The organism is Clostridium tagluense (assembly GCF_003865095.1).
Taxonomy (GTDB): Bacteria; Bacillota; Clostridia; order Clostridiales; family Clostridiaceae; genus Clostridium_AD; species Clostridium_AD tagluense.
This window is the reverse complement of sequence record NZ_BHYK01000024.1, coordinates 1-57,671: the sequence shown is the minus strand read 5'-3', so window position 1 is coordinate 57,671 and position 57,671 is coordinate 1. Positions and strand designations below refer to the sequence as shown.

Here is a 57,671-nt window from a genome sequence, read left to right as displayed (position 1 = left end):
TTCAATCTTAATTTGAACTTATCAAAACTGAAGTTTGCATTAACAAAAATTCTGCCCAAGGAATAAATATTAGTATTTTTATCTATAAAGCCAGACTTAGTTGAAAAAGCTAATTTATAGCCTGATTCTTTTGCGGCTTTTATTGTGTCGGCAGAATATTCTCCAAAGGGATATGCTATGTAATTTATTTTTCTGCCTAATATTTTTTCTAATTTATCTTTTGAAGATTTCATTGTTTTTATATTAGAACTATAAGATATTTTAGTTAAATGTTCATGTGCGGTTGTGTGGCTTTCTATTCTCATATTGTTTGAATCCATGGATTTTATCTCATTAGAGGTTAAAAAATCTTTCTCAGCATCTATGGCACCAGCAATTACAAACACAGTTGCTTTTAATCCTAATTCCTTTAAAATAGGATAAGCATTAGTGTAGTTATCTTTATAGCCATCATCAAAGGTTATAATTATGGGTTTCTTAGGTACTATTTTACCTATTTTCATATAACTATAAAGTTCATCTATAGTTAAGGTTGTATAATTATTATCTTTAAGATATTTCATTTGCATTCTAAAGTTTTCTTTGGAAACTCTTAAGGAATTTCCTTTTTCATAACTAATAGAATGATACATAAGTATTGGTATTTTAATGTTTTTTACCTGAAAAACAGATGCTGATTTATAAGTTTTTTCTTCGAGTTTTAAGCTATCATACACAGCCAAATTATCTGAGTGTTCCGTTGGTAATTTTATTTTTTCACTAATAATTTCTGGTATTTTTGCTTCATTTAGTGTATTTATTCCTTTAGAAGTTCCTAACCTATTTATTCCATAAGTTAAGCCTATACACAATATAAGAATTGCTATTGTAATTATTATAAGTGGTTTTTTACTTAATTTCATAATACGCCCCATTTTGTTATTTATTTTTATAATTAAATTTTAGATATAGTTACATAATAGCAATATATTCACATTTAATAAAGCAAAATATATTTAAATGAGTTAGAATTGAGAGTAGCAGTGATTTGGTCAAAAGGAAAAATAGTAATAAAAATAAGGGGTACATAGCTTAAATTGCTATGTACCCCTTGTTTTTGTCTTTAAAGTGACTTATACATTTTTTCCTTTTTCGCGAAGAAATTCAATTAACATTGCTCTATTTGTATTAACAATAAGTTCTTCAGGCATACCTATGTCTTTAAGTAGTTTTTCTACAGAACTAAAATTTCCTATAGAAAAACAGAAATGAGCATCACTATTCACAATAATCTTTACACCGAATTCTATGCAAAGTTTTGCTATTTTAGTGCAATTCTTGTCACTACCTATTCTCGAAGTTATAAAAGAACTATTATTTAATTCTATTAGTATATTTTTTTCTTTTGCTTTTTTTACTATTTCTTCTTCATGTATAGGAAATTTTGGATTTCCAAGATGTCCTAAAATATTAACATTTGGATTGTCCATAGCTTTTAAAATAGCGGCTGTATTTAAATCCGCACTCTTTCCACCTTCCATAAGTGGTTCATGCATGCTTACTATCATTATGTCAAGACCCTTTTGCAAGTCTAATGGCAGATCAAGATTACCTTCATAATCAATTATATTAGCTTCACAACCGTAAAGCATTTTAACACCGTACAATTCTCTTGGCAGTACTTTAAAATTTCCAAAATACCAAAGATCAGGAGAACCTGGCATATTAGGACCATGATCTGTAACCCCTAATATCTCAAGACCTATCTCATTAGCATATTTTGCATTTTCCATTAGTGTACTATATGCATGACCACTAACTATAGTATGGGTATGTAAATCTGCAACAAACTTCATAAAATCTCTCCTTTCACTTTTTCATTTGTTTATCTTTAATTGTATACCAAAATTCAGGCTTATGGTTATAATTTATTTAAATAACCCTAAATTCTCCACCATAAACGGTGAAGCCTATTACAACTACTAGAAATAAAAGTAAGATATATATTACTTCAAATAAATTGCCCGCATCGGAGCCTGTGGTAATATGTGGTGGTAATTTAAGCTTAAACTTACCTATTTTTTCTAAAAACTGAACAAATTTATTATGGAAGCCTAATTTATTTAATAATACTGCAATAAATCTTGGAATTGAAAGTAATGGTACTCCTTCTTTTGTAAATATATCAGCCCAATAAATATGACTTATATACCCAACAAAAAAACATCCTGTTAAATATTCGTAGCCTAATTTTTTAAATACATAGGAAGCTGAAATGTTGAAAATAGCAACTCCTTCTAGTGAATGTAAAAATGACCTATGAGGGAAGGTTGCTATACCAATTAATAAAATACAAATAAGATAGATATTTGCGTCATTTAAATTAGTAAAGTTATAAATGGATAAAATCAAGCTTGAACCAGCATAAGTTAAAAATATGGAAATTCTTATAAAATCATTGGATCCTACACTTATTATAGCTGATAATTTTTTATAAACCGTCCCAATTACTGGGATTTTTTTAAAAATTCGTTCATTAGTTACTCCTAAAACCATTAAAACAAAAGACGTAAAATATGTAAATATATAAGCGTATTCCCCTATAAATTTAATTTTTTCTAACTCCCATATAATATCTTTTGAATACCATAAAATTAATGCCCCAAGTCCAACCCCTAAGAATAATCTAAGCAGTAACTTTAATATTTTTTCTAAAGTATTTATCACCTTATTACTTGCATTTGTAAGTGGGTTCATGTGATTTATCTTACTATGTTGACTATCCGCATCAACAACTAACCCTGCAAGTCCTGCTGTTGCAAGGCCTACAAGGCTTATTCCTATGGGGACATGTATATATTCATTGTTGAATATTGGCATAGAATTAACAATAGGTATTGTTGCTACTATTGCATAGGATAGCATTGCTATCTTTTGATGTGATTTTCCATTCATATTATGTCTCCTTATCTTTTTAATGTCATAGCAAAAATCACAAGGGGCACTAATTACATATTATTCTTCAAAAACTTAACGATATAACTTAATGTGTAAAAATCACAATTAAGTTCAGCTTTCATTATATTTAATCCTTTAATTAACGTTTGTTCATCAAAATTTTCCAATAATATCATTAGACTTATTATATTAATGCCACCATCTTTTGTATCAAGAACTCTAGCAGCTTTAACATATTTATTTTTCATTGCATTTACAATAGCAATTTGAAGGTCTTCACTAATTTCCATTTCAGGCATTTCACTAAATACTTTAGTATCTGAATTCTTAATGCTAAGATTTTTAGCTTTTGTAAGATCCGAATTTAAAAATATAGTGTTTTTAAATTCTGCATCTTTAAAATCAGCCCCATCTAAATTAACAGAGTCAAATATAGCATTTTCAAATATTGTATCTTTAAAATCACTGTTCTTAAGATTTGTTCCAATGAATTCAGCCCATTTAAAGGTACAGTCAGAAAATACACAAGATTTAAAATGTGCACCTCTAAAAGTTACATAATCAAAATTTGACCTGGAAAAATTACAATTATAGCAATTGCTTCTCTCAAGATTTTTATACATAAAGTTCTTATCTTTTTTCTCTATATTGTTGTAAACAAAATTATTTCTAACACTATGATTCTTACCCATTTTTACCTCCATGGCAAATACATTTATTTGCCTTCCTTTTATTAGTCTAATTAAAAAGACTCCTAACCAATTTTGAGAAGTGGCTAGAAGTCTCCATATTCATTATAAATATTATACACAAATTTAATAAAAGTCAATGATTTATTGAAATCTTATATTTTTTTATAGCAGATTGTAAATTAAAGGGCGAATTATGGCCTGATTTGCTTTTATATAACAAAGAAAATATAATTAATAAAATAGAGGACTTCGAAAATAATATATAACAGATAAAAGATGCAATAATAAATGTCGATAAAGTAGAAGGCTTGAGAGTTCAACGAATAGAAGAAAGGAGAGAGGCTAAAATGTATAGTATTGAAGTTAAAGGCTCTAGTGGCAGCTATCCAATATACATTAAGGATGGATTGCTTGGCGAAATTGGTAGTGAAGTTAAGAAGATATATAAAGGAAGAAAAATAGCTATAGTAACAGATTCTAATGTTAATAAATTTTACGGTAAAAAGGTGCTTAGCTCATTAAAAGCAGAGGGGTTTGAGACTTTTAAAATTGTGGTGAAAGTGGGGGAAGAAAGCAAGTCCTTTGGCACTCTTTTAGGAGTATACGACAAACTTTTAGATTTCAAGATAAACAGGGGAGATATTATAATTGCCTTAGGTGGTGGAGTTGTGGGAGATATGACTGGTTTTGCAGCAGCAACTTTTTTAAGAGGAATTCCATTAATACAAATTCCAACTACGCTACTTTCGCAAGTGGATAGTAGCGTAGGTGGCAAGGTGGCAGTAGACCTACCTCGTGGGAAGAATCTGGTAGGAAGTTTTTATAATCCAAGGGCAGTTTTTATTGATCCATTGCTCCTTAGAACCCTTAATGATAAATATTTTAATGACGGTATGGGTGAAGTAATAAAATATGGAGCAATTAAAGATAGAGAGTTGTTTTATAAATTAATGAATTATGAAAACAAAGAAGCTGTTTTAAAAGACATAGATAAAATTATTTATACTTGTTGCAGCATTAAGGCAGGCATTGTTGAAAGAGATGAGAGGGACACTGGGGAGAGGATGTTACTAAACTTTGGTCATACCATAGGGCACGCAATTGAGCAATTCTTTAATTTTAAGGAGTACTCCCATGGAGAAGCGGTGGCAATGGGAATGCATGCTATAACAAAATTAGGGGAAGAAATAGGAGTGACTAAAATTGGGACAGCAAATATTATAAAAGACATCTTAATTAAGTATAATTTACCTTGGAACTTGCCTGAAATAAAAACTAAAGCTATAATTGAAACTATTAGTCATGATAAGAAAAATATTGGTGATTCTATGAAATTTATATTAATAGAATCCATTGGCAATAGCTTTATTGAAAAAATCAAGTCCGCTAAAATTGAAGATTATTTACAACGAAATCACAAATAAATTATTATATTGAATTGAGGTAATAAGTTATGAAGTCGGTTATGATACAGCCTTTTTCTTTAAAAGGAAAAGTGAAAATTCCACCATCAAAATCCTTATGTCATAGAGCAATTATAGCTGCAGCACTGAGCTATGGGGAATGCATGGTCCATAATGTTAATATGTCTGAGGATATAATAGCTACTTGTGAAATTATAGAAAAACTTGGAGCGAAAATAAAAGAAAGTAAAGGAAGTCTTAAAATAAATGGAGAAGGCGTATTTGACCTTTTTCACCAGGGGACTTCTAATAATAAAATTGAAAACAATGAAACAGCTCGTAATGAGTTAGAATGCAATGAAAGTGGATCAACCTTACGTTTTTTAATCCCTATAGCAATGCACAGTATGGGGAAAATAGTCTTTAAAGGTAAAGGGAAACTAGTAGAAAGAACACTTAAACCTTATTATGAAATCTTTGATAAGCAGAATATAAAGTATACAACAGATAGAGGGTACCTTCCACTAACAATAGATGGGAGACTTAATCCTGGAATTTTTGAACTTAGAGGAGATGTAAGCTCCCAGTTTATTACCGGTCTTCTTTATGCACTACCTTTATTAAATGGAGATTCAATAATTGTGGTTACTACCAAAATGGAATCTATTGGTTACATAGATTTAACTTTAGATATACTTTCTAAATTTGGAGTAATCATAGAAAATAATAATTATAGAGAATTCGTGGTAAAAGGAAATCAACACTATGAAAAAAGAGACTACAGAGTTGAAGGTGATTTTTCACAAGCAGCATTTTACCTTGCAGCAGGTGTTTTAGGTGGAGAGGTTTCCTGTGTTGATTTAAATATGGAATCACTCCAAGGAGACAGGGTAATAGTGGACATAATAAAAAATATGGGTGGAAAGATCTCACTTACAGATGGAATTTTAAAGGCTTCAAAATCAGATTTACGAGGCACTATTGTTGATGTATCGCAATGTCCTGACCTTTTACCAATAGTTGCAGTGCTTGGTGCATTAAGCTTTGGTACCACAGAAATTATTAATGCTAGGAGAGCTAGAATTAAAGAATCTGATAGATTAAAAGCTATAGCAACAGAGCTAAATAAAATTGGGGCTGAGGTTATAGAAAGAGAGGATTCGCTGATAATTCATGGTAAACCATGGCTTAAGGGTGGAGTGGTAAACAGTTGGAATGATCATAGAATAGCTATGGCCATGGCAATTGCATCAATTAAATGTACGCAGAAGCTTATAATAGAGGATAGTGGGGCAGTAAAAAAATCTTACCCGAATTTTTATGAGGATTTTAAGAGCCTAGGAGGGGAAATTAATGAGTGGACAATGGGGTAAAAAAATAAAGTATTCTATATTTGGAGAATCTCATGGAAGAGGCATAGGAATAACTATTGATGGATTACCCGCCGGTACAAAACTTGATATGGATTTTATAAATAATGAAATGCAAAGACGTGCGCCAGGTAAAAATGAATTTTCAACTACAAGAAGAGAAGGAGACAAAGTTGAAATTCTAAGTGGATATTTTAATGGATATACAACTGGTACACCTCTTTGCGCGGTTATATTTAATGAAAATCAAAATTCTGTGGATTATGACAAGTTAAAGGATTTGGCAAGACCAGGCCATGCAGATTTTACAGGAAAAGTTAAATATTCAGGCTTTAATGATTATAGAGGTGGCGGTCATTTCTCAGGAAGAATTACTGCGCCACTTGTTTTTGCAGGTGCTGTTGCAAGGCAAATCCTTTTTCATAAGGGAATCCAAATAGGAAGTCATGTTTTGAGTATTGAGAATGTATTTGACAACTACTTTGATGCTGTTAATTTAAAAAATCAATTTCTAATAGATATTTTAAACAAAGATTTTCCCGTAATTGATGATGTTAAAGGGAAAGAAATGAAAAGTATTATTTTAAAAGCTAAGGAAGAATCTGATTCCGTTGGAGGTATAATTGAGGCCGCTATATTAAACGTGCCTTGTGGACTTGGCGAACCATTTTTTGATTCTATAGAGAGTAATTTAGCTCAATTACTATTTTCTGTGCCAGCAGTAAAGGGTGTAGAATTTGGTAGTGGCTTTGATATAACGAAGCTTCGAGGAAGTAAGGCGAATGATCTGCCTTACATGAATAAAGGCAGTGTTGCAACTAAAACTAACAATAATGGTGGAATAAATGGAGGCATTTCTAATGGGATGCCCATAGTATTTAGAGTTGCAATGAAACCAACCCCTTCCATAGCTAAGATTCAAAGTACCATTGATATGGACACCTTCGAAAATTCAGAAGTATCGATTACAGGTAGGCATGACCCTTGTATAGTTTTAAGAGCACTACCAGTAATTGAAGCCTGCGCTGCAATGAGCATTTTAGATTTTATATAATATTACAGCTTCGTCGAGGATAAGTAGTGCGAAGGTGATGATTTAAGGATGTGGTTTAATGAGTAATGTAGATAATTTTGATATAAATGATTTGAGAAATCAAATTGATAAAATCGATGCGAGCCTTCTTTCCCTATTTGAAAATCGTATGGAGTTAGTTCAAAAGATAGGTGAATATAAAAAGAAAAATAATATGGAAATTTTAAATGGAGCTAGAGAGGAAGCGGTTATAAAGAAGAACTTAGATTTAGTTAAAAATAGTAATTTACATTTAGAAGTAGAGGAATTCTTTAAAGCTGTTATGGAAATAAGCAGAGGCCTTCAAAACAAAAATCACAGGAGGGAAAACATAGTTTTAATTGGGATGCCTGGCTCAGGTAAAAGTACAATTGGGGAAATACTCGCAGAAAAATTAGGCATGAGTTTCCTAGACATAGACACATATATTGAAAAGAGTACAAATCTTAAGATTACTGAAATATTTAAAAATGGTGAGGCTTTGTTTAGAGACATAGAAGCTAAGGCAGTTTTGGAAGTATCAGAAAGAGTCTCAGCAGTTATTTCAACTGGTGGTGGGGTAATTAAGAGATATGATAATATTAAAAGTCTTAAGAAAAATGGAATTATAATTTACATCAATCGACCTATTAAAAACATAGCAGGGGATATAGATGTTAAGACTCGCCCTTTACTTTCAAAGGATCCATCTCAGCTTTACTTAATCTTTGAAGAGAGAGGCCTTTTGTATAAAAAATATTGTGATTATGAAATTATGAATATTAGTAACACTTATGATGTAGTTAATAATATTATAGAGATATATGCAGAAAATAATAAATAAGAGGTGCGGTTATGAAGGTATTAATAATTAATGGTCCGAACTTAAACTTTCTTGGAATAAGGGAGAAGAACGTCTACGGAAACACAACTTACGAAGAAATGTGTAGTTATCTCTATAAAGAGGCTAAAAAACTTCAGGTTCCTATTGATATTGTTCAAAGCAATATCGAAGGTGAAATAATAAACTTCATACAGGATGCTTACGATAAGTACGATGGAATAATCATTAATGCTGGAGCATACACCCATTATAGCATTGCAATATTTGATGCTATAAAATCAGTTTCTATAAATACTATAGAGGTTCATCTTAGTAATATCTATGCAAGGGAAGAATTTAGACAAAAATCAGTAACTGCTCCAGCCTGCATAGGCCAAATTTGTGGCTTTGGTAAATATGGTTACGTTATGGCTTTAAACGCTTTATTACAAAAATAGTGACAATAGACTAACTTGAATTCTGTGTATAGTTAAAATTATTATAAAGGAGGGGAAAGCCTATGGCTGGGTTTTTATTGGAGATTGGTTTAAAGTTTCAAACTGTTAGTGTTTTGATAAGGCTAATAATAACGTTAGCATTAATAATTATATTTCATTTAGTTAAAAAAGGTATCTGCTCATTTGTTGATAAATCCAAATTTTACTCTAAGGATATAATAAAATATAAAAAGACAACTTCATTATTTATAAATATTTTATCAGTTATGGTCATTATACCAATATGGATGTATGAGTCTAAAGATATATTGACTTTTTTGGGGATTTTCTCAGCTGGGCTAGCCTTTGCTTTTCGTGATGTTGTAGCTAGTTTTCTAGGGTGGGTAATAATTAACACCCAAAAGCCTTTTGCAATTGGTGATAGAATAAAAATTGGGAAAAGCCTTGGTGACGTATTAGCAGTGGACTGGTTTTATACCACTATAATTGAAGTTATTGAAAATGATAACAAAACTTATGGACAAAGTACGGGAAGAATTACTCATATACCAAATATAATACTGCTCACTGAAGAACTTATAAATGAGACTAACTCCTTCCCGTTTACTTGGAATGAGATTGAAATAAACCTTAGCCTTAGCAGCAATTGGAAAAAAGCTAAAGAGATATTAGTAGCTATTGCTAATGATAAAGTAGGAGATATAGAACAAGAAGCAAAGGAGGCACTAAGTATAGCCTCAAAAACTCTTCCAATTTATTATGAAAACCTTTCTCATACAATATACACTTCTATAGAAGAGGGAAGAGTGTGTTTAAGTTTAAGGTTTATTTGCAAGGCGCGAAATTTTAGAAATTTAGAACATGCCATAGTAGAGGATATTTTAGAGGAGTTTTCTAAAAATGAAGATATAGAATTATTGTAATTAAAGGTCAGTGGCGCTATCTGGCTACGGACCTTTAATCCTGTTTGTATATTATTGTTAATAATACATATTCAAATAAAAAATTATCTTTTATTTACTTTTAAATAAAAACTGACCTCTTCCAAGATTATTAACCTTCACTTTTACATTAACAATAATGTCTGCATTGCAAACAATGTTATCCCAATCTGTTTCGGGGCTTCGTCCAAAAGTAGCTGCAGCATCACGACCAAGTTCTAGGCAATCTACTTTATACTGGTTTTGCATTTTATTTATAAATTCATTGCACCTTCTCTCTGTTTCTTCCTCTAATTCATGAGTGTACTTTTCTACTGTTTTGGGGTTTATCATAAAGTCAGAATACATAGTATTATTTACTACTTGACCTTTAAATTCTAAATCAATAATAAATTTATATTTTCCATTGATTTTTTTACAATGTACCTTCCTTTTGGATTCTCCATAATTTGATATCGAGCTTAGTGAATCCTTTTGAAGTGTTAGTATTCCTTTAACCTTATCTTCCCTTAAAATATTCATATACCTGGCATCTTTAATCGGTATTGTTGCAACCATCTTGTCTTTTTTAAAAACAGCCATGCCGTTTAAAGTAATTTTATTGTTTAATATTTCAAGGTATGGAAGAACTAGATTTCTTCCCTCTGAGTCTACCCTTACATATGTATCTACAACTTTATAATCGTCAGACATGAAATTCTGTTGCATAGAGCTTTCAATCATGCCATCAATATGATCTGCCGAAGACACAGCATCTTCAACTTTAAATTTTAGCATATCAAGAGCTTTGTCTTTACAAACAACAATCCACGTAGCATCATTCATTTGTTGATTAGAAAACATTATGTCAATAATAGGATTAATACCATAAGTTGCCACAGCTTCGCTAAAAATAAATACTTTCTGCAATCCAAGCAAGAATTCTTTGCTGCTGGTAGTTTGTCTGGTTGACCTGCTTTCAGCAATGTTATTACCAATGCCTTCCAATATAACAGTTGAAATTTCATTTTTTTTAGTGAAAGTATACGCACTTGCAGCAACATCATATTCAGTCAATGGTTTACTTGTAATGAGGTCAAAGGATAGTCCAGAGCAAACATCAATTTTTTCTATGGCAAGGTTACCTTCGCTTGAATTAAATAAGAGATATATAAATATACATGAAACAGATAATATAATTAAAGTATATCTTTTCATTCATAAGTTTCTCCTTTTTTTTAATAAGGAATATGATACAAAATAGACTAACTTACTTTCTAGTTGTTTTTTTTGAATATGCCTAAGATCATTCTTATCTATTAAAAGAGTTAATAATGCAATTATGGTTACATAAGAAATATTAAATAAGATTATCCAAGGCATAATCTTGCCAGAAATTTCTCTTCTTGTTACTTCATTTCCCATAAATAGAGGGAATATAAAAATAACTGGTATTAATAGAAAGCAAATTGTTTTTCTTTCTATTTTAGTAATATTATTTAATATTTTAGTTGCAGCATAAAATTCAATAGACATGGTTTTATAAGCAATTGTAATCCATATGACCATCTCTACATATCTAAAATTATTTATCACAGGTATTTTAAATGATTCAGCCACGAAGGAAAATGGCCATAACTGTTTTACTACTAAATCCGGACCAGAAAAATAGATAGATGTAAAAACTATCCATGTATGAAAAAATATTACGACAAGGGCACTAATGTAGGCAGCTTTTAATATATATTTTTTATCTTCCACATATGGATATATTACTAAGAGTAATTCCATATTTGAATAGGCGAAGGAGGTTTTTAGACTTCCTTCTAAAATTTTCGAGACACCTGCGCCAAAAAAAGGTTTTACATTTAAAATACTTGCGGACTTAAAGGTTACTGAGGATGCCACCACAATAAAACATAATAAAAAAAATGTTATAGTAGTAAATCTGGCGAGTACCTTTAAGCCTTTAATTGAAGCATAACAAGCAACAACAGCAAAAATCATAACCATTTTAAAATGTGGGATAAAATATATACTATATGCTCTTAATTGATTGCTTGAACCAGAAATAACTAGTACAATGTAGAATAAAAATGTAAACATAAACAATAAATTTAAAACATTTCCTATTATTTTTCCAAAGTATACTTTACTTAAATTCATTATATTACTATTAGGATGTCTTTTGATTATTATTCCTGAAGCGAGAACAATATATAGTGGATATATTCCACCTATAATGGTAGAAATCCATCCATCCTGTTTTGCTATCCTTACTACATCTGCAGGAAGACTAGTTACACCCATACCTATGATACAGCCAACCAAGATAAAAAAGAGTTCAATAGAGGTTATTAGATTGTTTTTTTCATTCATCTTTTTTTCTCCTAAATTTATGCCTAAAACTAGTTTGTCTTTTAATATTCTGTTCTGAGATTATGGAGGGCCTGGTATTCATTTTCCATAATGCTGATCGAATAAAAGTATCTTTTAAATCATCCTTGTTAAAGGCCATATATGGAACACCAAAATTCTCCAAGGAAGACAAATGAAGGATAAGTAGAGTATAGCCTGTAGCAACACCCATTATACCCATGGCATTTGCTAGAAACAACATTGGGAATCTTAACATTCTTATAGAAATAGACATATCAACTGTGGGCACTGCAAAAGAAGCAATAATAGTGATTCCAATAACAAGAAGCGTAGTAGGACTTACCATATTTGATTGTACTGCAGCATTTCCTATAATAATGCCTCCCACTATACTTAAAGTCTGTGCTATTTTTGAGGGAAGCCTTAATCCGCCTTCTCTTAGAATTTCCATCAGTATTTCTAGTATAAGTATTTCCATAAAGGGCGAAAGTGATATTCCTATTCGTGATTGGACTACTGGAACAACAAATTCAACAGGTATTAGCTCCCCGTTATATTTAATTAAGGTTAAATAAATTGAGGGAAGCGTAATTACTAATAAAACTGATAAAAATCTAAGAAGCCTTATTATATTTGCAGATATTGTTTTTTCATTATAATCTTCAACGGTGTGAAAAAATTCAACAAATACAGAAGGGATTGTCAATACAAAGGGAGCTCCATTTAAAATTACAGCTATTCTACCTTCCATAATACTTGGGGTTACTCTATCTGGCCTCTCTGTTGACATACACATAGGAAAAATGCTGTAGGCATTTTCATCTATAAATTCTTGGAGTGCTCCCATACCAGTAATGAAATCTACGTCTATTATATTTATTCTTTCTCTTAGATCATCTAGGGCCTGGATATTAACTAAATCTTTAATATAAACTAAGGCTAAATCTGTTTGTGTTCGTCTCCCAACCACAAGTTTTTCAATGGAGAGGTTTGAATCTTTTATGTACCTCCTAAGCAAACTTATATTCACGTCTAAGTTTTCTACAAATCCATCCCTGGATCCACGGAGTGAGGTTTCGTTCATTGGATCGGATACTGCCCTCATGCTACCACCAGCGGTATCTATTACTATATAATCTTCTATATTTTCAATTAAGAGTAGTGTATTTCCGTTTTTAATGTTTTTAGAAACTTCCATCGTATTAGCCTTAATAAAAGAACAATCTGCAGTTATATAAGTGCTGCACAAAAAACTGGGGGTTTCACTATTTAGTTCTATGGGGCTACGTGTTTCTATCATTAGTGGATTAAGAATATCCCTATTAATAATATTTTTATCTACTAGACCATCAATGTATACAATTGCACCTTGTATAGGTGGATTTTTACCAATTGATATTCTTTTGACTTTAATGGGAGATGAAGGGCCTAATATATTTACAATGGTATTTATTTTAGAGTCAATTGTTTCAATTTCCATATATATATCACCTTTATGGTATATTTTTAATAAGCATAATAACAATAATAATAGTGTACCCCTTGAAAAAAAATGTATGTAAATGATCTTGAATAATAAAAACAAATTTTTATTACAACTTTTTTAAAGAATTTTCAGATAAAAGATTATGTACAATTTGTTAATAAAAAATATTATCAATGATTTTAATTCAATATAATGGAATAAAATGAGTTAAAATACAGACGCATACCTAATAACATAACCCTATGCAAGTTTTAGCAAGATAATATTATACATTTAGAGGTATAAACATTCAAAAAAAAAAATTGTGAATATTTATACTCTATTTTTTCTTTTATACATGATAAGTTAGGACATCCTGAATATATATACAAAAATTGCTAAATTTTTAGTTTGCAAACGTTAGCATACAGAGTATTCTAGAGGAAAGCAGAGCTTAGTGCAAAAATCAAGTGCTAAATTAATAACTATGCTGATAAGGGAGATATATATGCATTTATGGCAAAATACTCTATTTTACTAATAAAATCCTACCCATTATAATGATGGCATCAACAAAAACAACGGGGAGGCAGTTTGAATGAAATCATTTATAAATGTAACTTCTGAAATAGGAAAACTTAATAAAGTAATGCTACATAGACCTGGGAGAGAGATAGAAAACTTAGTACCAGAGCTTCTTGAAAGATTACTTTTTGATGATATTCCTTATTTAGAAGTAGCAAGAAAAGAGCATGATATATTTGCAAAAATATTAAAAGAAAATGATGTGGAGGTTCTTTATTTAGAAGAACTTGCTACTGAGGCCTTAAATGATGATAAAGTAAAAAAAATATTTTTACAACAGTTTTTACAAGAAAGTCACATTAGTAATAAAGAGATATACGAATCTCTTTATACATATTTAATATCAAAGCCTACAAGTGAGATGATTGATATACTTATGGCTGGAGTTAGAAAAAATGAGATAGATATTAAGGGGATGCACTCGCTTAGAGGATTAATATCAAATCAATATCCTTTCTACTTAGACCCTATGCCTAATCTTTACTTTACAAGAGATCCAGGTGCTTCAATTGGAAATGGTATTACAATAAATACTATGCAAACTGAAGCTAGAAGGCGCGAGACATTGTTCCTTAAATATATTCATGAATATCATAAATCTTTTAAACAATATGAAGTACCACTTTGGTACGATAGAAGCCTTCCTAATAATATTGAAGGTGGGGACGAGCTTGTATTATCTGCAACAACTCTTGCAGTAGGGTGTAGTCAAAGAACTTCACCTGAGGCTATAGAAGTGGTAGCAAAGAATTTGTTTGCAAAACATGCTTCTTTCGAAAAAGTATTAGTATTGGAGATTCCAGCTTGTAGAGCATTTATGCATCTTGATACTGTATTTACTATGGTTGACTATGATAAATTTACAATACATCCAGCTATAGAAGGACCCCTTAATGTTTTTGAAATTACAAAAGGTGTTAATGGAGAATTGCATATTAAACAATCTAAAGATGTATTAGAAAATATATTAAAATCTGCATTAAAGGTACCTTCAGTTGAATTAATAAGATGTGGTGGTGGTGACTCTATTATAGCAGCAAGAGAACAGTGGAATGATGGATCAAACACTCTAGCTATTGCACCAGGAAAGGTTATAACTTATGAACGAAATTATGTTACAAATGAAATTTTATCAAAACGTGGTATAACGGTCTTAACAATGCCAAGTGCTGAACTTTCGAGAGGAAGAGGCGGTCCAAGATGTATGAGTATGCCTCTAAACAGAGATGACTTATAAAAACAAAAATAACAAAATATTAGGAGGAATTTATTATGTTTAACTTAAGAAACAGAAACTTTTTAACTTTGATGGACTTTACTCCAAAGGAAATAAACTACTTTTTAGATTTAGCTAGAGATTTAAAAAGAGCTAAGTATGCAGGTACAGAACAGCAGACACTAAAAGGTAAAAACATTGCGCTAATATTTGAAAAAAGTTCTACAAGAACAAGATGTGCTTTTGAAGTAGGCGCACTAGACCAAGGGGCACATGTAACTTATCTTGGACCTACAGGAACTCAAATTGGTAAAAAGGAATCTGTAGCAGATACAGCAAGAGTCCTTGGAAGAATGTATGATGGAATAGAATATAGAGGATATGGACAAGAAGTAGTAGAAGAATTAGCTAAATATGCAGGAGTGCCAGTTTGGAATGGCTTGACTACTGAAGATCACCCTACTCAAATTCTTGCTGACTTTTTAACTATTAAAGAACATTTTTCTAAACCATTAAATGAAATCAAATTTGTTTATGCTGGTGATGGAAGAAATAATATGGCAAATGCCCTTATGATAGGAGCTGCCAAGATGGGTATGGACTTTAGAATAGTTGCTCCAAATTCATTATTTCCTGAAGATGCACTAGTTAATAAATGTAGAGAAGTAGCCAGTGATACAGGAGCAAAAATCACTATTACGGATGATGTAGCGCAGGGAGTAAAAGGAGCAGATGTTATATACACTGACGTTTGGGTATCCATGGGAGAAGCAGATGAAGTGTGGGAGCAAAGGATTAATATATTAAAACCATATCAAGTTAATAAAGAAATGATGAAGTTAACTGGCAATAAAGATACTAAATTTATGCACTGTCTGCCAGCATATCATGATTTAAAAACTGGAGTTGGTAGAGAAGTATTTGAAAAATTTGGAATGAATGGTGTTGAAGTTACAGATGAAGTATTTGAAAGTGAGGCTTCAATAGTATTTGATGAAGCAGAAAACAGAATGCATACAATCAAAGCAGTTATGGTTGCTACACTTGGAAACTAGTCTAAAATAATTTATAAATATAAAGTTAATTGGTGAGGGTAATATTATTGCCCTCACCAATTTTAAATATAGCTACTTAGCAAGCGAAAGGAGATTACAAAATGGAAAAGGATAATGATAAAAAATTAGGCTTGTCTCTACTAGTCGCTCTTGGAGTTGGATCCATGATTGGTGGAGGAATATTTAATAGTCCAACTGATCTTATAGGTAAGGCAAACCCTCAAGCAACAATTATTGCTTGGATAATTGGTGGACTTGGTGTAGCATTTTTAGCACTAGTATTTCAATTGCTTGCAAATAAAAGACCAGAGCTTACAGGTGGAATATTTACTTATGCAAAAGAAGGCTTTGGAGAATTTGTTGGGTTCAATTCAGCCTGGGGATATTGGTTAAGTGCTTGGCTTGGAAATGTTGCATTTTTTATTCTTATATTTAAAACTTTTAATAGTTTAGTCGGTGACGTGAAACCTATAGTATCATTTATATTAGCATCAGCACTATTATGGGTAATTCATTATGTACAAATGCGTGGAGTTAAAAGCGCTGGAATAATAAACGCAATTGCCACAGTTGCAAAACTCATTCCATTATTAATGGTAATTGTATTTGGGCTGGTAATATTCAAATCTGGAACTTTCAATGTAGAAAATTGGAAAACAGCCTTAGCAGCTACTGGAAATTCTACTACATTGTTCTTGCAAGTTAAAGGCGCAATGGGTACAATTTTGTGGTGTTTTATTGGTATTGAAGCTGCAACAGTACTATCTGAGAGGGCAAAATCTCAAAAGATTGTTGGAACGGCTACAATAATAAGTTTAATTATAACTTTAGTTCTTTACATACTGGTTTCAACAACAGCTATGGGAGTAATTCCAGCTGAAACTCTTATTAATTCAGCAACACCTTTAGCAGATATGCTATCTCTTACTGTACTTGGCAGTGTTGGAGCCATAATTGTTAAAGTTGGTTTAATAATTTCACTTGTAGGTTGCTTAATTAGTTGGGTTATGCTTGCAGCGGAAATTCCTTATGTTGCAGCAAAAGGTGGCACAATGCCGAAATGGTTTATGAAACAAAATGACAATGGTGCTGCAATAAATTCATTACTATTAACTGATGCATTAACTCAAATATTTTTACTTTCGCTACTTTTACCAGCACTTCAGTCTGCCTATGGTAATGTATTTTTAATTTCTACAACATGTATTTTAATTCCATACTTACTTTCATCATTATATGCAGTTAAGGTTGCATTAGCAGATGGTTTAGGAGCTAAAGATAAGATAGTTTCTATATTAGCTTGTGTCTATTCGATATATGTAATTTATGCAGTAGGAATAAATTATCTAGGAGCAGCAGTAATACTGTATGCGGTTGGCATATTTGTATTTATAAAGGCTAAGAAAGAAAAGAATGAACCTATTACTTCAAATGAGAAAATAGCAATGGCTGCGATTATTGTAGTGGCAATCTTAATGATTATACTGCTCTCAATTGGTAAAATTAAACTTTAAATGTAATTTCAATAAAATATAAAAGCTGTTAAATAAAATATATTTACTAGCTTAACGTAAAAGGAGAGATAAATATGGCAAGAATAGTAATAGCACTTGGTGGAAATGCCCTTCAAGCAAATCCTAAGGATACTACAGCAGAAGCGCAGTTAGTAACTGCAAGAGAAACTTCTGGAGCTATTGTAGATTTAATTGAAGAGGGGCATGAGGTAATTGTTGCTCATGGTAATGGACCTCAAGTAGGTCAACTTATAGCTACTTATGAAGCAGCCGCTTCAATAAATGAAAATAGCCCAATAATGCCTTTTCCTGAATGTGGAGCTATGAGTCAAGGTTATATAGGGTATCATCTACAACAAAGCATTAGGGCAGAGATGAGAAAAAGAGGGATAAATAAGGAAGTCGCAACAGTAGTTACTCAGGTAATAGTAGACCCTAATGATGAAGGATTTAAGAATCCAACTAAACCAGTAGGTTCTTTCTTTACAGAGCAGCAAGCGAAGAAACTAATGACTGAAAAAGGATATATAATGAAGGAAGATTCAAATAGAGGCTGGAGACGTGTAGTGGCTTCACCACTTCCAATGGCTATAGTTGAAGAACCTATTATAAAAACATTAGTTGAAGCTGGACATGTTGTTATAACTGTTGGTGGAGGCGGTATACCTGTAATTGACACAGGAAATGGAACGCTTGAAGGAGTACCAGCAGTAATAGATAAGGATTTTGCTTCTTGTAAAATAGCAGAACTTCTAAATGCTGATGCATTGGTTGTACTTACAGCAGTTGAACAGGTTGCTATTAACTTTGGAAGGCCTGATCAAAAGAATCTTTCAAGTATAACAGTAAAAGAAGCTAAAACTTATATTGAAGAAGGACATTTTGCTCCTGGTTCAATGCTTCCTAAAATAAAAGCAGCTCTTAGCTTTGTTGAAGCAAAAGAAGGTAGAAAAGCAATTATAACATCCCTTGAAAAAGCTAGGGAAGCCATAGGTGGAACAGCTGGAACAGTAATAATAAATTAATAGTGTTTAAATGTAAGTCATAAGCTGAAAATGCTTATGACTTATATTTAACTTTTTTGATGGTTTTATAACCAGTTTAAGTTGATGCAAAGGTATAATGAGTTTCTATTGCTTTAATATTTTTTTGATGTTACAATTATTATTGTAAATTTATAAATTAAATATTAGCTATAGGTGCTCTGTAACAAGGGGTAAAAGGAAAAGTGGTTAAAGACCACTGCAGCCCGCCGCTACTGTATTAGAGGATGAAATCCAAAAAACCATTGGGAAACTGAGAAGGTTGGAGAGTAAGATGACGCTAAAGCCAGTAAACCTGCCTAAATGCTCAAGATTTTAGTCTTCGGGGGGAGGATGAAAAATGCATAATTTAACAATAATATTGGGTAATCCAATAGGTGAAAAAAATTAATTGCATTATTCCACATCCATGAGGTGTGGTTTTTTTATTTGCTATTTTTTTACTTATGGATTTATCACTAAATTAATAAGGAGATAATATGAAAAATATTGTACTTGTAACAGGTGGTGCAAGGAGCGGGAAAAGTAGCTATGCAGAGAAGTTAGCTAAAGAAGAAAAGGCGGGTGTACTTTATATCGCAACTTCAATTCCATTTGATGATGAAATGAAGGATAGAGTGAAAAAGCATAAAGAAAGAAGACCATCTAATTGGCATACTTTTGAAGGCTATAAGAATTTAAAGCATGTATTTTATAATGAAGAAATACACTTTGATACGATTTTATTAGATTGTATAACAATAATGGTTACAAATCTTATGTTTGACATTTCAGGGGATAACTTTGATGATCTTAATGCTGAGGCTATAGATAGTATGGAAAAAGAAATTCTACAAGAAGTAGCTGATTTTCTTTGCGAAGCTGAAAAAAGCACAAAAACAGTAATTATTGTAACTAATGAAATTGGAGCAGGAATTGTACCAGAATATAAAATGGCAAGGGTCTTTCGCGATATTGCAGGTAGAGTAAATCAGTATATAGCATCCAGGGCGCAGAGCGTTCACTTGGTGGTTTGTGGAATTCCAATTAAAATTAAGTAGATAATTATAAAATCAAAATTTATGGAGGAAATTTATGTTTAAGAAAAAAAGTATAATAAATATAGTTTTGGCTATTTTTGTTTGTTTTGTGTTTAGTGCATGTGGTAACAAGGCTACAAGCAGCAAGGAGCCCAATATTACTAAAAAGGAAGCTGTGGGCGTTCTATATCCTATAAAAGTGGTAGATTCATATAAGAGAACAGTTACCATTGAAAAAGAACCTAAGAGGATTATTACAATTGCGCCAAATATAACAGAGGGAGTATATGCCCTTGGTAAAGGTGGAAATCTAGTTGGTAGAAGTGATTACGATGATTATCCAACTGAGACCCTTAAGGTAGCCTCTGTTGGTAGTCTATTAAAACCAAATATAGAGAAAATTGTTGAATTAAAACCTGATGTAGTTATTGCATCAACTCATTTTGATAAGACTGTTGTTAAAAAATTAGAAGCTCTTAATATAAAAGTTATAGTACTTTATGGTGAAGAAAGTTTTGCTGGTGTATATGATACAATGTCAAAGCTCGGACAGGTTGTAAATGCCAGTGAAAAAGCACAGTCAATAATATCAGATATGAAAAAGAAGGTTGCAGATATAACTAGTAAGGTAGCAAATGCTAAGAAGCCAACAGTTTATTATGTAGCAGGTTTTGGTAAAAGTGGAGATTTCACTGCAGGAAAAGATACATTTATAGGTAATATGATAGAAATAGCTGGTGGTAAAAACGCTGCAGATGATGCAATTGGTTGGAAATACAGTGTAGAAAAGCTTGTAGAAAAGAATCCTGATATTCTAATATGTTCTAAGTTCTTTGATACAAAAAAAGGCATAGAAGCTACTAATGGTTACAAAGATCTGAAGGCAGTTAAAAATGGGAAATTATCGGGGATTGATGATAATACTATTGTTAGGCAGGGACCAAGACTTGCAGAGGGTCTAGAAGCAATGGCTAAACTAATTCATCCTGAACTTTTCAAATAAAAGGGGTTGCACTACCATGACGTTTATAGAAAATAAGAGTTATTATAAAAGAGTTTTTGGAGTAGGGGTATTTTTACTTATAATTGTGATGATTGCTGCGGCAAATTTCGGAGTGGCAGATATTTCTTTTAAACAGACGGCTTTAATCATAACAAGTAAAATTCCAATAGTGAATAACTTTGTATCCATAGATGGAATTAAGTCCACATCAATAACCATATTATTGAATTTAAGACTCCCTAGGATACTTTTAGCTTGTTTAGTAGGAGCAGCACTTTCAGTGGTTGGTACTTCTTTTCAAGGAATTTTTAAGAATCCAATGGCAGACCCATTTGTTTTAGGAGTTTCGTCAGGAGCAGCACTTGGAGCCACTATAACCATGGTTTTTCTTAAAGAAACTCATTTTTTAGGAATGAGCATGGTAGCATTAACTGCGTTTATAGGGGCTATAATTACTACTTTTTTAGTTTATAATATTGCGAGAGTTGGTACAAAAGTTCCAGTGGCCACACTTCTTCTTGCAGGTATTGCTATAAATTATTTATTATCTTCTATAATTTCATTAATGATGACCTTTAATAGCGATAATATTGAAAAAATAGTTATGTGGACCATGGGTAGTTTTTCCACAGCAGGTTGGAATGAAGTGATTCTACTATCTATAATAGTAGTTCCCTCAATATTGTTTATATCTACATTTTCAAGAGATCTTAATATCATGCTCCTTGGTGAAGATAGTGCAAGAAGTCTTGGTATAGATGTAAATGGATTTAAAAAGTACATATTTGTAATAAGTACACTAATGGTTGCAGCAGTTGTATCTGTAAGTGGAATAATTGGATTTGTAGGGCTTATAGTGCCTCATGCTATTAGAATGATTTTTGGATCTGATAATAGGGTGGTTATACCATTTTCTGCACTGGGGGGAGCTATATTTTTAGTGATTTGTGATACGCTTGCAAGGGTAGTAGTGCCTCCATCTGAAATACCAGTGGGAATTATAACTTCAATTTTTGGAGTTCCATTTTTTATATATCTATTATATAGAACAAAGAAGAAGGCGATATAAATTGATAGAGATAAATAACGTATGCTTTTCCTTTGAAAAAGAAGTATTAAAGGATATTAATGTAAATATTGAAAGCGGAAAATTTTATACTATCCTAGGACCAAATGGATCAGGTAAAACTACTCTTTTAAGGATACTATCAAAATCTCTCCCTATGGAAAAAGGTGAGATTTTTATTGATGAAGTGGATTTAACCCAAATAAAACCAAAGGTGCTAGCAAAGGAAATGGCTGTAGTGCCACAAAGCACAGAAATTGAGTTTGATTTTTCAGTACAAGATATAGTTCTTATGGGAAGAACTCCTCATATTTCTAGATTTTGCTCAGAAAGCGAAAAAGACATAAAAATAGCTATGAATGCTATGAAAATAACTAACACTTGGGAGCTTAGAAATAAAAGCATAAATGCACTTAGTGGTGGAGAAAAACAACGAGTTGTGGTGGCAAGAGCAATTGCTCAAGAAACAGGAATAATTCTTCTAGATGAGCCTATTTCTCACCTAGACATTCATCACCAAATTGAAATAATGAATCAATTAAAAGAACTAAATCAAAATAAAAACATAACGATTATTGCAGTGCTTCATGATTTGAATTTAGCAGCTGCATATTGTGATCATATGATACTAATGCATAATTGTGGAGTCTACAAAGATGGAATCCCAGAGGAAGTATTAACTGAAGATATAATTAAGAAAGTTTATGGATTAGATGTCTATATAACCAAAAATCCTAAAACAAAAAAAACTTTTATTATGCCTTTTTAGTACAAAAACAATATGTAAAATGTATATAAATAGTAAAAAGCATCTGCCTAGCAGATGCTTTTTACTATTTATATACAAAAAAACTAAAATTTAAACAAAATGTGCTATAGTTAAAATTAATTTAAGAATATATATATATATATATATAGTTGAGCAGATATGGTATGATTCAATAAATATTATTTGAAAATAAAAAATATTATTAAGGAGAGATTACATATGAAAGTGAATAATGTAAATGGTGAAGTATTATATAACGCATTTTTATCAGGCGTTATACATGTAAGAAAACAAAAAAATGCACTAAATAAAATGAATGTCTTTCCTATTCCAGATGGGGATACGGGTAGCAATCTTATATCTACCATGAATGCCATAATTGAAGAAACAAAATTTGAAAATTCCATTAAAGCTACAATTAATTCTATGGCGGATGCAGCACTAATTGGAGCAAGAGGAAATTCAGGAATAATTTTTGCGCAATTTATAAATGGAATTAATGAAGAAATAAATGATACAGAAGTTCTAACTATATCAACATTTGCGGAAGCATTAAAGAGAGCTGTTCCATATGCGTATAAAGCTATCTTAAATCCTGTTGAAGGAACTATGATAACAGTTATAAGAGAGTGGTCAGAAGCAGTTTATAAATTGAAGGATGCAACTAAAAATTTTGAGGAAATAATAATTAGTACTTTAGAAGATGCAAAAATATCCCTTGCAAACACACCAAATCTTCTTGAAATTTTAAAAAAACATTCTGTAGTGGATTCTGGTGCAAGTGGCTTTGTAAGTTTTCTTCAGGGAATTGTGAACTTCCTTAAGGATAAAAACATTATAAAACTGAAATTACATATGGAAGAAATACTGTTGGAAGAAGAGGCCTATAATTTCACTGCAGATATAACTTACAGGTATTGCACAGAAGCTCTAATTTCAAATGAAAATTTAAATAGTGATGAGATAAAGAATGAAATAAAACATTTAGGAGATTCGTTAATTGTTGCAGGAAATTCTAAAAAGATTAGAATACACATACACACCAATAAACCAGATGAATTATTTTATATATTAAGAGAAAAAGGTAAAATAGTTCAGCAAAAGGTTGATGACATGAAAAAGCAGTATGAAGTGGTGAATAATAGGAAAAGTAAAACAGCTATCCTAACTGATTCCATTGCTGATTTACCAGAGGCGTTAATTGAAAAGTATCAAATTCATGTTATACCATTGAATTTAATTATTGAAGATAGTCCATATTTAGATAAGCTGACTATAAAACCTGATAAATTTTATTCCATGATTGACTCTTTAAAAGAGTATCCTACAAGTTCACAACCAACAATAAAAAGTGTGGAGAATATATTTTCTTTTTTAGTTAGCCACTATGAATCAATAATAACAATCATAGTGTCAAAAGAGATGAGTGGAACTTTTAATGCAGTACAAAAGGCTTCAGAAAAATTTATAGAAGAAGGAAAGAAAATAACTGTAATTAATTCCAAATTAAACTCTGGAGCGGAAGGATTATTAGTTTTAGAAGCAGCAAAGTTATTAGAGAGTGGAAAAAATTATGAGCAAGTTGTGGAGATAATAGAAGAAACTATTAATAGAGCAAAAATATATGTTAGTGTTAATACTTTTAAATATATGGTAAGGGGTGGACGGGTTTCAGCCATGAAAGGGTTTATAGGAAAAATTTTAAATCTAAAACCTATAATATCAATTGATGAAAATGGAAAAGGAATTGCCTTCGGTAAAACCTTTAGTACAAAAGCAAATACAAAAAAAATACTGGACATAGTTAAAAAAGCAAATCAAGAAAACAGAATAATATCTTATAATGTTGTGCATGCCAATTGTCATATAAAAGCAAGTGAACTGGCTTTGAAATTAACGGAAAATTTAGGACAAGCACCAGAGTATATTACTGAAATATCACCAGTTGTTGGATTAAATGCAGGGATTGGGGCCATTGCGGTATCATTTATAAGTTGTTAGTGTCCAAAATACAAAATAGAGGAGTTTTATTATGGATTTATATTTGCAAAGTATAGGAGTTATTTTCGTTTATATGACTGTTTTTTTTATTGTTGCACAGATTGTGAAAAACAATTCTATAGTTGATATGGGATGGGGTCTTGGATTTGTAGTGATAGCAGTTTATACATTGCTCACTTCTGGAAATTACAATTTTCGATCTGTTATAGTTACAGTCCTAGTTTTTGTATGGGGAATGAGACTGTTTTATCATATATTAAAAAGAAACTTAGGGAAACCAGAAGATTTTAGATATGTTGCCATGAGAAAAAAATGGGGAAAATTGATAGTAGTAAGGGGCTTTTTACAAGTGTTTATGTTACAAGGAGCTCTCATGCTAGTAATAGCATATCCCATTATAATGAATAATGCTACGGACACCGGAAGTTTAGGGTTATTAGAAATTATAGGTGTCGTAATTTGGATAGTTGGTTTTGCTTTTGAAGCGTTAGGAGACAAACAGTTAAAAGATTTTATTTCAGATAAAAAAAACAAGGGTCATATAATGAAAGGGGGACTTTGGAAATATACAAGGCATCCCAATTATTTTGGAGAAGCTACAATGTGGTGGGGAATATTTATAATCAGCTTATCATCAAGAAGTGGCATAGCTGGAATTATTAGCCCTATACTTATAACTCTGCTACTGTTATTTGTTTCTGGAGTGCCAATGCTTGAAAAACATTACAAAGACAACAAAGAATTTCAGGATTATTCAAAGTATACCAACATATTTGTACCTTGGGTTCCTAAAAAAATTAAAAAAAATTAGAGGGTGGTGAGTTGATTTTATGAAAATAGGGAAAATAATTTCATTTATTGGTTTTTTATTAATGCTTGGAATGCTTATATATGGATTTTCTATTGGGAATTTTACAGGTGAAGGTAAAATATTATTAGGAATGCCTTGGGGACAAATATCCTTAGTAGATATTTATATTGAATTTGTTATAGTATGCTTTTGGATAGTTCATAGAGAGAATAATATTATTAAAGCTATAATTTGGGTTTTACTAGTTTTAATTTTAGGAAGTATGATGAGTTGTTTATATATTTTCATAGCATTTAATAATAGTAATGGGGACTGGGAAAGATTCTGGCACAAAAATAGAATTTGATATTTAAGCTTTATAAAATAAATTCTTAAGCTGAAAGGATGCAATAATATGATTAGAAATCAATGGTATGGTATATTGGACTCAAAAGAGATAAAAAATAAAAAACCAATTGGTGTCACAAGGCTTGGTGAAAAACTTGTTTTTTGGAGAAGTGAAAATGGTAAAGTAAATTGTATTTTTGATAAATGCTGTCATAGAGGGGCATCTTTAAGTGCTGGACAAGTAATTCATGACAAAATTACTTGTCCATTTCATGGATTTCAATATGATGCTTCTGGAAAAGTAACATTAATACCAGCCAATGGCAAAAATACTCCTATACCAGAAAGGTTTAAGGTTAATGCTTATCAAGTGGAAGAAAAATATGGCTTAATTTGGCTATGGTATGGAGACTTCACTGATGAGTTGCTAGAAATTCCTTTTTTTAAATACTTACGTGAAGGGTTCTCATATGGGGGATTCTCAGAGATGTGGCCAGTTCATTACACAAGAGCTGTTGAAAATCAATTAGATGCTGTTCATTTGCCTTTTGTCCATGCATCTTCCATAGGTAGGGGCAATAAGACAATAGTAAATGGACCTGTTGTTAAGTGGGAAGAGAATTTAATGACCTTTTATGTAGATAACCAAGTGGATGATGGAAAAATTCAACCATTGAAACCAGACGAAATTGAAAACTATAAAAATTTATTTAGTCTTCAGCTTCAAATGCCAAATACGTGGCAAAATATTATTAGCAAGGACCTTAGAATAGTAGCGATCTTTGTGCCTATTGATGATGAACACACTCAAATTTATCTTAGATTTTACCAGAAATTTATGAAAATTCCTGTATTAAAACAATTAGTTAATAAAATGAGTAATATTAGCAATAAATATATTCTTCATCAAGATAGAAGGATTGTTTTAACACAAACACCTAAAAAAACTGAATTTAAAATGGGTGAGAATCTTATTCAAGGAGATGCCCCTATTATTGAATACCGTAAGAGGAGAGCTTTCTTGAAAGATGAAATTGAAAACAAGTAGATGGATAACATATGTTATTTTAATAAAAATGAAATGGATTATGTGGAAATATAAATCAATATGGAAATTATTGTTGTAAAACGAATTTAAATAAAGTAATATAAGTTATGAGAGCAAATTACAATCAATTTAATTGGAGGAGATTAATAAATGTTTGAAATGAAAGAAAAATATAAAACCGGTATTCTACTTATTGATACCGAGCATGAAAAACTTTTTGAAATAGGTGAAAGAGCCTATCAATTATTAAAAAGTCCATATGATATGGATAAATATGATAAAATAGTTGCAGTAATTGAAGAACTAAGAGCGTATACAGTTTATCATTTTGAAGATGAAGAAAAGTATATGGAGAGTATAAATTATAAAAGATTATTCACTCAAAAAATGGACCATGCAGGTTTTATTAAAAAAATAGATGAAGTGGATTTACGTAAGATTGATGCAAATCAGGATGAGGCTATAATGACAATATTAACTTATTTAAATGATTGGCTGGTTAATCATATATTAGAGAAAGATTTACTTATACCAGTAAAATAAATTTTTAAAAAGAGAGTCAGTAACTGATTCTCTTTTTTTGTACATCTTATATATAAATTGATAAAAAATAATAAATCTTATATAATAATACTAAGAGAATATTCGCTTATAAAAAGTAGGAGGCTATAATGTTTGATATTGAATCATGTGTGTGTTTTATAAATAACAAGACATCTAAAAAAATGGCGGATATGTTTAATGAAAGATTAATTCCGCTTGGTGTAACCAGAGTTCAGTGGATGGCCATGTATTATCTATTAAAATACGGAGATATGAATCAAAAGGACTTAGGAGAAAGAATGGACATTAAAGAGTCTACTGTGGCTAGGCTTTTAGATAGAATGGAAACAGAGGATTTAATTTTAAGAACTCAAGCCAAGGAAGATAGAAGAATTAAATATATTAAACTTACCCAAAAGGGCAGGGAGAGAATTGAAGAGCTTTTAGAAGAAGGGCAAAAAATGAGTGAGTTTTTTTCAAAGGGAATTACAGAAGAAGAAACTGAAGTATTTAAAAGAGTGCTCCAAAAATTCATGAAAAATATTAGTTAAATTTTTATCAGGTGTATTGCAATTGCCTTAAATACTTGCTATACTAATCATTAGTATAACAAGTATTTAAGGAGGTAATATTATGGCTAAAAATGTTAGAGAAATGTTAAATGATTTTATAGGTGGTTTAGAAACAGTAGGACAAACTAATGGAGAACATGTAGGGGCATTTATGAACTTACTTGGTACTACATATAAACCAGGTGCCTTAGATACAAAGACTAAGGAATTAATCAGCATCGGTATTGCCACCTACAGCCGCTGTGAATACTGTATAGTATTCCATGTTTATAAAGCATTTGAGGCAGGTGCAACAGCAGAAGAGATAATGGAAGCAGCTATGGTTTCGGTTGCCTTTGGTGGCGGGCCTTCAATGGCTTATAGTGTAACTTTACTTAAGGATTCTATTGAAGAATTCAAAAACGATTTTAATAAATAACATAAACAAAGTAGCTATGATGCAGGATAAATAAGGCACGTTAGCTGCTTTATTTATTATAGTTAAAAGGAGTGAAAAAATGAATATAGAGGTTAAGCTAGAAAAATCTATAAATAAAAATAATGAAACAAAAATAACTAAAATTTTAAAAAAAGTAGGAGACCCTGTTAAGATAAATGATGGAATATTCGAAGTGGAAAGCGGAAAGGGTGTTAGCACTGTTACTTCAAAAGTACAGGGAATTATTGAGAGCATTAATGTAGATGAAGGAGATACAGTTAATGCAGATAAGGTATTAGCGCAAATAAATGGAGAACAAGCCGCCAAAATGGGAAATACTAACCCTAAAACATTTAACTACTTTCAAAATTTAATTAAGCCAGCAAAACTCGGAATGGAAAGTGATATTACAATAATTGGTGGTGGGCCGGGAGGATATGTAGCTGCAATTCAAGCTGCTAAATTAGGCGCAAAGGTTATATTGATAGAAAAAGAAAAACTGGGTGGAACTTGTTTAAACTGGGGATGCATTCCTACTAAAACACTGGTTAGATCTGCACAGGTTTTCGATACATTGAAAAGGGCTGAAGAATTTGGATGTTATGCTGAAAACATTGGAATTAAAATGAAAAAGGTTATTGATAGAAAAAATAAGGTTGTTGCAGAACTGGTTCAAGGTATTCAGTATTTAATGAATAAAAACGGTATAAAGGTTATAAATGGAACTGCTGAAATTATTGATAAGGAAACTATACTAGCAAAAAATACTACACAAGAAATTACTATTAAAACAAAAAATATTATTATTGCTACAGGTTCAAAATCATCAGTAGTACCTATTGTGGGTATTGAAAATAAAAATGTAATTGATAGCAATGATGCCTTGTCGCTTATGGAAGTTCCAAAGAAACTAGTAATTGTAGGTGGAGGGGTCATTGGTATGGAGTTTGCCTATATTTATGCTAGCGTTGGTGCGGAGGTTTCAGTGGTGGAATTTATGGATCAATGCCTTATAAGCTGTGATGAAGATATATGCGAAGAAAATAAAAAAAGTGCAGCAAAAAAAGGAATTAAGATCTATACTACTGCAAAGGTAGAGGAAATTTGTGAAGCTGAGAATAATGAATGCATAGTTCATTTTATACAAGACGGTAAGGATAAATATATATCAGCAAATAAAGTGCTTTTATCTGTAGGAAGAACTCCGTATATAGAGGGACTTGGATTAGAAAATGCAGGAATAGAATTAAACAATAATAAAAAAGGAATTAAGGTTAATTCGAAAATGCAGACTAATGTTTCAAATATATATGCTATTGGTGATGTAACAAATATTATATTACTTGCTCATGCAGCCTCCCACCAAGGAGTTGTAGCTGCAAAAAATATAATGGGTAAGCCTTGCGATATGGATTATACAGCAGTTCCTAGCGCAATTTTCACAGAACCTGAAATTGCCATGGTTGGTATAGGTGAAAAAATGGCAAAGCTTCAGGGAATAGAAGTAGAAGTAGGCAAATTCTCATTTTCAGCTAATGGAAAAGCACTATCCTATGGAGAAAGCGATGGCTTTATTAAAATTATAAGGGATAAAAATACACAGAGATTAATTGGTGCAAGTATTGTTGGGCTACATGCTACAGATTTAATTGCAGAGCTTACTCTAGCCATTAAAAATAACTTAAGTGCAGAAGCAATAACTGAAACTATACATGCTCATCCTACTACATCGGAGGTAATTCCCGAAGTTGCCCTGTCTTTAGAAGGTGGCGCCATCCATTTTGCATAATAATGCAATTAACTAGCATAATAATACCATTAATTTTTAACAATTGGTACAACCTGATTGCTTGTATTTAGGCCTTTAGTGAGGGATGACAATACCTCTACTTACAGTGTATGGGTACATTTTGAATATATCATAGACATATGTTATACTTTGCCTTATAAATAATATTTAGGGAGGTTTTATTATGGAAAGATATGAACTTAATAAAAATTTAGCTCAAATGTTAAAAGGCGGAGTAATTATGGACGTGGTGAATGTGGAGCAGGCAATAATTGCAGAAAGGGCTGGAGCTTGCGCTGTAATGGCACTAGAACGAGTTCCTTCAGATATTAGAAAGCAAGGTGGCGTGGCTAGAATGTCTGACCCTAAAATGATTAAAGAAATAAAGGCAGCTGTAACTATTCCAGTAATGGCTAAAGGTAGGATAGGCCATTTTGTTGAAGCGCAAATTCTGCAGGAAATAGGAGTAGATTTTATAGATGAAAGTGAAGTTTTGACTCCAGCAGATGAACAATATCATATAAATAAGAGTGATTTTAAGGTTCCTTATGTTTGTGGAGCGAGAAATTTAGGAGAGGCACTAAGGAGAATTTCTGAAGGTGCTGCAATGATAAGAACAAAAGGTGAAGCCGGCACAGGAAATGTAGTAGAAGCTGTTAGGCATATGAGATGTATTATGGATGATATTAGAAAAGTAAAAAATGCTCCAAAAGAAGAGTTAATGACTTTAGCTAAAGACATGGGAGCACCAATTCATTTAATCCAATATGTATGGGAAAATGGTAAACTTCCTGTAGTAAATTTTGCAGCAGGTGGAATAGCAACGCCAGCGGATGCAGCACTCATGATGCAACTTGGTGCAGAAGGAGTTTTTGTAGGTTCAGGAATTTTTAAAGCAGAGAATCCTGAAGCAGTAGCAAAAGCTATAGTACTCGCAACAACCTATTACAATGATCCTAAGGTTATAGCAGAAGTTTCAGAAAATCTAGGACAAGCAATGGATGGACTAGAATTAAGTGAAATTAAAGATAGATATTCGGAAAGAGGCTGGTAAGATTGAAAATTGGAGTTTTAGCACTTCAAGGTGGTGTAATAGAGCATATAAACCACATAAACCAACTTGGACATGAAGGCGTAGAGGTTAAGAAACTTGAAGATTTTAAAGATTTACGAGGAATCATTTTGCCCGGTGGCGAGAGCACAACCATCGGAAAACTTTTAAGAGAAAGAAATATGTTTATATTTTTAAGAGAAAAAATCATTTCAGGATTTCCAGTGTGGGGAACTTGTGCGGGAATGATACTACTTGCTAAACATATTGAGGAATCTTCCAGTGGTCATCTTAAAGTTATGGATATAAAGGTAAAAAGAAATGCTTACGGTAGCCAACTTGCTAGTTTTAAAAAAAATGTTATAATCAATGAGATTTCAAGTGAGCCAATACCATTAATTTTTATTAGAGCGCCATTAATTACAGAAGTTTTTGAAGATGTTAAAACAATATGTACTGTTGATGATAAAATTGTAGCAGCAAAACAAAATAATATGTTTGCTACAGCCTTCCACCCAGAACTTACTGATAACTTAGAAGTTCATAGATATTTTGTAAATATGTGCAAATAAAACTTAATATAAGTCCATAAAAACATAAGTTAATCTGTAGTTTTTACTATATTATTAACTAAATTGTTTAAAAAAACTATCACCCTAAGAGTAAAGTCTCAGGGTGACAGTTTTTTTTATAAGATATTATAGGTAAAATAATTGGTTGACTTGCAGCATGAAAGATGATATTATTTTATTAGTTTAGCGAGTTAACGTGATACAGTGATGAATTAAAGCGAGAGGAGCAAGATTTTGAATAATTGGAAAAGAAATATACCTGAAGGTTCAAGAGATATACTTTTTGAGGATTGCAATAATAAAATTAAAATCATAAATTTACTTAGAAAATTGTATATAAATTCTGGTTTCTTAGAAGTGATATCCCCTACATTAGAATTTTATGATGTTTTTCAGGGGGATAACATATCCATTGAACAGGAAAAAATGTATAAGCTTTTTGATAATGTAGGAAGGATATTGGTGTTAAGACCAGATATGACAATGCCAATAGCAAGAATTGTTGCAACAAAGCTGAAAGATTCATTGTATCCACTAAGAATATGCTACAGCGGAAATATATTTAGAATGAACGAAAATTGGGAGGGAAAGGTCAGTGAAACCACTCAATCTGGAATTGAAATAATAGGAAGTGAAGGCCAAAAGGCAGATGCAGAAGTAATTATAACCGCCATTAAGGCGCTTCTTACTATAGGGGTAAAAAAATTCGAACTTGAAATAGGGCAGGCTGAGTTTTTCAAAGGTCTTATTGAAGACATGGAACTTGATTACGATGAGATTGAAAGATTAAGAGGGTTTGTTGAAAATAAAAACTTTGGATCACTGCGAGAGTTTATAGAAGAAAAAGAAGAGGTACTTGGTAGAAAAAATGTAGAGGCTTTAAAAAAATTGCCGGAGCTATTTGGAGGCATTGAAATACTTGCCAAGGCTAGAATGCTAACCCAAAATAAAAGGGCACAAGCAGCATTAGATACTATAGAAAAAATATATGAACGATTAGAAAATGTAGGCCTGGGTAATTATATTTCTATAGACTTAGGAATGGTACAGCATATTGATTATTACACTGGTATTACTTTCAGAGGATACAGTAGTGAAGTTGGGACTACAATTATTAGTGGAGGCAAATATGACAATTTAACCGTAAAGTTTGGAAAAGCTATGCCAGCAGTTGGATTTGCCATAGATGTGGATAATATTTTATCTGTTCTTGAAAAACAAGGAAATAATAATGAAAAAGGCAGAACAAAATTTCTTATTCATTATGAAAACTCATTAATAGGAGAGGCCTGGAGATTGGCAGCACAAATTAGAGAAAGAGACTTTGTTTGTGAACTAAGCTTATTTGAAGAAAAAGAAAAAACTTTAAGTTATGGTGAGCAAAAAAAAATAGATAAAATGCTTTGCATAGTTGAACATGACAAATATGAAATAACAGATATTAAAAGTAAAAAGGGTTGGAATGTAGATACGCAGGAACTCATTGATAGTTTGGAGGAGTAATTATGAAGGCAATAAGAATAGCATTAACAAAAGGAAGACTAGAAAAGTATGCTATTAAAATGTTTGAAGACCTGGGAATAGATTGTACAGAGCTAAAAAATAAAGGAAGAAAATTAATCCTTAAAGATAAGAAAAACAATATAGAGTTTGTCCTTGTAAAATCTACAGATGTTTTAACCTATGTAGAGTATGGAGCAGCAGATATTGGAATTGTAGGTAAAGATACTTTAATGGAGCAGAATAAAGATTTTTATGAAGTAGTTGATTTAAAGGTTGGAAAATGTATGTTTGCAGTAGCTGCATTGCCAAGTTTTCAAACTTATGATGGATACAATCGTAAAAAGATAGCTACAAAATACCCTACAGTGGCAAAAGAGTATTTCAAAAGAAATGATGAAGATGTTGAAATTATTAAACTCGATGGGTCAGTGGAACTTGCTCCTATATTAGAATTATCTGATGCAATTGTAGATTTGGTAGAAACAGGAGATACTTTAAAAGAAAATGGACTGATTATTATAGAAAAAATTTGTGATATTAGTGCAAGAATGATAGTAAATAGAGCCAGTATGAAAATGAAAAAAGAAAAAATTAGCAATTTGATAGATAAGGTTCAACAATACGTAGATAGGAATGAGGTGACAGCATCATGATGAAAATTACACAAGCAAATAGTAATGAAGGAAAAGAATACATAGAATTTCTAAAAAAAAGAGCAGAAGATGTTCAAAATGACGTAAATATTGTAGTAGATAAAATTTTACAAGATATAAAAACTAGAGGCGATGATGCCATAATAGAGTACACAAAAAAATTTGATAGTAAATTTATTACTTTAGAGAATATTATTGTAACAGCTACAGAAATTAAAAACGCATATAAAATGGTAGATAAAGATTTTTTAGAGGCAATAACACTAGCAAAGCAAAATGTGAGAGAGTTCCATGAAAAACAAGTGAAAAACCCTTGGATGATGAAAAAAGAAAAAGGTGTTGTTTTAGGCCAAACTGTAAGAGGTATTGAAAGCGTAGGAATATATGTGCCTGGTGGTACAGCCGCTTACCCTTCAACTGTTATCATGAATGCAATTCCAGCAAAGGTGGCAGGTGTTAAAAATTTAGTGATGGTAACACCACCTACGTTGGATGGAAGTGTGAATCCACATATATTAGTGGCTGCAGATATAGCAGGAGTGGACCAAATTTATAAAGTAGGCGGTGCACAGGCAATCGCAGGACTTGCATTTGGAACGGAAACTATTTCTAAGGTGGATAAAATAGTGGGACCAGGAAATATATATGTGGCCATGGCGAAAAAAAACGTATTCGGATACGTAGATATAGACATGATTGCAGGTCCCAGTGAAATACTAATTATCGCAGATGAAAATTCCAATGAAAAGTACATTGCAGCGGATTTAATGTCTCAAGCGGAACATGATGTACTTGCCTCTGCAATGCTTATAACCACCTCAAGAGAACTTGCAGACAAGGTGGTGTGCGAGCTAGGAGTTCAGATAAAAGCTATGAGCCGGAAAGATATTATAAGTGAATCCTTGGAAAGATATGGAGTTATCTTAATTGTCCAAAATATAAAAGAGGCCATAGATTTAGCCAATAAAATTGCACCAGAACATCTTGAAGTCTTGCTAGATAATCCATTTGATTTTTTAGGGGATATAAAAAATGCAGGTTCCATATTCTTAGGTAGTTATTCACCAGAACCACTTGGGGACTATATTGCAGGTCCCAATCATGTTCTGCCAACCAGTGGCAGCGCAAGATTCTTTTCTCCCTTATCTGTAGATGACTTTATAAAGAAATCAAGTTATATATATTATACCAAGGAGGCATTAAGTGAGGTTGCGGATAATGTAGTAAAGCTTACAGAGGTTGAAGGATTAACAGCTCATGGAAATTCTATAAAGGTGAGGTTAGAATCATGATACAGGATTATTTTAGAAGTGATTTAAGTGATTTTAAATCATATAAAGTCAGTAAGAATGATTATAAAGTTAGGATGGATGCCAATGAGTGTTTTAGTAACCTTCCCCAGGAGATAAGGATGAAAATAGCTTGGGCAATAGAGGAATGTATTTTTAATAGATATCCAGATGCAGGTGCATCTATGGTATGTGAGCTCTATGCACAATATTCAAATGTTAAAAGTATTAATGTTATGGCTGGAAATGGTTCAGACGAGTGCATACAAATCATTGCAAATACTTTTCTAAATACTGGGGATAAGGTAGCAGTTCAAAGTCCTGATTTTTCAATGTATGGCTTATATACTAGAGTTGCAGGAGGAATTCCAATTGAAATTCCACTTGGCGATGAATTTAAATTGGATGTAGATGGTTTTATTTCAATTGTTAATAAAGAAAAGGTTAAAATAGTATTTTTATCTAACCCCAATAATCCTACAGGGGGCATTATTAAAAGAGATGATATTATTAAAATAATAGAAGGATGCAGTTGTATTGTAGTAATAGATGAGGCTTACTTTGAATTTTACGGTGAAACTATAGTAGATAAAATCTGCGCCTATGAAAATTTAATTGTACTTAGAACCTGTTCTAAAATTGGACTTGCTGCAATAAGACTGGGATTTTTGATTACAAGTCCTATTCTAATGGGAGAACTTAAAAAAGTAAAACCACCCTATAATGTGAATGCAATTTCGCAGTGTATTGCTTGTGTTATTTTAAAAGATTCGGAAATAATATATAAGAATGTGGAACGTATACTTCTAGAAAGAAAGTACTTATGGCAAAAATTGAGTAATATTAATGGGATTAAACTCTATAATGCACAAGCTAATTTTATATTAATTGGAGTTGAAAATGCACAAATAATGAAACAAAGACTTTTAGATGCTGGAATAAATATAAGAAGTTTTACAGCTATTACACTGCAAAATTGTTTAAGAATAACAATAGGAAGCAGAGAAGAAAACCAATGCTTAATAAACAATATTTCCCAGGAAAATATAGGCAATATATAAACTTTAAATGGATTTCTATTTGCAATAATTGAAGGAGCGATGTATGTGATTTCAAGACAATCAAAAATTGAGAGAGAAAGTAGTGAAACAAAAATTGATATAAGTATAAACCTAGATGGATCTGGGAAGTATGAATGTAACACAGGCATAGGTTTCTTTGATCATATGTTATGTCTTTTTGCAAAACATGGACTTTTGGATTTATATGTGGCAGTAGCAGGGGATTTAAATGTTGATTCTCATCATACAATTGAAGATGTAGGTATTGTACTTGGTAGCGTCATAAAAGAGGCAATGAAGGGCAAAGAGGGGATAAAAAGATATGGAACCAGTTTTGTACCTATGGATGAAACATTGGCTACGGTGTCCCTGGATTTGAGTGGCAGAGCATACCTTGTATTTGAAGGGGATTTTACTGTTGACCTAATTGGGAGTTTTGATACAGAGATGGTTGAGGAGTTTTTTAGGGCCGTTGCAGTAAATGCTGGAATTACACTTCATGCAAGAGTGCTTTATGGTAAAAATAATCATCATATGGTGGAAGCACTATTTAAAGCTTTTGGAAAAGCGCTAAGTGAAGCCTTAACCTATGACGATCGAATAAAAGGCGTACTTTCTACAAAAGGATGTCTATAAGGAGGGATACTATGATAGCCATAGTGGATTACGGTGTTGGAAATTTGAAAAGTGTTCAAAATGCGCTTAAAGCAATAAATATTCCTTCAATAATATCTTCAGATAAGGAGGAAATCGCAAAGAGTAGAAGCATTATTGTTCCAGGTGTAGGTGCCTTTCCAGATGCAATGAAAAATCTAAGGGATAAGGGACTAGATGTAGTAATAAAAAGAGCGGCAGAAACAGGAAAACCAATACTTGGCATATGCCTTGGTATGCAACTTTTCTTTGAGGAAAGTGAAGAAATTGAAAGGTGCACGGGACTAGGACTTCTTAAAGGAACCGTTAAAAAATTAGAAGGTTCTATAAAAATTCCTCATATGGGTTGGAATGATTTATCTTTTGAAACTTATACAGCACTTCTGGAAGGTGTGGTAGAGCATAGTTATGTATATTTTGTTCATTCTTATTATGCAAAAGTCGGAGAAGATAATATAGTAAACGCATATACTATGTATGAAAAAAAGATACCTGCAATTGTAAGCAAGGGAAATATATTTGGCCTGCAGTTCCATCCAGAGAAAAGCGGAGAGGCTGGAATGAAATTACTTAAAAACTTTGGAGGGATAATGTAATGAAGATATTTCCTGCTATAGACGTGAAAAATGGAAAGTGTGTTAGGCTTTATCAGGGCGAATTCTCTTCATCGGAGGTAGTGGGGGAAAATCCACTGCAAACAGCCTTAAGCTTTGTAGAACAGGGAGCAGAATATATACATATGGTAGATTTGGATGGAGCTCTAAGTGGAACTATTGGAAATGCAAATAGTATAAATAGAGTTATAAAAAATATAAATATCCCTATACAGTTAGGTGGAGGGATAAGAAGTTTGGGTGCCATTGAAATACTTTTAGAAAAGGGTTTAAACAAAGTAATATTGGGTACAGCAGCTTTGAACAATCCGTCACTAGTAAAAGAAGCAGTGAAAAAATTTGGAGCTAAAATTGCCATTGGCATTGATGCAAGGGATGGGTATGTAGCAGTGGAGGGTTGGAAAACCAGTAGCAAAATAGAATATATAGATTTCGCAAAACAAATGGAAAATATAGGAGTAAAAACTATTATTTTTACAGATATAAGTAGGGATGGCACTTTGACTGGACCTAATTTAGAAGCAACAGGGAAGATAAATGAAGAGGTGTCTTGTAATATTATTGCATCTGGTGGTATGAAAGGCATTGAAGATATAAAAAAACTTGCGAAGATGAACATGTATGGAGCAATTATAGGAAAAGCACTTTACAGTGGGAATATATCTCTAGCAGAAGCAATCACTGAGGGAAGGGGGATTCCCTATGCTTACTAAGAGAATCATTCCTTGCCTAGATGTAACTATGGGAAGGGTAATGAAGGGAATCAATTTTATAAATTTAACAGATGTAGGAGACCCTGTAGAAATTGCAGAATTTTATAACAGTGAAGGGGCAGATGAAATTGTATTTCTAGATATAACAGCCACTCATGAGGGAAGAGAAACTATGCTTGATGTAGTGAGACGAACTGCTGAAAAGGTATTTATTCCCCTGACAGTAGGTGGAGGAATTAAGAGTATAGAGGATTTTAAAGAAACACTTAGAGCTGGAGCAGATAAAATATCTATAAACTCCGCTGCGATTCGAAATCCGAAGCTTATTTACGATGCAGCAGCTAAATTTGGAAGTCAATGTGTTGTGGTTGCTATAGATGGCAAAAAGAACGAAGACAGTTTAGGATGGCATGTAGTCATAAATGGTGGGCGAATAAATACGGGCCTGGATGCAGTAACCTGGGCCCAAAAGGTAGAAGAGTTAGGGGCAGGAGAAATACTCTTAACCAGTATGGATTGCGATGGAATGAAAAAAGGCTATGATATAGAGTTCATAAATGCAATTACGAGCAGTGTAAATATTCCTGTGATTGCTTCAGGTGGATGTGGGAAAATAGAGGACTTTTATGAGGTTTTTGAAAAAAGTGGAGCAGATGCAGCTCTTGCAGCTTCACTGTTTCATTACAAAGAACTATCTATAAAACAAGTAAAAGAATATCTTAAAAATAGTGGTGTAGAAATTAGGGTCTAGACACATGAAAGTAAATTAGTATACCGATTTGTTATTTATCTTAATGAGACTTAAAAAAATAAAGAAATGTGGTGAGCTTGTGAATGACATACTTGAAATTGAATTTAATAATGGACTAGTACCTGCAATAGTGCAGGAGTATATCACCGGAAAAGTTTTAATGCTTGCCTACATGAATGAGGAATCCTTCAAAAAAACTATTGAAACTGGAACAACTTGGTTCTTTAGTAGATCTAGAAATAAGTTGTGGAACAAAGGAGAAACATCAGGACATTTTCAATATGTAAAAAACATTAGCATTGATTGTGATGTAGATACAATTCTTATAGTAGTAGAGCAAATTGGAGTAGCTTGTCATACTGGAAGTAAAACTTGTTTTTACAGGGAAATTTGGAATAGTAAGGTATAGCTGGGCAGAAACAATATCAAAAATAAAGATGTTAAAATAAGCAGAGAAGGAGAATAAAAATGAATGAAATAAACGTAGTACAGGAACTTTATAAAATCATTGAAGAAAGAAAAGAAAATCCTATAGAAGGCTCTTACACAAGTTATCTTTTCGAAGAAGGTTTGGATAAAATCCTTAAAAAAATAGGAGAGGAAAGTGCAGAAGTTTTAATTAGTAGCAAGAACAATGACCCGAAAGAAGTGGTTTCAGAAATATCAGATTTATTATATCATACCCTAGTACTTATGGTGCTACAGGGTGTAAAAGTAGAGGATGTAGCTACCGAACTTGAAAAAAGGCGGGAAAAGATATGCAATAAAAAACAAAATAAGAAAGATATTGCAGGTATACACTAAAATAAAAGTTAAATTATCTAGCATTTAAATAATTTAATCTAAATAATAAGAATATTGTTAAAAAACACCCCAATACTTCAAAAGATATCTTTTGAAGTATTGGGGCGTTTCTAAAAAGCAAAGTTTTTTTAAAACTCAAATGTTCGACTATGCTAAGCATCTCCTGAAGTAAACTGATTTACAACATCATTTAATTCATAAATCATTTTCATTAATTTTTGCGATGTATCCGAAATTTGTTCAATAGATGCTGATTCTTTTTGAATAGATTCTGCTATTTCAAAGATATTTGTGGAGGATTGATCTGCAATCTCTTGAATTTGATCTATGTTATGATAAATTTTATTGGTATTTCCTTGTATTTTGGTTAATTTATCATTTGCACTGTCTAACTTATTTTTACTAATAATAGAAGCTTCTAATACATTTTGCATAAAGGCCTCTACTTCTTTTACAGCAGTTTCTCCTGTTTCCACATCTTCATTTCCATTTTGAATAGATGTAAGTGCTTTTTTTGTATTCTCTTGGGTTTTTCCTACCAAGTTCTTAATTCCATCCGCTGATTTTATAGATTCTTCCGCTAATTTTCTAACTTCATCTGCAACTACAGCAAAACCTTTTCCAGATTCTCCTGCTCGAGCTGCTTCAATAGAAGCATTTAGTGCTAATAAATTAGTTTGTCTTGCGATTCCATTTATAATTTCAACTATACTTCCTATTTCATTAGAAATAGATTCCAATGCATATATGGCATCAGAGCTTAAATTAACACTATGTCTAATTTTATCCATCTGTTTTGACATATATTGTATTTTTATATTACCTCCAGTAACTAGTTTGCTAGTTTCATCTGAATTGATAACAGCATACATAACCTCATCTTTTACTGTATTTATGTTTTCTATTACGTCTTTAATATGCTTTGTAATGTCACCAGTTTCTCTAACTTGAACTTTAGCACCTTCACTCATATTTTGAGCGGTTGCAGAGATTTCTTCAGAAAATGCTGTTGCACTTTCGAAAGCTACTATAATTTCGTTGGAATACTCTGATACAGAGGAGGTAGCTGTTTGTATTCTGTTAATCATTTTCTTTAAATTTAATATCATGTTATTAAAACTTGTAGCCAAAACTCCAACTTCATCATTATTTTGCACCATAATAACTTGCTCCAAATTGCCCTCAGAGATTTTTTTCGCTGTCTTTACCAAAGTTTGAATAGGACGAACCATATTGCGTATTAAAAATGAAAGACACAATGTGCCAATTATAAAGAATAATGCAGCAAGAGCTACTGCTTGCAAAATCATTTTTTTCTTTGCAATATTCAAATTTTCCATTGACAATCCAACATCCACGGCACCAATATGTTTACCATTTTGGTACAGAGGAATGGCTATATCATATGCCAGTATATTCGTACCAGGATATAAAAAAGTGTTTGTAAAGGTCTTCTCATCTACTGCCGCAGTTTTACTTCCAATGTCATCCAATACAATCCCAATTCTTTTAGGGTTACTATGGGCAAGTGATTTCAAATCTTTCCCAATGACGCAAGCATATACAACATTGGACTCCTTTGCAATTTCATTAACAATTGCTTGAATATGAATTTCGACTTTTGCTTTTTCTATTGCATCGGCGGATATTCCAACTTGTATTATACCGCCATTTTTCAAGCTGATTTCTCCATATTTATAGTATTTCTTGTCTGTTTTACTTTGCCTAACAGCTTCAATAATTTCTTTTTTTGTACCTTTGAATAATGGATCGGTGGGATGATTTTCTGGATAAGCCCAACCTAAATTTTCTGCTAAATTAGAATATAGTATTTTTCGATTTGGTCCAGTAACATCTATTTCTGCTACTCCTATTTTTTCCGCCAGTTCGGTTAGATATGCATTAGATATATTATTGTTTCCAGCCAAAGAATAGGCTACCGACTTTAATTTTTCGTCTAATTGTTGATCTAGAGCTACCACAGTTTTATTGCTCATTTCTATCTGGCGTTCAAACTGTTTTACCAAAGATAATCCATCTGCTTGCATGTTTCTTAGTAATTCTTTATTTATTGTGTAAACAGAAAGCACAGTTAACAATGAAAGTGAAATTAAAAGAATACCCGAAGTTATGATATTCGCCTTAAGTCCAATAGAAAAATTTTTCTTATCCTTTTTCATAAAGAGTCCCCCTTTTAATTTATCAGTATTTTTAGAATATTCTTTATTCTATCATTTCTTCCATAAAACATCAAGAATCTTTATATTATCTTAAAGTTTACTTAAGTGCGAATCCGTTTTAACTGTATTTTTACAAAAAACTCTAATTTTCTTCAAAAAAGCATTCATAGCCTCTGTAAGTTCTCCTAGATATTAGCAAAGTTCACACCTAAACTTTAAATTTAGATAAAATACTTAAAAGTTTATCTGAATTTTCTTTAGCAAATTTTGTTTCAGCTATTACTTCATTTGATTTTTTAACAACATCTGTAAGTTTATCTGTTATATTTACAGTACCCTGAGCACCTTCAGTTGCTGCACCGGTTATTCCATCAATTGTACTAACTATAACATCAATTGACTCTGAGAGTTCCAGTGTACTTGAGTTAAAATCATGGACTAAAGAATTTACAAAATTAGCATCAGTGCTATATTTATCTCCTGTGTCTACTAAAGATTCATAGTCCTTTAAAACCTTTGTATCCATAAAGTTTAATATTTCTATAGAACCATTTGAAAGATTAGAAACTGTTGATGTTACCGTACCTGTAACCTTTTGTATTTTTACTACTGTATTATTTGATTGTTCTGCTAATTGTCTTATTTCATCAGCAACTACTGAGAAACCTTTACCTGCTTCCCCTGCACGAGCTGCTTCAATAGCTGCGTTAAGTGCTAATAAATTAGTTTGAGCAGATATTTGAAGTATTATATCTGAAAGTACATTTATTTCCGCTACTATCTTTGACTCTTCAATTGCTTTTTCTAATTTAGTTTTTGTATTAAGATACATTTTATGAGTTTCTTGTTGTGAGGTTAGTGCACTATTTTTTAAGGCTACGGCTCTACCATTTATTTCTTTAGAAGATACTTCCCCATCTCTAGCTTTATTCGATAAAGAACCAACAACTAAATTAACTTCATTAACTGTTGCACTTATTTCTTCTGTAGATGCAGCGGTTTCTTCCATACCCGCAGCTAGTTCCTCAGTAGTAGCAAATACATCCTCTATTTGTACATTTAAATCAACCATATTCTTGCTAATCATATCTACGGTTTCAACTGTATACGCTGTAGTTTCATTTACTTCAATCATTATAGTTCTTAAATTCGCTAAAAACTTATTTATAGCAGTTGCAAGTATACCTAATTCATCTTTAGATGAAATTTTAATTTCTTGAGTTAAATCTCCACCTTTACTTGCCAATGTTTCCATTTCATTTTTCAAAATGTTTATAGGGTTAATAATGCTTCTTATTATTAAAGTCGCTCCAACTGCAGCCAGTAAAATTGATATTAAATTAATTACTATAAGGGTATTTCTAGAATTTGCATATGCAATATCACATTTAGCAGATACATCTTTTGCATCTTTATTATTATAGTCCACTAATTTTATAAGTGAATTACTTGCTGTATCAAAAGCTTGCTCACCTTCAATGTGCATTATTTTTACTGCTTCTTGTGTTTTTAATTGGGTACTTAATGCTATTACTTTTTTATGAATTTCTAAATATTTAGGCCATTCATTTTTTACTGTGTTATACATTTCCCTATCATCATTAGTTACAATAGTTTTTTCATATTCAATTAAGTTCTTATTTATTTGATTATTTTTTTCATCCATTGATTTTTCTATTTCCTTCATTTCTTCATTAGATGTAGCTATAATATGCTCAAACTCTAAAATTCTATAATTAGATGTCAAGGTATTAGCAGCACTTGAATACTGAATTCCTGGAATACTACTTGTTGCTATTAACGTTGACATATCATTCACATCTTTAAGGGTTTGCATTGAGTATATACCCGTGCCTAATACTACCATTAATAAAAATGTAAATGCTGAAATTAGTTTGTGTTTAATTGTTAATTTTTTCATTTGTTCCCCCTATATTTATATAATTTAGACAAAAATAGACTTTGGTTATGCCATTATATAATATTTCGTTGTAAATTAACGAAACTTTATAATTTGATTAATAATAAAATCATAAAATAATCGTTTATTCTACATAATATGCATAAATTATAAATTTCATCATTTGGATTTGAATAATAGGTATATTGATGATGTATATATGCACTTATAAAATAAGCAAAGTAAGTACCTGAAGATACAAAATGGGTAAAGGTAGGGAAGCTTAAAAATTGAAAAAGAGATATAAATGGTAAATAGTATATTGACAAATCATAAGAAATGGTGTATTTTATAAGTATAATTAGCACTCAATCATACTGAGTGCTAACAAATAAAAAACAAGAGGATTTGTTATGAAAGGGGATATTTTAATTGGAAAAGAAACAGTTTAAAACGGAGTCTAAAAGAATTCTGGATATGATGGTAAATTCAATATATACTCATAGGGATATTTTTTTAAGAGAACTTATTTCTAATTCAAGTGATGCTATTGACAAAATTTATTATAAGACATTGACAGATGAAACGCTAACTTTCGATAAAGAAAACTACTATATTACAATAGCAAGTGATAAGGAAAATAGGATATTAAAAATTTCTGATACAGGTATTGGAATGTCAGAAGATGAACTTAGTGATAATCTTGGAGTTATAGCTAAGAGTGGATCTTTGGCATTTAAAAAAGAAAATGAAATAAAAGATGGGTATGATATAATAGGACAGTTTGGAGTAGGATTTTATTCTGCGTTTATGGTAGCTGACAATATTACTGTTATAAGTAAAGTTTTAGGTAGTGATGAGGCGCACAAGTGGGAATCTAATGGTGCAGATGGTTATACAATAGAACCTTGCACAAAAGACTCTGTTGGTACAGAAATTACACTTAAGATAAAAGAAAATACAGAAGATGAAAACTTTGATGAATACCTTGAGGAACACGGAATAAAATCCATTATAAAGAAATATTCTGATTTTATTAGATATCCAATTAAAATGGAGGTAAGTGAATCAAGACTTAAAGAAGGTAGTGAAACAGAACATGAGGACTTTATGGTGGAAAAAACTGTAAATAGTATGGTTCCTATATGGAGAAAAAACAAAAGTGAACTTACAGATGAGGATTATAACAACTTTTATGCCGAAAAGCATTATGGTTTTGATAAACCAACAAAGCATATTCACATAAGTGTTGATGGAGCTATAAGTTATAACGCAATTTTGTATATCCCAGAAAAAACACCTTATGATTTCTATACAAAAGAATATGAAAAGGGCCTAGAGTTATATTCAAGCGGCGTCTTAATTATGAATAAGTGTGCAGATTTATTGCCTGATTATTTTAGTTTTGTAAAAGGAATAGTGGATTCAGAGGACTTGTCACTTAATATATCGAGAGAGGTATTACAGCATGATAGACAGCTGAAACTTATTGCTAAAAACATAAAAACTAAAATTAAGGGTGAGTTAGACAATTTATTGAAAAATGAAAGAGAAAAATATGATGAATTCTATAAATCTTTCGGAAGACAATTAAAGTATGGTATTTATAGCGATTTTGGAAGTAATAAAGAAGTTTTACAAGACTTATTACTATTCTATTCGTCAAAAGAGAAGAAAATGGTCACTTTAGATGAATATGTTTCTAGAATGCCAGAAGATCAGAAATACATTTATTATGCTGCAGGAGAATCAAACGAGCGAATAGAAAAATTACCACAAATTGAAATGGTATCAGATAAAGGATTTGAAATTCTATACTTTACGGATGATGTAGATGAATTTGCAATAAGAATGATAATGGCATATAAAGAAAAAGAGTTTAAATCTGTATCAAGTGGTGAATTAGGTATAGAAGCAGAAGAAAAAGAAGATGCTACTAAAACTGATGACAAAGAAAGTAAAGAATTATTTGAAAATATGAAAAAACTTTTATCAGATAAGGTTAAAGATGTTAGGGCATCAAAGAGACTTAAGAACTATCCAGTATGTTTATCAAATGATGGTGACCTTACAATAGAAATGGAAAAAGTATTAAATGCTATGCCTAACAGCGAAAATATAAAAGCAGACAAGGTTTTAGAAATAAATATAAACCATGATATGTTTAAAGCTCTTAAAGAGTCTTTTGAAAATGATAAAGATAAGTTTGGTTTGTATACAAATATATTATATAATCAAGCATTGCTTATCGAGGGACTTCCAATTAATGACCCAGTAGAATTTACAAACAATGTATGTAAGATAATGATATAATCAAGATACCTTTTTCATGAAAATCAAAAGGGTGTAATGAGCTATAAATGGACATTAGTTCGTTTATAGCTCATTTTTATGGTTTTTTAGTGGATCTAATTCTTCTGTTTTACATTGGGATCGGTTATTTACGTAGCAGGTGTAATATTATGGAGTAATTACAGCAAGAAAATCATTAATAAATTTAAAAAAAATGCATCAATGTGAAATATTACCTGAGAAAAATAGTGGAATAAGCATTGGTTATTCATTATTTCCTAGTGATGGAGTTATTTTTGAAGAATTAATAAAAATTGCAGATGAAAAAATGTATGAGGATAAACAAAGGAGAAAATAATTATGATAAAACTCATTGCAACTGATATGGATGGTACATTATTAAATGATAATGGAAATATAAACGAAAAAATATTTGATTTAATTAATATTCTGAATGAAAAGGATATAAAATTTGTAGCAGCCAGTGGTAGGTTTTACTCTCAACTGCAAAAAAACTTCGAAAAGGTAAATACGGATATGATATTCATTGCTCATAATGGAGCTCTTGTTAAGAACAACAAGGGGAAGGCGCTATATGAAAACATTATTAATAAAGAAGAAATAAACCATGTAATAGATTTAAATCCAGAATTAGGAGAGCAATTATTATTAGCAGGAGAGAATGAGGCATACATAGTAAATCCGTCAGAAGATATGTTGAATACATTTACACTGTTTGGCGTGCCTGCAGTAATATTAAAATCTTTTAGTGAAATAAAAAATCCAATATACAAAATTACTTATTATATGGCTAGTGGTGTAAATCCATCAATAGTCAATTATATGAAGGAAAATTTAAGTGATAAACTTGAATTTGTTGTATCTGGGGACAAGTGGGTAGATATAATGAATAAAGGGGTAAGCAAAGGAAATGCTATAAAAATACTTCAAGAAAAATTTAAGATAAATCAAAGCAACACAATGGTTTTTGGAGATTATTATAATGATTTGACTATGTTTAAGGCAGCACACTATAGTTATGCCATGGAGAATGCCCCAGAAGATGTTAAAAAGCATGCTAACTTTATTGCAGAAAGCAATAATGAAGATGGAGTCTATAATGTAATAGCTTCATCATTAATGAAGTTAGAGTGTAGTTAAATAAGTTTTATGTTGTTGAAATTTAATTTATATTGGGTTATAGCATCAATTTGATTGGAAAAAAATGTCGAAAATCTTGGTAAATGCAACAATTCATACCTTTTGGTAAGTTACCTTACAAAAAAGTGCGTACTTGTTACATATATTTTCATAGCGTATAATATTTAATGTAAGTGCTATTAATTTAGCAAAAAAACAAAGGAGTGTGGAAATTAAAATGATAACTATAGTTGCAAAAAATTCAATAAAACAGGGCAAAACAGAAGAATTCAAACTTTTAGCAGAAAAACTTATAAATGAAAGTAGAAAAGAAAGTGGGTGTATATCTTACAACTTATATGAGGATTCTAATAATTGTAATATATTAACCTTCATAGAAGAATGGGAAAATAGTGAAGCAATTAATCTTCATAATAACTCAGAACATTTTACTAGTATTGTACCGAAATTTGGAGATTTAAAACAAGGACAGTCAGAGGTGAATTTATATAAAAGGGTATAATTAGGAGGAATAATAAATGAAAGTTGTAGCATTTAACGGAAGTCCAAATAAAGAGGGAAATACTTATTTTGCAATAAAAATGGTTTTAAGTGAACTTGAAAAAGAAGGAATAGAAACAGAAATCATTCATGTAGGTAACAAGTCAATTAGAGGATGTATTGCCTGTAATAAATGTGCAAAAAATAAAGATGAGAAATGTGTGCTTCCAGGTGATGAGGTTAATGAGTGGATTCAAAAAATGAAGGGAGCAAATGGAATAATTTTAGGGTCCCCTGTGCATTATTCGTCCATGGGAGGAACTATGAAATCATTTTTAGATAGAGCTTTTTATGTTGCAGGTAATAATAATGGAATGTTAAGACATAAGGTTGGTGCATCTGTTGTTGCTGTAAGACGTGCAGGCGGGATTCCAACTTTTAATCAGCTAAATAATTTTATTAATTATTCGGAAATGTTAATGCCAACTTCAAATTATTGGAATGTAATTAATGGCACAAGACCAGGAGATGCATTGCAAGATGAAGAAGGTGCTCAAATTATGAGAGTACTAGGAAAAAATATGGCATGGCTTATGAAATTGGTTGAAAATGGAAAAGGAAATATTAAAGCACCAGAGAGAGAAGATAAAATATTCATGAATTTCATTCGTTAATATTCTATAATGATTGATGAGATTAGTAAGTTATATAATATTTTATACAACTAAAAAGAACTGCTTTAGATATGAGCAGTTCTTTTTAGTTTGTTTATATAAGTTTATAAATTATAGCATCTCAATAAATGCAGCAATTCTTGTTTTAAGTTGTCCTACATCATTTTGAGAATAATCTGTTTCTAAACTCATATATGGAGTATGTTTTTCTTCTTTCATAAATTTATTGATTGAATAACTTTCCACACTATAAGTATGACAGGCCTGTAGAATTACATCGATTACACCATCTACTTTGTATTCATCTACTAAAGTTGAAAGAGACCTTATTCTGCCGTCATTAGGACTCATACATGAACAAGGTATATTTAAATATTTTTTAGTAAGTGCATCTATTGGATCTATACTTTCATCTACTAATTCTTGATTTGCTTTTATTCCTGTACAGTTTTCATAACAAACAACTACACCATCATTTTCCTCTATGAGTTTAATGATTTTCTCAGTAGCCCCACCTAAAGGACAACCAGTAATTAATATCCTTTTTCTGCTTTCGCTTACCTTTTTATTTCCATTTTCATAATCTTCTTTTATATCTTGGGTGAACTTTGTAAGCGTTTTTATGTGGGCTTCCTTATCTGTTTTAAATGTAGCCCCATATAATACTTGAAGCATTTCGGTTCCAGTAATAGGAGGTGGGCACATTTTCCCTAGTTCATAAAAATCTATTAGTGCTTTTCTTTCTCTATTTCTAAGATTAATGGCTTCCTTAAGCTTTTCCTGCGTGATGTCTACTCCAAATTCACTTTCTAATCGCTCTTTAAATAAAATCATTTCATGTTTCCAAGCATTAAAGGCAGTCTCTCCCTTGTTAGTTTGAGGTAATTGCATTACGTGCATTGGTTTAATTTTTCCTAGATACTCATACATTTTTTTCTTTCCATCACAAGTAGTTTCTCCAACTATCATATCTGAAAAATAAAAATATGGACATTTATCTGTTAAACCAAAACCGTAGCTTGATTTAATAAGTGGACATAAATTTTTGGGAAGATGCTTTTCAGCTTCGGCAATAGGTTCGTCACTCATGCTACAAAGTGAAATAGGAATAGCACCGGCAGCCATAATAAGTTCCCAGGGACTGTATGTGCAATAAGTTCCTACTATTTTTTTTCCATCATCTTTTAAGTTTTTTACATCAACAAACCCCTTTTGTCTTGCTTCATTGAATTCATTGAATATTTTAGGTAAGTCATTCATAGTGTGTAATCCTCCTTAAATCATCATCTGCGATGCTGTAATATTAACGACTTCAGAAGGAGACTTTCCTTCTGAAGTCGTTAAAAGTCTCTAAAAGTTATTCTATAACACTTTAATTATAGAATTTCTATATTGTGAAGTCTAATAGGATTTTTATATTAATTAGCTGTTATCTATTTAAAATAACTATGCAGAAAAACTATTTTTGAGAAAACCACATACTATGGTGGAAATTTTTCGAAAATACTACTAAATGTGACTGTAAAAAAAAAATCTAGATTAATTTAGAATATTAAGTAAAATGATGGTGAATATTTGTGGTTTTTCGTGTATAATGTAATTAAAATAGATTTATATTACAAAAAAATACATATTTAGTTAATTAAAAGTTAAATAGTATTTATATTCATTTTTTTTAAAAAAATATATAATAAAACAAAGGTTGGTGTAAAAATGGGAAAAATTAAAATTGTGGTTGTAGATGATTCACCTTTTTCAATAAGTATCATTACTGAAATTTTAACGGAAAAGGGTTTTGAGGTAATTGGAAATGCTAGTTCACTACAAGAAACCATAGAAGTGGTTGAATCTAAAAGACCAGATTTGGTAACTATGGATATGACTATGCCAGGAACTGACGGATTAGAATGTACTAGAGCGATTCATAAAATAGACCCTAATATAAAAGTGATTATTGTTAGCTCAATGATGGATGATGAAATTGTAACGGAAGCTAGAGAAAATAAGGTGTCAGGATATGTTCAAAAACCTGTACAACCTGATGAAATTGCAACAGCGATACAAAGGGCCATGGTGGATGAAAAATTATTTGATGATTTAGAAGAAATATATTTTAATGTATTTAAAGAAGTATTTTCTGACAATATGAATAGAATAGTAAAAGAAGCTCCAGCTTTTGAAAAAGAAGTTACAGCAAATGGAACACAAGAGTCAAGAGGAATCTCTATTGTTGTGGGAATTATAGGAAAATATTGTGGTAGTATGATTGTCGATTTATCTTATGAAACTGCTGAGGCTATGACTAAGTGTGCCTTGAAAAGAGAAATGAAGAACACGGAAGAATCCTTAGCTATGATGGGTGAATTCGCTAATATTATTTCAGGAAATGCTTGCTCCTTATTAAATCGCAAAAATAGTGTTTTTGGGTTTAGGGTAGCTCCACCAACTATATTCCACGGAACTTCTCTGAATGTATCTAGAACAATACTTGATGCTAAATCCATAGTTGCACAAACGATTTTTGGAGAGATAAGTTTAAATGTAGGATTTAAAAGGGGGGCTAATGAATGGATGTAAATCTTGTAAATCCATTTATAGATTCATTTTTGAATGTAATGCCTCAGCTTGGGTTTAAAGAGGTTAAAAAACAGGGGGTTAGTGTTAAAGGAAAAAGTATTAAAAGTTTAGGGGTAATGATTATATTAGGTATAGTGGGGGATATTAAAGGAAATATTATTTATTCACTAACGGATGAAAGTGCAAAACAAATTGCATCCGTAATGATGATGGGTATGCCTGTTCCTGAACTAGATGATATGGCACAAAGTGCGTTATCAGAGCTTTCAAATATGCTCACTGCAAATGCTAGTACCAATTTTGCTGAAAATGGAACAACTATTAATATTTCAACCCCAACATTAATGCATGGAAGTGATTTTGAAGCAAAGATGAATACTGATGCAGTTTTATGTGTTAGCCTTATTGTTGACAATATTCCAATTGAAATTAATATTGCCTTCGATTAATGTTCAATAATAATAGATAAAATTAACTTAAATAAATATATATGAATGTATATATGCTTTTAATATAATATAGTATAAAACTAAAAATAATATTTGTTAGTATATAGGGGCTTTTAAAAAATAGAAATTATTCATATTTTTTAAAAGCCCCTTATTTAGTTACAATAGTAGACTAAAAAAGTAGATTAGACAGGGGGAGTGAGTTTAGATGAAAAAAATAGGTACTAAAATAATAGCTTTAAACACTTTAGTTGTACTATTAACAGCACTATTAATCGGAGGAATGGCAACCTATAGAATGTCCCTGATTAGTAAGAATTCGGTTACAACAATTGATGTAACTGTTAGGAAAGATTATGATGAAAAAATTAAAAACGGAGTAGAAAATGTTATAACTATGTTAGAGGGGATTAATAAAAAATATGAAGGTGGAGAAATCACATTAGAGAAAGCTAAAAAACTTGGTGCTGATTTAACACGTGAAATGAAATATGGTGAAAATGGATATTTTTGGATTGATACCGTTGAAGGAGTAAATGTAGTACTTCTTGGTGGGGAAGCTGAAGGTAAAAATAGATATGAGTTAAAGGACGTGAAAGGAAAATTTATAATTAAAGAAATTATTGCAAATGGGTTAAAAGACGGAGGTGGATACACAGATTATTGGTTTCCTAAAAAAGGGGAAGAAGTAGCATCCCCAAAGAGATCATATAGTAAAGTATTTAAAGCTTTTAATTGGGTTATTGGTACAGGAAATTATGTTGATGATATGGACAAATTTATTGCAGGTGAAAAGGCGAGTTTGCAAAAAAGTTTTTATGAAAGTGTAATTAATTTTATGATTTTAGTTATAATTGTTTTTGGATTATCTGTAATTATTTCATTTTATTTTAGTAAAAAAATATCTAATCCTATCTTGCTTATAAGTAAGCTGGTGGACAAGACCGCAAAGCTTGATTTAGCTTATGACAAAAGTTATGAAGGAATTTTAAAATACAAGGATGAAACAGGAATTATAGCACAATCCGTTGCTGATTTAAGGCGAGCACTTAGAGACATCACTACTAATTTGCGAGATAATTCTCGGGAAGTTCTTGAATATTCAAAAGGTATGGCTGTTGCTACGGATGAAACTGTCCAATCTATAGAAGCAGTATCCGTGGCAATTGAGGAACTAGCAAAGGGAGCAACAAATCAAGTACAAGATGCGCAAAGTGGTGCTAAGGATTTGTCGAATCTTGCAGAAGAAATTAATACTGCAGTGAAGAGTTCAGAGATTTTAAAGGATTATTCTAATGAGACTAAACTAGTAAATGCAGAGGGATTAAAATCTATGAAGGTGCTTACTGAAAGATTTAGGGAAAGTAACAAGTCTAATGAAGAAGTAGTAGAAAACATATCTGTGCTCCAAAATAAATCAAATTCCATCGGAGAAATTATAAGCACTATACAAGCTGTAGCAGAACAAACAAATCTTTTAGCATTAAATGCTGCTATAGAAGCAGCTAGAGCTGGAGAAGCTGGGAAGGGATTTGCAGTAGTTGCTGATGAGGTAAGAAAACTTGCAGAAAAAACCGCAGAAGCTACTAATGAAATTACAACTATGATTGGTGAAATCCAAAGGGAAATTAGCAAAGTAACAACAAATATAAATAAGGGGACGAATATCAATAAAGAAGCAAATTCATCCATGGAGCTGTCACAAAAATCTTTTGATAGTATTGAAAAATCTATTATTAATATGATTACTCAAATTGATACATTGGGTTCTAATATCAATAATGTAGATAAAAACAAAGATAAGGTATTACAATCTATAGAAGGAATGTCGGCAATATCAGAACAAACGGCAGCTTCAACGCAGGAAATAGCTGCATCTATGGAAGAACAAACTAGTGCTATGGAAGAAATATCAAATACTGCTGAAAATTTTGAGAAGATTGTAATTAAATTAGATGAAATAGTACAGAAGTTCAAACTATAATATGGAAAATTTTCAAATGTAAAAAGTATAGAATAAAAACTAGCCTTCTAGGATAATATAATCCTAGAAAGGGGAGTTTTTAATGCCAAATAAACCTACGAAAATGAATATACAGAATGATTTAAATAAGAGACATAATAAACCTGGAATTGTGGATGCAGAAGATGAACCAGTTAATAATAAGCCAATAAAAGATGCTAAAAAGACATTTAGCTAAAAAAAGAGCCCTAGGGCTCTTTTTTTATTGTAAAATCATTTATGTTCATGTATATTAGTTGGTTTATTTCCTCTAAATCCATAATTAGTTGAAACTTTTCTTCCAATACTGGTAATTTTACCTGTTATACATCCGCGACAATGAGCAGGAGTGTCTCCAGTACATATTTTACCTGGATATAGAGCATATTGTTTTCTATATTCGCCTTCTGTAACATTAGGCATAACAACATTGGCGCCACTTTGTAGGGCCATTAGTCTCCCGTTTTTATTTAGGGACTCCATAGCCGTTGTTGCAGGTATATTAATGTCTGGTAGTAGCAAACGTGTTATAGACATAACTTTAAGTGCCATAGTTAACTCCTTACCTTTAGCGTTTGCAAGGGGGGTGTCTTCATTTGGAATAAAAGGCCCTATGCCTAACATGTCAGCATCAATTTCTTTGAAAAATAATATATCATCTGCATAGGATTCTATAGTTTGGTTTGGAAGTCCAACCATAACACCTGTTCCAACTTCAAAGCCTAATTCTTTTAATATTTTTAAGCAATTCAGTCTGCTTTCATGACTCATACCTGGATCTAGCTTTTCATATAGTTCTTTGTCTGTTGTTTCAATCCTTAGAAGATATCTATCAGCACCAGCAGCTCTAAAAGCCTTATATTCATCAAAAGTTTTTTCACCTATACTCAAAGTTAGGGCTAAACCTAAATCTTTTATTCCTTTTATTATTCTTACAATTTTATCACTGGTGTAATAATTATCTTCACCACCTTGAAGGACTATGGTTTTATAACCAAAGGATTTAGCTTTAGTGGCAAAGTCCAAAATTTGTTCCTCTGTTAATCTATATCTAATTATTTTTTTATTATCGCGGCGAAGTCCGCAGTAAAAACAATTGCGCTTACATATATTAGTAAATTCAATAAGACCTCTAAGGTGAACGTCATCACCTAAGTATTTTTTTCTAACTTCATCAGCCGCGTTAAATAGTTCTTGGTCTGCATCATTGCTCTCTAAAAGAGAGATGATTTCCTGTTTGTTTAATATATGCTGCGTTTTTGCTTTATTTATGATTTCTAATAATTTCATTATTATCTGGCACCCCCTAGTATTCATCTGAGGAGAATAAAAGTTATAAACTCTTATTTCCTTTCAGTTATCTGGAGTATAAAACAATTAACAATTATTTTTCCTCCTAAGACATAGTGTTAGAACTATCATAGTATTATTGAAAATATATGTAAAGATAAAACAGAAAAAAATTATAATATATTATTAAATTTAGAAGCATACTAATAAAACAAATTAATAAATAATTATTATTGACTTAGTAAAGGAAAGATGTTATTATTAAATCATAGTTTAATTGCATACGATTTAAGTTATAGCAATTGAAAGTAAAGGAGAGATTATTTATGAATAAAGTTGAGATTTATACAAGTAGTAGTTGTGGATTTTGTCATATGGCTATGGAGTTTTTTAAAGAAAACAATATTGATTATATTGAGCATAATATCTCTGAAGATTTAGAAGCAAAAAAGGCACTTATAAAAAAAGGATATAGATCTGTTCCGGTAATAAATATAAATGGAGAAGAAATGATGGGTTTTGATAAAGAAAAAGTGGCTGCTATGCTAAGTTTATAAAAGCAAAGGGCTGTAAAATATAAAAAGAAGCTAAGACATATAATGGTACCTATAAGAAGGACACTTGAAAAAAAGTGTTTGGACTATAGGTACTTTTTTTGTATAATTTATATATAGATAGGATGGTGGCAAATGAGTAAGATTTTATTTACCCCAAAAGATATTATAAAGCTTAAAAATAATAAAAATGTCAAAAGGGTTAGTGAATATGCAATCACATATAATTATGAATTTAAAATATTATTTATAGATGAATATATAGTTGGAAAACTACCAAGACAGATTTTTGAGGAAAATGGATTCGATATAAACATAATAGGGTATAAAAGAATTGAACAATCATCACAAAGGTGGAGAGCGGCATATAAGAAAGATGGAATTATAGGCTTAGAAGATACTAGGAAAACTGCGAGCGGGAGACCATGCTCTACCGAGCTCACTAAGGAAGAAATAATAGAAAGGCAAGAAGCAAAAATAAAATTACTTGAGGCACAGGTAGAACTGTTAAAAAAATTAGACGCGAAAGAAAGGATGGTGGTACAAAAAAATAACAAAATTAGATCTAGTGATGTTTTTAAAATTATTAAAGAAATTATTGATAAATATAGCTTTAAAAATGTAATTGGATACTTATGCAAATTATCAGGAGTATCTAGATCTGGATACTACAATTTTATTGCCTCAAAAGATATACGAATAGAGAGCGAACAGCATGATTTAGAACATAGAGATTTAATATTGAAGGTGTTTAATAGAAGAGGTTATAAGAAAGGCTCTAGATCTATTAAAATGATTTTGGAGAATGAATTTAATATTGTATATAGTTTAAAACGTATCCGTAGGATTATGAATAAATACGAAATAATATGTCCTCACAGAAGGCCCAATCCATATAGAAAAATTGCTAAGGCAACAAAAGAACATCGCGTAGTGAAAAATATTCTAAATCGTGAATTTAAGCAGGCTACGCCAGGAAAGGTCCTGCTTACTGATATAACATATTTACCATATGGTAATAGTAAGATGGCTTACTTGTCAACAGTTAAGGACTCTTCAACAAATGAGATATTAGCATATCAAACTTCCGATAGAATAACACTTGATATAGCCTTAGATACAATAAAGAAGCTAGTTAAGACTAGGCGTGTAACATTAACAAAAGATGCCTTTATTCATTCAGACCAAGGTAGTCATTATACAAGCCCAACATTTCAAAAGCTACTAAACAAACACAACTTATCACAGTCAATGTCACGTAGAGGTAACTGTTGGGACAACGCTCCTCAGGAATCATTTTTTGGACATATGAAAGACGAGATAGATCTAAAATCCTGCACTACACTTAAAGCTGTTAAGAAAATGATAGATAACTATATTACATATTATAATAATTACAGGTATCAATGGAACCTAAAAAAAATGACTCCTGTACAATACAGAAATCATCTCTTGGCTTGTTAGCACCTTTTTTTATAGTGTCCTTGACATAGGTACCATTTTAACATTAGCTTCTTTTTACTTGTAAAAATCTAAAAGCTAATAAAAACGTTGACATATGCAATGTTAACTGATACAATATAAAGAGTAGTCACTCAGTGGCGAATAAATATTTTTAAATTGGTCTTTGAAAATTAAACAGAGAAATAGGTAAAATAGCGAAATAGTATTTCGCTTGACCAGTTAATTACTTTAGATAAAAAAGTAATTTTAGTCGTAAGACTAAGAAGTATGTAATGAGCTTGCGAATCAACGTAATGTTGATTAAACGACTTAACAGTTGTCGCAGATTATTCATTTCAAATAAAAAGTGTAAACTTTTAAATTGAGAGTTTGATCCTGGCTCAGGACGAACGCTGGCGGCGTGCCTAACACATGCAAGTCGAGCGATGAAACCCTTCGGGGTGGATTAGCGGCGGACGGGTGAGTAACACGTGGGTAACCTGCCTCAAAGAGGGGAATAGCCTCCCGAAAGGGAGATTAATACCGCATAATATGTTTTGATCGCATGATTGAAACATCAAAGGATTTTTCTTTTAGAGAATTCCACTTTGAGATGGACCCGCGGCGCATTAGCTAGTTGGTGAGGTAACGGCCCACCAAGGCAACGATGCGTAGCCGACCTGAGAGGGTGATCGGCCACATTGGAACTGAGACACGGTCCAGACTC

55 protein-coding genes, 1 rRNA gene and 1 riboswitch (1 of these 57 running past the window's edge) are annotated in these 57,671 nt (G+C 31.6%); of the genes, 45 read left to right on the top strand and 11 right to left on the bottom strand.

Annotation, left to right across the window (positions count from 1 at the left end; all coding sequences use genetic code 11):
* The 4 genes from Ctaglu_RS18095 to Ctaglu_RS18080 form a co-directional block, all read right to left on the bottom strand.
* Nucleotides 1–902, bottom strand: partial view of a polysaccharide deacetylase family protein gene (locus Ctaglu_RS18095; RefSeq protein ID WP_125004289.1) — the 5' portion only. It extends 7 nt beyond the left edge of the window; 902 of the gene's 909 nt are visible here — the first part of the coding sequence; the start codon lies at nucleotides 900–902; its stop codon lies off the left edge, out of view.
* A 210-nt stretch (nucleotides 903–1,112) separates the two neighbouring features.
* Nucleotides 1,113–1,835 carry a phosphatase gene (locus Ctaglu_RS18090; protein ID WP_125004287.1) on the bottom strand — a complete coding sequence of 241 codons (723 nt, stop codon included), beginning with the start codon at nucleotides 1,833–1,835 and terminating at the stop codon, nucleotides 1,113–1,115.
* Between the two features lie 76 nt (nucleotides 1,836–1,911).
* Nucleotides 1,912–2,934 (bottom strand): metal-dependent hydrolase, encoded by a 1,023-nt coding sequence (locus tag Ctaglu_RS18085; RefSeq protein WP_125004285.1) that lies wholly within the window; start codon nucleotides 2,932–2,934, stop codon nucleotides 1,912–1,914.
* A gap of 53 nt (nucleotides 2,935–2,987) precedes the next feature.
* The gene (locus Ctaglu_RS18080; protein WP_125004283.1) at nucleotides 2,988–3,629 is read right to left on the bottom strand and encodes a pentapeptide repeat-containing protein; all 642 of its coding nucleotides are present in this window, start codon (nucleotides 3,627–3,629) and stop codon (nucleotides 2,988–2,990) included.
* A 347-nt stretch (nucleotides 3,630–3,976) separates the two neighbouring features.
* Here Ctaglu_RS18080 and aroB point away from each other — a divergent pair, with 347 nt between their 5' ends.
* The 6 genes from aroB to Ctaglu_RS18050 all read left to right on the top strand — a co-directional run bounded on the left by aroB (nucleotide 3,977) and on the right by Ctaglu_RS18050 (nucleotide 9,657).
* Nucleotides 3,977–5,053, top strand: coding sequence for a 3-dehydroquinate synthase (gene aroB / locus Ctaglu_RS18075; protein WP_125004281.1), 1,077 nt, complete (start codon nucleotides 3,977–3,979; stop codon nucleotides 5,051–5,053).
* A 29-nt stretch (nucleotides 5,054–5,082) separates the two neighbouring features.
* Nucleotides 5,083–6,405: a 3-phosphoshikimate 1-carboxyvinyltransferase gene (gene aroA / locus Ctaglu_RS18070; protein WP_125004279.1), complete on the top strand. Its 1,323-nt coding sequence runs from the start codon at nucleotides 5,083–5,085 to the stop codon at nucleotides 6,403–6,405.
* On the top strand, nucleotides 6,386–7,456 hold the full coding sequence (gene aroC, locus Ctaglu_RS18065) for a chorismate synthase (RefSeq protein WP_125004277.1): 1,071 nt from the start codon (nucleotides 6,386–6,388) through the stop codon (nucleotides 7,454–7,456). The genes aroA and aroC overlap by 20 nt, the downstream gene beginning before the upstream one ends.
* Before the next feature lie 58 nt (nucleotides 7,457–7,514).
* Entirely contained in the window at nucleotides 7,515–8,297 is a 783-nt protein-coding gene (locus tag Ctaglu_RS18060; RefSeq protein WP_185732796.1) for a chorismate mutase, read from the top strand.
* Nucleotides 8,298–8,308: 11 nt separating this feature from the next.
* Nucleotides 8,309–8,734 carry a type II 3-dehydroquinate dehydratase gene (gene aroQ / locus Ctaglu_RS18055; RefSeq protein ID WP_125004275.1) on the top strand — a complete coding sequence of 142 codons (426 nt, stop codon included), beginning with the start codon at nucleotides 8,309–8,311 and terminating at the stop codon, nucleotides 8,732–8,734.
* A gap of 62 nt (nucleotides 8,735–8,796) precedes the next feature.
* Entirely contained in the window at nucleotides 8,797–9,657 is an 861-nt protein-coding gene (locus Ctaglu_RS18050) for a mechanosensitive ion channel domain-containing protein (protein WP_125004273.1), read from the top strand.
* A gap of 90 nt (nucleotides 9,658–9,747) precedes the next feature.
* On the opposite strand, the gene Ctaglu_RS18045 is transcribed toward Ctaglu_RS18050, so the two are convergent.
* The 3 genes from Ctaglu_RS18045 to Ctaglu_RS18035 are packed head-to-tail and all read right to left on the bottom strand — an operon-like array spanning nucleotide 9,748 to nucleotide 13,513.
* Nucleotides 9,748–10,872, bottom strand: coding sequence for a Ger(x)C family spore germination protein (locus Ctaglu_RS18045; protein WP_125004271.1), 1,125 nt, complete (start codon nucleotides 10,870–10,872; stop codon nucleotides 9,748–9,750).
* The gene (locus tag Ctaglu_RS18040; protein ID WP_125004269.1) at nucleotides 10,873–12,033 is read right to left on the bottom strand and encodes a GerAB/ArcD/ProY family transporter; all 1,161 of its coding nucleotides are present in this window, start codon (nucleotides 12,031–12,033) and stop codon (nucleotides 10,873–10,875) included.
* Nucleotides 12,026–13,513: a spore germination protein gene (locus Ctaglu_RS18035; protein WP_233439858.1), complete on the bottom strand. Its 1,488-nt coding sequence runs from the start codon at nucleotides 13,511–13,513 to the stop codon at nucleotides 12,026–12,028. The genes Ctaglu_RS18040 and Ctaglu_RS18035 overlap by 8 nt, the downstream gene beginning before the upstream one ends.
* Before the next feature lie 583 nt (nucleotides 13,514–14,096).
* Between Ctaglu_RS18035 and arcA the strand changes: the two genes are divergently transcribed.
* From arcA to hisE, 28 genes are all read left to right on the top strand, one after another.
* The gene (arcA, locus tag Ctaglu_RS18030; RefSeq protein WP_125004267.1) at nucleotides 14,097–15,320 is read left to right on the top strand and encodes an arginine deiminase; all 1,224 of its coding nucleotides are present in this window, start codon (nucleotides 14,097–14,099) and stop codon (nucleotides 15,318–15,320) included.
* A gap of 35 nt (nucleotides 15,321–15,355) precedes the next feature.
* Complete coding sequence (gene argF, locus Ctaglu_RS18025) at nucleotides 15,356–16,354, top strand: ornithine carbamoyltransferase (RefSeq protein ID WP_125004265.1); 999 nt, start codon at nucleotides 15,356–15,358, stop codon at nucleotides 16,352–16,354.
* A 101-nt stretch (nucleotides 16,355–16,455) separates the two neighbouring features.
* On the top strand, nucleotides 16,456–17,868 hold the full coding sequence (locus Ctaglu_RS18020) for a basic amino acid/polyamine antiporter (protein ID WP_125004263.1): 1,413 nt from the start codon (nucleotides 16,456–16,458) through the stop codon (nucleotides 17,866–17,868).
* Between the two features lie 74 nt (nucleotides 17,869–17,942).
* Nucleotides 17,943–18,893 (top strand): carbamate kinase, encoded by a 951-nt coding sequence (arcC, locus tag Ctaglu_RS18015; protein ID WP_125004261.1) that lies wholly within the window; start codon nucleotides 17,943–17,945, stop codon nucleotides 18,891–18,893.
* 156 nt (nucleotides 18,894–19,049) lie between these two features.
* Nucleotides 19,050–19,228: riboswitch (cobalamin riboswitch) on the top strand.
* A gap of 162 nt (nucleotides 19,229–19,390) precedes the next feature.
* Nucleotides 19,391–19,951, top strand: a complete 561-nt coding sequence (gene cobU, locus Ctaglu_RS18010; RefSeq protein ID WP_125004259.1) for a bifunctional adenosylcobinamide kinase/adenosylcobinamide-phosphate guanylyltransferase — start codon at nucleotides 19,391–19,393, stop codon at nucleotides 19,949–19,951.
* A gap of 34 nt (nucleotides 19,952–19,985) precedes the next feature.
* A complete protein-coding gene (locus Ctaglu_RS18005; protein ID WP_125004257.1) occupies nucleotides 19,986–20,933 on the top strand; it encodes an ABC transporter substrate-binding protein in 948 nt (315 codons plus the stop codon).
* Between the two features lie 16 nt (nucleotides 20,934–20,949).
* Complete coding sequence (locus Ctaglu_RS18000; RefSeq protein ID WP_125004255.1) at nucleotides 20,950–22,002, top strand: FecCD family ABC transporter permease; 1,053 nt, start codon at nucleotides 20,950–20,952, stop codon at nucleotides 22,000–22,002.
* A gap of 1 nt (nucleotide 22,003) precedes the next feature.
* Complete coding sequence (locus Ctaglu_RS17995) at nucleotides 22,004–22,768, top strand: heme ABC transporter ATP-binding protein (protein ID WP_125004253.1); 765 nt, start codon at nucleotides 22,004–22,006, stop codon at nucleotides 22,766–22,768.
* 219 nt (nucleotides 22,769–22,987) lie between these two features.
* On the top strand, nucleotides 22,988–24,769 hold the full coding sequence (locus tag Ctaglu_RS17990; protein WP_125004251.1) for a DAK2 domain-containing protein: 1,782 nt from the start codon (nucleotides 22,988–22,990) through the stop codon (nucleotides 24,767–24,769).
* Nucleotides 24,770–24,800: 31 nt separating this feature from the next.
* Entirely contained in the window at nucleotides 24,801–25,580 is a 780-nt protein-coding gene (locus tag Ctaglu_RS17985; RefSeq protein WP_125004249.1) for a DUF1295 domain-containing protein, read from the top strand.
* A gap of 19 nt (nucleotides 25,581–25,599) precedes the next feature.
* Entirely contained in the window at nucleotides 25,600–25,926 is a 327-nt protein-coding gene (locus Ctaglu_RS17980; protein WP_125004247.1) for a DUF1475 family protein, read from the top strand.
* A gap of 48 nt (nucleotides 25,927–25,974) precedes the next feature.
* Nucleotides 25,975–26,955 carry an aromatic ring-hydroxylating dioxygenase subunit alpha gene (locus Ctaglu_RS17975; protein WP_125004245.1) on the top strand — a complete coding sequence of 327 codons (981 nt, stop codon included), beginning with the start codon at nucleotides 25,975–25,977 and terminating at the stop codon, nucleotides 26,953–26,955.
* 150 nt (nucleotides 26,956–27,105) lie between these two features.
* Complete coding sequence (locus Ctaglu_RS17970; protein WP_125004243.1) at nucleotides 27,106–27,498, top strand: bacteriohemerythrin; 393 nt, start codon at nucleotides 27,106–27,108, stop codon at nucleotides 27,496–27,498.
* A 128-nt stretch (nucleotides 27,499–27,626) separates the two neighbouring features.
* On the top strand, nucleotides 27,627–28,049 hold the full coding sequence (locus tag Ctaglu_RS17965; RefSeq protein WP_233439857.1) for a MarR family winged helix-turn-helix transcriptional regulator: 423 nt from the start codon (nucleotides 27,627–27,629) through the stop codon (nucleotides 28,047–28,049).
* A gap of 82 nt (nucleotides 28,050–28,131) precedes the next feature.
* Nucleotides 28,132–28,488 carry a carboxymuconolactone decarboxylase family protein gene (locus Ctaglu_RS17960; protein ID WP_125004241.1) on the top strand — a complete coding sequence of 119 codons (357 nt, stop codon included), beginning with the start codon at nucleotides 28,132–28,134 and terminating at the stop codon, nucleotides 28,486–28,488.
* A gap of 79 nt (nucleotides 28,489–28,567) precedes the next feature.
* Nucleotides 28,568–30,277 carry a dihydrolipoyl dehydrogenase gene (lpdA, locus tag Ctaglu_RS17955; protein ID WP_125004239.1) on the top strand — a complete coding sequence of 570 codons (1,710 nt, stop codon included), beginning with the start codon at nucleotides 28,568–28,570 and terminating at the stop codon, nucleotides 30,275–30,277.
* 184 nt (nucleotides 30,278–30,461) lie between these two features.
* Entirely contained in the window at nucleotides 30,462–31,331 is an 870-nt protein-coding gene (gene pdxS / locus Ctaglu_RS17950; protein ID WP_125004237.1) for a pyridoxal 5'-phosphate synthase lyase subunit PdxS, read from the top strand.
* Nucleotides 31,332–31,333: 2 nt separating this feature from the next.
* Complete coding sequence (pdxT, locus tag Ctaglu_RS17945; protein ID WP_125004235.1) at nucleotides 31,334–31,900, top strand: pyridoxal 5'-phosphate synthase glutaminase subunit PdxT; 567 nt, start codon at nucleotides 31,334–31,336, stop codon at nucleotides 31,898–31,900.
* A 234-nt stretch (nucleotides 31,901–32,134) separates the two neighbouring features.
* Nucleotides 32,135–33,403: an ATP phosphoribosyltransferase regulatory subunit gene (locus Ctaglu_RS17940; RefSeq protein WP_125004233.1), complete on the top strand. Its 1,269-nt coding sequence runs from the start codon at nucleotides 32,135–32,137 to the stop codon at nucleotides 33,401–33,403.
* A gap of 2 nt (nucleotides 33,404–33,405) precedes the next feature.
* On the top strand, nucleotides 33,406–34,056 hold the full coding sequence (hisG, locus tag Ctaglu_RS17935) for an ATP phosphoribosyltransferase (RefSeq protein ID WP_125004231.1): 651 nt from the start codon (nucleotides 33,406–33,408) through the stop codon (nucleotides 34,054–34,056).
* Complete coding sequence (gene hisD, locus Ctaglu_RS17930; RefSeq protein ID WP_125004229.1) at nucleotides 34,053–35,348, top strand: histidinol dehydrogenase; 1,296 nt, start codon at nucleotides 34,053–34,055, stop codon at nucleotides 35,346–35,348. The genes hisG and hisD overlap by 4 nt, the downstream gene beginning before the upstream one ends.
* Complete coding sequence (gene hisC / locus Ctaglu_RS17925) at nucleotides 35,345–36,406, top strand: histidinol-phosphate transaminase (protein WP_125004227.1); 1,062 nt, start codon at nucleotides 35,345–35,347, stop codon at nucleotides 36,404–36,406. The genes hisD and hisC overlap by 4 nt, the downstream gene beginning before the upstream one ends.
* Before the next feature lie 45 nt (nucleotides 36,407–36,451).
* On the top strand, nucleotides 36,452–37,042 hold the full coding sequence (gene hisB / locus Ctaglu_RS17920) for an imidazoleglycerol-phosphate dehydratase HisB (protein ID WP_373861695.1): 591 nt from the start codon (nucleotides 36,452–36,454) through the stop codon (nucleotides 37,040–37,042).
* An 11-nt stretch (nucleotides 37,043–37,053) separates the two neighbouring features.
* A complete protein-coding gene (gene hisH, locus Ctaglu_RS17915) occupies nucleotides 37,054–37,656 on the top strand; it encodes an imidazole glycerol phosphate synthase subunit HisH (protein ID WP_125004223.1) in 603 nt (200 codons plus the stop codon).
* On the top strand, nucleotides 37,656–38,387 hold the full coding sequence (hisA, locus tag Ctaglu_RS17910) for a 1-(5-phosphoribosyl)-5-[(5-phosphoribosylamino)methylideneamino]imidazole-4-carboxamide isomerase (protein WP_125004221.1): 732 nt from the start codon (nucleotides 37,656–37,658) through the stop codon (nucleotides 38,385–38,387). The genes hisH and hisA overlap by 1 nt, the downstream gene beginning before the upstream one ends.
* On the top strand, nucleotides 38,377–39,138 hold the full coding sequence (gene hisF / locus Ctaglu_RS17905) for an imidazole glycerol phosphate synthase subunit HisF (protein WP_125004219.1): 762 nt from the start codon (nucleotides 38,377–38,379) through the stop codon (nucleotides 39,136–39,138). Before hisA ends, hisF begins: the two co-directional genes overlap by 11 nt.
* A 43-nt stretch (nucleotides 39,139–39,181) precedes the next feature.
* On the top strand, nucleotides 39,182–39,547 hold the full coding sequence (gene hisI, locus Ctaglu_RS17900; RefSeq protein ID WP_125004217.1) for a phosphoribosyl-AMP cyclohydrolase: 366 nt from the start codon (nucleotides 39,182–39,184) through the stop codon (nucleotides 39,545–39,547).
* 59 nt (nucleotides 39,548–39,606) lie between these two features.
* A complete protein-coding gene (gene hisE, locus Ctaglu_RS17895; RefSeq protein ID WP_125004214.1) occupies nucleotides 39,607–39,942 on the top strand; it encodes a phosphoribosyl-ATP diphosphatase in 336 nt (111 codons plus the stop codon).
* A gap of 152 nt (nucleotides 39,943–40,094) precedes the next feature.
* Here hisE and Ctaglu_RS17890 read toward each other — a convergent pair whose 3' ends face one another.
* Together Ctaglu_RS17890 and Ctaglu_RS17885 are read right to left on the bottom strand one after the other, a co-directional pair.
* Nucleotides 40,095–42,122, bottom strand: a complete 2,028-nt coding sequence (locus tag Ctaglu_RS17890) for a methyl-accepting chemotaxis protein (protein WP_125004212.1) — start codon at nucleotides 42,120–42,122, stop codon at nucleotides 40,095–40,097.
* Between the two features lie 208 nt (nucleotides 42,123–42,330).
* On the bottom strand, nucleotides 42,331–44,043 hold the full coding sequence (locus Ctaglu_RS17885; protein ID WP_125004210.1) for a methyl-accepting chemotaxis protein: 1,713 nt from the start codon (nucleotides 44,041–44,043) through the stop codon (nucleotides 42,331–42,333).
* 411 nt (nucleotides 44,044–44,454) lie between these two features.
* On the opposite strand from Ctaglu_RS17885, the gene htpG reads away from it, so the two are divergent.
* The 4 genes from htpG to Ctaglu_RS17860 all read left to right on the top strand — a co-directional run bounded on the left by htpG (nucleotide 44,455) and on the right by Ctaglu_RS17860 (nucleotide 48,629).
* Complete coding sequence (gene htpG, locus Ctaglu_RS17880) at nucleotides 44,455–46,335, top strand: molecular chaperone HtpG (protein WP_125004208.1); 1,881 nt, start codon at nucleotides 44,455–44,457, stop codon at nucleotides 46,333–46,335.
* A 339-nt stretch (nucleotides 46,336–46,674) separates the two neighbouring features.
* Nucleotides 46,675–47,475, top strand: a complete 801-nt coding sequence (locus tag Ctaglu_RS17870; RefSeq protein ID WP_125004203.1) for a Cof-type HAD-IIB family hydrolase — start codon at nucleotides 46,675–46,677, stop codon at nucleotides 47,473–47,475.
* A 217-nt stretch (nucleotides 47,476–47,692) separates the two neighbouring features.
* Complete coding sequence (locus Ctaglu_RS17865; protein ID WP_125004318.1) at nucleotides 47,693–47,977, top strand: putative quinol monooxygenase; 285 nt, start codon at nucleotides 47,693–47,695, stop codon at nucleotides 47,975–47,977.
* A 16-nt stretch (nucleotides 47,978–47,993) separates the two neighbouring features.
* Nucleotides 47,994–48,629, top strand: a complete 636-nt coding sequence (locus tag Ctaglu_RS17860; protein WP_125004201.1) for a flavodoxin family protein — start codon at nucleotides 47,994–47,996, stop codon at nucleotides 48,627–48,629.
* Nucleotides 48,630–48,740: 111 nt separating this feature from the next.
* On the opposite strand, the gene Ctaglu_RS17855 is transcribed toward Ctaglu_RS17860, so the two are convergent.
* Entirely contained in the window at nucleotides 48,741–49,889 is a 1,149-nt protein-coding gene (locus tag Ctaglu_RS17855) for a double-cubane-cluster-containing anaerobic reductase (protein WP_125004199.1), read from the bottom strand.
* A gap of 453 nt (nucleotides 49,890–50,342) precedes the next feature.
* Between Ctaglu_RS17855 and Ctaglu_RS17850 the strand changes: the two genes are divergently transcribed.
* The 4 genes from Ctaglu_RS17850 (at nucleotide 50,343) to Ctaglu_RS26270 (ending at nucleotide 53,856) form a co-directional block, all read left to right on the top strand.
* Complete coding sequence (locus tag Ctaglu_RS17850) at nucleotides 50,343–51,206, top strand: response regulator (RefSeq protein ID WP_125004197.1); 864 nt, start codon at nucleotides 50,343–50,345, stop codon at nucleotides 51,204–51,206.
* Entirely contained in the window at nucleotides 51,197–51,655 is a 459-nt protein-coding gene (locus tag Ctaglu_RS17845) for a chemotaxis protein CheX (RefSeq protein ID WP_125004195.1), read from the top strand. The genes Ctaglu_RS17850 and Ctaglu_RS17845 overlap by 10 nt, the downstream gene beginning before the upstream one ends.
* A gap of 208 nt (nucleotides 51,656–51,863) precedes the next feature.
* Entirely contained in the window at nucleotides 51,864–53,639 is a 1,776-nt protein-coding gene (locus Ctaglu_RS17840) for a methyl-accepting chemotaxis protein (protein ID WP_125004193.1), read from the top strand.
* Nucleotides 53,640–53,721: 82 nt separating this feature from the next.
* Nucleotides 53,722–53,856, top strand: a complete 135-nt coding sequence (locus tag Ctaglu_RS26270) for a hypothetical protein (protein WP_267901299.1) — start codon at nucleotides 53,722–53,724, stop codon at nucleotides 53,854–53,856.
* Between the two features lie 35 nt (nucleotides 53,857–53,891).
* On the opposite strand, the gene hydE is transcribed toward Ctaglu_RS26270, so the two are convergent.
* Entirely contained in the window at nucleotides 53,892–54,947 is a 1,056-nt protein-coding gene (gene hydE / locus Ctaglu_RS17835) for a [FeFe] hydrogenase H-cluster radical SAM maturase HydE (protein WP_125004191.1), read from the bottom strand.
* A gap of 326 nt (nucleotides 54,948–55,273) precedes the next feature.
* Here hydE and Ctaglu_RS17830 point away from each other — a divergent pair, with 326 nt between their 5' ends.
* The 3 genes from Ctaglu_RS17830 to Ctaglu_RS17820 form a co-directional block, all read left to right on the top strand.
* Complete coding sequence (locus Ctaglu_RS17830) at nucleotides 55,274–55,504, top strand: glutaredoxin family protein (RefSeq protein ID WP_125004189.1); 231 nt, start codon at nucleotides 55,274–55,276, stop codon at nucleotides 55,502–55,504.
* Nucleotides 55,505–55,636: 132 nt separating this feature from the next.
* Complete coding sequence (locus tag Ctaglu_RS17825; protein WP_125004187.1) at nucleotides 55,637–56,965, top strand: IS3 family transposase; 1,329 nt, start codon at nucleotides 55,637–55,639, stop codon at nucleotides 56,963–56,965.
* Nucleotides 56,966–57,322: 357 nt separating this feature from the next.
* A 16S ribosomal RNA gene (locus Ctaglu_RS17820) occupies nucleotides 57,323–57,671 on the top strand; the annotation flags it as partial.

Bases quoted from the DNA above. Each gene is read 5' to 3' on its own strand.
- Ctaglu_RS18090 (WP_125004287.1), bottom strand. From the start codon at position 1,835: ATGAAGTTTGTTGCAGATTTACATACCCATACTATAGTTAGTGGTCAT.
- Ctaglu_RS18085 (WP_125004285.1), bottom strand. From the start codon at position 2,934: ATGAATGGAAAATCACATCAAAAGATAGCAATGCTATCCTATGCAATA.
- Ctaglu_RS18080 (WP_125004283.1), bottom strand. From the start codon at position 3,629: ATGGGTAAGAATCATAGTGTTAGAAATAATTTTGTTTACAACAATATA.
- aroB (WP_125004281.1), top strand. From the start codon at position 3,977: ATGTATAGTATTGAAGTTAAAGGCTCTAGTGGCAGCTATCCAATATAC.
- aroA (WP_125004279.1), top strand. From the start codon at position 5,083: ATGAAGTCGGTTATGATACAGCCTTTTTCTTTAAAAGGAAAAGTGAAA.
- aroC (WP_125004277.1), top strand. From the start codon at position 6,386: ATGAGTGGACAATGGGGTAAAAAAATAAAGTATTCTATATTTGGAGAA.
- Ctaglu_RS18060 (WP_185732796.1), top strand. From the start codon at position 7,515: ATGAGTAATGTAGATAATTTTGATATAAATGATTTGAGAAATCAAATT.
- aroQ (WP_125004275.1), top strand. From the start codon at position 8,309: ATGAAGGTATTAATAATTAATGGTCCGAACTTAAACTTTCTTGGAATA.
- Ctaglu_RS18050 (WP_125004273.1), top strand. From the start codon at position 8,797: ATGGCTGGGTTTTTATTGGAGATTGGTTTAAAGTTTCAAACTGTTAGT.
- Ctaglu_RS18045 (WP_125004271.1), bottom strand. From the start codon at position 10,872: ATGAAAAGATATACTTTAATTATATTATCTGTTTCATGTATATTTATA.
- Ctaglu_RS18040 (WP_125004269.1), bottom strand. From the start codon at position 12,033: ATGAATGAAAAAAACAATCTAATAACCTCTATTGAACTCTTTTTTATC.
- Ctaglu_RS18035 (WP_233439858.1), bottom strand. From the start codon at position 13,513: ATGGAAATTGAAACAATTGACTCTAAAATAAATACCATTGTAAATATA.
- arcA (WP_125004267.1), top strand. From the start codon at position 14,097: ATGAAATCATTTATAAATGTAACTTCTGAAATAGGAAAACTTAATAAA.
- argF (WP_125004265.1), top strand. From the start codon at position 15,356: ATGTTTAACTTAAGAAACAGAAACTTTTTAACTTTGATGGACTTTACT.
- Ctaglu_RS18020 (WP_125004263.1), top strand. From the start codon at position 16,456: ATGGAAAAGGATAATGATAAAAAATTAGGCTTGTCTCTACTAGTCGCT.
- arcC (WP_125004261.1), top strand. From the start codon at position 17,943: ATGGCAAGAATAGTAATAGCACTTGGTGGAAATGCCCTTCAAGCAAAT.
- cobU (WP_125004259.1), top strand. From the start codon at position 19,391: ATGAAAAATATTGTACTTGTAACAGGTGGTGCAAGGAGCGGGAAAAGT.
- Ctaglu_RS18005 (WP_125004257.1), top strand. From the start codon at position 19,986: ATGTTTAAGAAAAAAAGTATAATAAATATAGTTTTGGCTATTTTTGTT.
- Ctaglu_RS18000 (WP_125004255.1), top strand. From the start codon at position 20,950: ATGACGTTTATAGAAAATAAGAGTTATTATAAAAGAGTTTTTGGAGTA.
- Ctaglu_RS17990 (WP_125004251.1), top strand. From the start codon at position 22,988: ATGAAAGTGAATAATGTAAATGGTGAAGTATTATATAACGCATTTTTA.
- Ctaglu_RS17985 (WP_125004249.1), top strand. From the start codon at position 24,801: ATGGATTTATATTTGCAAAGTATAGGAGTTATTTTCGTTTATATGACT.
- Ctaglu_RS17980 (WP_125004247.1), top strand. From the start codon at position 25,600: ATGAAAATAGGGAAAATAATTTCATTTATTGGTTTTTTATTAATGCTT.
- Ctaglu_RS17975 (WP_125004245.1), top strand. From the start codon at position 25,975: ATGATTAGAAATCAATGGTATGGTATATTGGACTCAAAAGAGATAAAA.
- Ctaglu_RS17970 (WP_125004243.1), top strand. From the start codon at position 27,106: ATGTTTGAAATGAAAGAAAAATATAAAACCGGTATTCTACTTATTGAT.
- Ctaglu_RS17965 (WP_233439857.1), top strand. From the start codon at position 27,627: ATGTTTGATATTGAATCATGTGTGTGTTTTATAAATAACAAGACATCT.
- Ctaglu_RS17960 (WP_125004241.1), top strand. From the start codon at position 28,132: ATGGCTAAAAATGTTAGAGAAATGTTAAATGATTTTATAGGTGGTTTA.
- lpdA (WP_125004239.1), top strand. From the start codon at position 28,568: ATGAATATAGAGGTTAAGCTAGAAAAATCTATAAATAAAAATAATGAA.
- pdxS (WP_125004237.1), top strand. From the start codon at position 30,462: ATGGAAAGATATGAACTTAATAAAAATTTAGCTCAAATGTTAAAAGGC.
- hisG (WP_125004231.1), top strand. From the start codon at position 33,406: ATGAAGGCAATAAGAATAGCATTAACAAAAGGAAGACTAGAAAAGTAT.
- hisD (WP_125004229.1), top strand. From the start codon at position 34,053: ATGATGAAAATTACACAAGCAAATAGTAATGAAGGAAAAGAATACATA.
- hisC (WP_125004227.1), top strand. From the start codon at position 35,345: ATGATACAGGATTATTTTAGAAGTGATTTAAGTGATTTTAAATCATAT.
- hisH (WP_125004223.1), top strand. From the start codon at position 37,054: ATGATAGCCATAGTGGATTACGGTGTTGGAAATTTGAAAAGTGTTCAA.
- hisA (WP_125004221.1), top strand. From the start codon at position 37,656: ATGAAGATATTTCCTGCTATAGACGTGAAAAATGGAAAGTGTGTTAGG.
- hisF (WP_125004219.1), top strand. From the start codon at position 38,377: ATGCTTACTAAGAGAATCATTCCTTGCCTAGATGTAACTATGGGAAGG.
- hisI (WP_125004217.1), top strand. From the start codon at position 39,182: ATGAGACTTAAAAAAATAAAGAAATGTGGTGAGCTTGTGAATGACATA.
- hisE (WP_125004214.1), top strand. From the start codon at position 39,607: ATGAATGAAATAAACGTAGTACAGGAACTTTATAAAATCATTGAAGAA.
- Ctaglu_RS17890 (WP_125004212.1), bottom strand. From the start codon at position 42,122: ATGAAAAAGGATAAGAAAAATTTTTCTATTGGACTTAAGGCGAATATC.
- Ctaglu_RS17885 (WP_125004210.1), bottom strand. From the start codon at position 44,043: ATGAAAAAATTAACAATTAAACACAAACTAATTTCAGCATTTACATTT.
- Ctaglu_RS17870 (WP_125004203.1), top strand. From the start codon at position 46,675: ATGATAAAACTCATTGCAACTGATATGGATGGTACATTATTAAATGAT.
- Ctaglu_RS17865 (WP_125004318.1), top strand. From the start codon at position 47,693: ATGATAACTATAGTTGCAAAAAATTCAATAAAACAGGGCAAAACAGAA.
- Ctaglu_RS17860 (WP_125004201.1), top strand. From the start codon at position 47,994: ATGAAAGTTGTAGCATTTAACGGAAGTCCAAATAAAGAGGGAAATACT.
- Ctaglu_RS17855 (WP_125004199.1), bottom strand. From the start codon at position 49,889: ATGAATGACTTACCTAAAATATTCAATGAATTCAATGAAGCAAGACAA.
- Ctaglu_RS17850 (WP_125004197.1), top strand. From the start codon at position 50,343: ATGGGAAAAATTAAAATTGTGGTTGTAGATGATTCACCTTTTTCAATA.
- Ctaglu_RS17845 (WP_125004195.1), top strand. From the start codon at position 51,197: ATGGATGTAAATCTTGTAAATCCATTTATAGATTCATTTTTGAATGTA.
- Ctaglu_RS17840 (WP_125004193.1), top strand. From the start codon at position 51,864: ATGAAAAAAATAGGTACTAAAATAATAGCTTTAAACACTTTAGTTGTA.
- Ctaglu_RS26270 (WP_267901299.1), top strand. From the start codon at position 53,722: ATGCCAAATAAACCTACGAAAATGAATATACAGAATGATTTAAATAAG.
- hydE (WP_125004191.1), bottom strand. From the start codon at position 54,947: ATGAAATTATTAGAAATCATAAATAAAGCAAAAACGCAGCATATATTA.
- Ctaglu_RS17830 (WP_125004189.1), top strand. From the start codon at position 55,274: ATGAATAAAGTTGAGATTTATACAAGTAGTAGTTGTGGATTTTGTCAT.
- Ctaglu_RS17825 (WP_125004187.1), top strand. From the start codon at position 55,637: ATGAGTAAGATTTTATTTACCCCAAAAGATATTATAAAGCTTAAAAAT.